This is a genomic window from Dactylosporangium sp. NPDC050588 (genome assembly GCF_040654975.1).
GTDB lineage: Bacteria > Actinomycetota > Actinomycetes > Mycobacteriales > Micromonosporaceae > Dactylosporangium > Dactylosporangium maewongense.
In genome coordinates, this window is sequence record NZ_JBFAJA010000001.1 from 209,223 (window position 1) to 264,603 (window position 55,381).

The 55,381-nt window shown below is 72.2% G+C and carries 40 protein-coding genes and 1 tRNA gene (1 of these 41 running past the window's edge); 23 read left to right on the forward strand and 18 right to left on the reverse strand.

The annotated features are described in order from the left end of the window. A protein-coding gene (greA, locus tag AB0I21_RS00985; RefSeq protein ID WP_360558052.1) for a transcription elongation factor GreA crosses the window boundary here: on the reverse strand, window positions 1-74 show its start. 427 nt of this gene lie to the left of the window's left edge; 74 of the gene's 501 nt are visible here — the first part of the coding sequence; the start codon lies at window positions 72-74; the stop codon falls past the left edge of the window. 85 nt (window positions 75-159) lie between these two features. Then, on the reverse strand, window positions 160-576 hold the full coding sequence (locus AB0I21_RS00990) for a DUF4307 domain-containing protein (protein WP_344501704.1): 417 nt from the start codon (window positions 574-576) through the stop codon (window positions 160-162). 191 nt (window positions 577-767) lie between these two features. Between AB0I21_RS00990 and mca the strand changes: the two genes are divergently transcribed. The 8 genes from mca (at window position 768) to AB0I21_RS01030 (ending at window position 8,610) form a co-directional block, all read left to right on the forward strand. Beyond that, the gene (gene mca / locus AB0I21_RS00995) at window positions 768-1,631 is read left to right on the forward strand and encodes a mycothiol conjugate amidase Mca (RefSeq protein WP_360558053.1); all 864 of its coding nucleotides are present in this window, start codon (window positions 768-770) and stop codon (window positions 1,629-1,631) included. Between the two features lie 5 nt (window positions 1,632-1,636). Further along, complete coding sequence (locus tag AB0I21_RS01000) at window positions 1,637-1,876, forward strand: hypothetical protein (protein WP_344501702.1); 240 nt, start codon at window positions 1,637-1,639, stop codon at window positions 1,874-1,876. A gap of 186 nt (window positions 1,877-2,062) precedes the next feature. Beyond that, window positions 2,063-4,477: a bifunctional diguanylate cyclase/phosphodiesterase gene (locus tag AB0I21_RS01005; RefSeq protein WP_360558055.1), complete on the forward strand. Its 2,415-nt coding sequence runs from the start codon at window positions 2,063-2,065 to the stop codon at window positions 4,475-4,477. A gap of 89 nt (window positions 4,478-4,566) precedes the next feature. Next, complete coding sequence (locus AB0I21_RS01010) at window positions 4,567-5,532, forward strand: ABC transporter ATP-binding protein (RefSeq protein ID WP_360558057.1); 966 nt, start codon at window positions 4,567-4,569, stop codon at window positions 5,530-5,532. Next, entirely contained in the window at window positions 5,529-6,302 is a 774-nt protein-coding gene (locus AB0I21_RS01015; RefSeq protein ID WP_360558058.1) for an ABC transporter permease, read from the forward strand. Before AB0I21_RS01010 ends, AB0I21_RS01015 begins: the two co-directional genes overlap by 4 nt. Before the next feature lie 90 nt (window positions 6,303-6,392). Further along, window positions 6,393-7,178 (forward strand): ABC transporter permease, encoded by a 786-nt coding sequence (locus AB0I21_RS01020; protein ID WP_360558060.1) that lies wholly within the window; start codon window positions 6,393-6,395, stop codon window positions 7,176-7,178. 100 nt (window positions 7,179-7,278) lie between these two features. Continuing rightward, entirely contained in the window at window positions 7,279-7,860 is a 582-nt protein-coding gene (locus AB0I21_RS01025; RefSeq protein WP_360558061.1) for a TIGR03086 family metal-binding protein, read from the forward strand. An 87-nt stretch (window positions 7,861-7,947) separates the two neighbouring features. Continuing rightward, window positions 7,948-8,610, forward strand: a complete 663-nt coding sequence (locus AB0I21_RS01030) for a hypothetical protein (protein ID WP_360558063.1) — start codon at window positions 7,948-7,950, stop codon at window positions 8,608-8,610. A gap of 1,014 nt (window positions 8,611-9,624) precedes the next feature. On the opposite strand, the gene AB0I21_RS01035 is transcribed toward AB0I21_RS01030, so the two are convergent. Genes AB0I21_RS01035 through trpB form a run of 3 tightly spaced genes read right to left on the reverse strand, consistent with a single transcriptional unit; the run spans window position 9,625 to window position 12,284 of the window. Then, window positions 9,625-10,383 carry a GntR family transcriptional regulator gene (locus tag AB0I21_RS01035; protein WP_360558124.1) on the reverse strand — a complete coding sequence of 253 codons (759 nt, stop codon included), beginning with the start codon at window positions 10,381-10,383 and terminating at the stop codon, window positions 9,625-9,627. A gap of 3 nt (window positions 10,384-10,386) precedes the next feature. Continuing rightward, a complete protein-coding gene (trpA, locus tag AB0I21_RS01040) occupies window positions 10,387-11,130 on the reverse strand; it encodes a tryptophan synthase subunit alpha (RefSeq protein WP_360558064.1) in 744 nt (247 codons plus the stop codon). Beyond that, on the reverse strand, window positions 11,127-12,284 hold the full coding sequence (gene trpB / locus AB0I21_RS01045) for a tryptophan synthase subunit beta (RefSeq protein WP_354890945.1): 1,158 nt from the start codon (window positions 12,282-12,284) through the stop codon (window positions 11,127-11,129). Before trpB ends, trpA begins: the two co-directional genes overlap by 4 nt. Window positions 12,285-12,476: 192 nt before the next feature. Between trpB and AB0I21_RS01050 the strand changes: the two genes are divergently transcribed. Together AB0I21_RS01050 and AB0I21_RS01055 are read left to right on the forward strand one after the other, a co-directional pair. Continuing rightward, a complete protein-coding gene (locus AB0I21_RS01050) occupies window positions 12,477-13,919 on the forward strand; it encodes a hypothetical protein (RefSeq protein WP_360558066.1) in 1,443 nt (480 codons plus the stop codon). A gap of 769 nt (window positions 13,920-14,688) precedes the next feature. Further along, a complete protein-coding gene (locus AB0I21_RS01055) occupies window positions 14,689-17,511 on the forward strand; it encodes an AbfB domain-containing protein (protein WP_360558068.1) in 2,823 nt (940 codons plus the stop codon). A 4-nt stretch (window positions 17,512-17,515) separates the two neighbouring features. Here the strand turns inward: AB0I21_RS01055 and purE are convergent, their stop codons facing one another. The 9 genes from purE to AB0I21_RS01100 form a co-directional block, all read right to left on the reverse strand. Then, window positions 17,516-18,019 carry a 5-(carboxyamino)imidazole ribonucleotide mutase gene (gene purE, locus AB0I21_RS01060; RefSeq protein ID WP_360558070.1) on the reverse strand — a complete coding sequence of 168 codons (504 nt, stop codon included), beginning with the start codon at window positions 18,017-18,019 and terminating at the stop codon, window positions 17,516-17,518. Beyond that, window positions 18,016-19,146 (reverse strand): 5-(carboxyamino)imidazole ribonucleotide synthase, encoded by a 1,131-nt coding sequence (locus AB0I21_RS01065; RefSeq protein WP_360558072.1) that lies wholly within the window; start codon window positions 19,144-19,146, stop codon window positions 18,016-18,018. Before AB0I21_RS01065 ends, purE begins: the two co-directional genes overlap by 4 nt. Window positions 19,147-19,249: 103 nt before the next feature. Further along, window positions 19,250-19,807 (reverse strand): hypothetical protein, encoded by a 558-nt coding sequence (locus AB0I21_RS01070; RefSeq protein WP_360558073.1) that lies wholly within the window; start codon window positions 19,805-19,807, stop codon window positions 19,250-19,252. Between the two features lie 106 nt (window positions 19,808-19,913). Continuing rightward, on the reverse strand, window positions 19,914-21,881 hold the full coding sequence (locus AB0I21_RS01075; RefSeq protein ID WP_360558075.1) for a thioredoxin domain-containing protein: 1,968 nt from the start codon (window positions 21,879-21,881) through the stop codon (window positions 19,914-19,916). 9 nt (window positions 21,882-21,890) lie between these two features. Next, window positions 21,891-23,813 carry a beta-galactosidase gene (locus AB0I21_RS01080; protein ID WP_360558076.1) on the reverse strand — a complete coding sequence of 641 codons (1,923 nt, stop codon included), beginning with the start codon at window positions 23,811-23,813 and terminating at the stop codon, window positions 21,891-21,893. Next, window positions 23,814-24,206, reverse strand: a complete 393-nt coding sequence (locus AB0I21_RS01085; protein WP_344501686.1) for an SRPBCC family protein — start codon at window positions 24,204-24,206, stop codon at window positions 23,814-23,816. It lies immediately after the preceding gene. 52 nt (window positions 24,207-24,258) lie between these two features. Continuing rightward, window positions 24,259-24,756, reverse strand: coding sequence for a hypothetical protein (locus AB0I21_RS01090; protein WP_360558078.1), 498 nt, complete (start codon window positions 24,754-24,756; stop codon window positions 24,259-24,261). Between the two features lie 117 nt (window positions 24,757-24,873). Continuing rightward, window positions 24,874-28,356 carry an ATP-binding protein gene (locus AB0I21_RS01095; protein ID WP_360558080.1) on the reverse strand — a complete coding sequence of 1,161 codons (3,483 nt, stop codon included), beginning with the start codon at window positions 28,354-28,356 and terminating at the stop codon, window positions 24,874-24,876. 1,089 nt (window positions 28,357-29,445) lie between these two features. Then, window positions 29,446-29,519: transfer RNA gene (locus tag AB0I21_RS01100), tRNA-Met, on the reverse strand. A 493-nt stretch (window positions 29,520-30,012) separates the two neighbouring features. Here AB0I21_RS01100 and AB0I21_RS01105 point away from each other — a divergent pair. Both AB0I21_RS01105 and AB0I21_RS01110 read left to right on the forward strand, forming a co-directional pair. Beyond that, a complete protein-coding gene (locus AB0I21_RS01105) occupies window positions 30,013-30,135 on the forward strand; it encodes a hypothetical protein (protein ID WP_360558082.1) in 123 nt (40 codons plus the stop codon). A gap of 50 nt (window positions 30,136-30,185) precedes the next feature. Beyond that, window positions 30,186-30,509, forward strand: a complete 324-nt coding sequence (locus AB0I21_RS01110; protein WP_360558126.1) for a hypothetical protein — start codon at window positions 30,186-30,188, stop codon at window positions 30,507-30,509. A gap of 29 nt (window positions 30,510-30,538) precedes the next feature. Here AB0I21_RS01110 and AB0I21_RS01115 read toward each other — a convergent pair whose 3' ends face one another. Genes AB0I21_RS01115 through AB0I21_RS01125 form a run of 3 tightly spaced genes read right to left on the reverse strand, consistent with a single transcriptional unit; the run spans window position 30,539 to window position 35,540 of the window. Continuing rightward, complete coding sequence (locus tag AB0I21_RS01115; protein ID WP_360558084.1) at window positions 30,539-30,679, reverse strand: hypothetical protein; 141 nt, start codon at window positions 30,677-30,679, stop codon at window positions 30,539-30,541. 24 nt (window positions 30,680-30,703) lie between these two features. Further along, a complete protein-coding gene (locus AB0I21_RS01120; protein ID WP_360558086.1) occupies window positions 30,704-32,053 on the reverse strand; it encodes an FAD-binding oxidoreductase in 1,350 nt (449 codons plus the stop codon). Between the two features lie 55 nt (window positions 32,054-32,108). Then, complete coding sequence (locus AB0I21_RS01125; protein WP_360558088.1) at window positions 32,109-35,540, reverse strand: BTAD domain-containing putative transcriptional regulator; 3,432 nt, start codon at window positions 35,538-35,540, stop codon at window positions 32,109-32,111. A 269-nt stretch (window positions 35,541-35,809) separates the two neighbouring features. Between AB0I21_RS01125 and AB0I21_RS01130 the strand changes: the two genes are divergently transcribed. From AB0I21_RS01130 to AB0I21_RS01170, 9 genes are all read left to right on the forward strand, one after another. Next, window positions 35,810-38,227 (forward strand): hypothetical protein, encoded by a 2,418-nt coding sequence (locus tag AB0I21_RS01130; RefSeq protein ID WP_360558090.1) that lies wholly within the window; start codon window positions 35,810-35,812, stop codon window positions 38,225-38,227. A gap of 151 nt (window positions 38,228-38,378) precedes the next feature. Continuing rightward, window positions 38,379-40,397, forward strand: a complete 2,019-nt coding sequence (locus tag AB0I21_RS01135; RefSeq protein ID WP_360558091.1) for a SpoIIE family protein phosphatase — start codon at window positions 38,379-38,381, stop codon at window positions 40,395-40,397. Between the two features lie 275 nt (window positions 40,398-40,672). After that, window positions 40,673-41,725, forward strand: a complete 1,053-nt coding sequence (locus AB0I21_RS01140) for a hypothetical protein (RefSeq protein ID WP_360558093.1) — start codon at window positions 40,673-40,675, stop codon at window positions 41,723-41,725. A 215-nt stretch (window positions 41,726-41,940) separates the two neighbouring features. Continuing rightward, window positions 41,941-43,110 carry a TIR domain-containing protein gene (locus AB0I21_RS01145; protein ID WP_360558095.1) on the forward strand — a complete coding sequence of 390 codons (1,170 nt, stop codon included), beginning with the start codon at window positions 41,941-41,943 and terminating at the stop codon, window positions 43,108-43,110. Then, window positions 43,110-45,386 (forward strand): hypothetical protein, encoded by a 2,277-nt coding sequence (locus AB0I21_RS01150; RefSeq protein WP_360558097.1) that lies wholly within the window; start codon window positions 43,110-43,112, stop codon window positions 45,384-45,386. Before AB0I21_RS01145 ends, AB0I21_RS01150 begins: the two co-directional genes overlap by 1 nt. Beyond that, complete coding sequence (locus AB0I21_RS01155; RefSeq protein ID WP_360558098.1) at window positions 45,383-47,089, forward strand: hypothetical protein; 1,707 nt, start codon at window positions 45,383-45,385, stop codon at window positions 47,087-47,089. Before AB0I21_RS01150 ends, AB0I21_RS01155 begins: the two co-directional genes overlap by 4 nt. A gap of 16 nt (window positions 47,090-47,105) precedes the next feature. Further along, window positions 47,106-47,783, forward strand: coding sequence for a VWA domain-containing protein (locus AB0I21_RS01160; RefSeq protein WP_344501674.1), 678 nt, complete (start codon window positions 47,106-47,108; stop codon window positions 47,781-47,783). Next, entirely contained in the window at window positions 47,783-48,694 is a 912-nt protein-coding gene (locus AB0I21_RS01165; RefSeq protein WP_360558100.1) for a protein phosphatase 2C domain-containing protein, read from the forward strand. The genes AB0I21_RS01160 and AB0I21_RS01165 overlap by 1 nt, the downstream gene beginning before the upstream one ends. 11 nt (window positions 48,695-48,705) lie before the next feature. Next, window positions 48,706-50,319, forward strand: a complete 1,614-nt coding sequence (locus AB0I21_RS01170; protein ID WP_360558101.1) for a hypothetical protein — start codon at window positions 48,706-48,708, stop codon at window positions 50,317-50,319. Here AB0I21_RS01170 and AB0I21_RS01175 read toward each other — a convergent pair. Continuing rightward, entirely contained in the window at window positions 50,316-51,638 is a 1,323-nt protein-coding gene (locus tag AB0I21_RS01175; RefSeq protein WP_360558102.1) for a helix-turn-helix transcriptional regulator, read from the reverse strand. The two genes, AB0I21_RS01170 and AB0I21_RS01175, sit on opposite strands and share 4 nt — an antisense overlap. 694 nt (window positions 51,639-52,332) lie before the next feature. Here AB0I21_RS01175 and AB0I21_RS01180 point away from each other — a divergent pair. Together AB0I21_RS01180 and AB0I21_RS01185 are read left to right on the forward strand one after the other, a co-directional pair. Continuing rightward, window positions 52,333-53,379, forward strand: a complete 1,047-nt coding sequence (locus tag AB0I21_RS01180) for a hypothetical protein (RefSeq protein WP_360558104.1) — start codon at window positions 52,333-52,335, stop codon at window positions 53,377-53,379. A 350-nt stretch (window positions 53,380-53,729) separates the two neighbouring features. Then, complete coding sequence (locus AB0I21_RS01185) at window positions 53,730-55,106, forward strand: hypothetical protein (RefSeq protein WP_360558106.1); 1,377 nt, start codon at window positions 53,730-53,732, stop codon at window positions 55,104-55,106. Window positions 55,107-55,381 lie beyond the last annotated feature (275 nt).

The window sequence follows — 55,381 nt, forward strand, 5'->3', positions numbered from 1 at the left end:
AGCTCGGCCTGCAGCCGGTCATATGCTTCCTGCGACAGCCAGGTTGTCCCCTGGTCGCCGTCGGTCGTCGACACTGAAGATCTCCTTACGGGCACGCTCGGTCAAACCACCAAAGTACCAGTGAGCCGCATCACCGTCGGCATGGAAAATGCTGGGTGCTCAGCGGGTGCGGCGCGGGCCGCAGGCCGGGACCTCCACGGTGACCGGCCGGGCGCTCGTCGCCAGCCGGTAGGTGACCGGTGCCTCGGCACCCTTCGGGACGTCGACCTCGGCCAGGCCGACCTCCTCGCCGCTGGCGGAGCGGGCCCGGACCCGGCAGGTCGCCTCCTTCGACGCGTCCTTGCGGACCACGAAGTCCACCGTGATGCCGTCGTCGCTGACCGCGTAGAAGCGCTGGACCTGAGGCTCGTACTCCTGCGGCCCGTACTGCTGGAAGAGCTTCACCGCGATGAGCACGCCGGCGACCCCCGCCACGGCGGCGAGGAGCACGACCAGCCAGGTGCGGCGCGGCCGGGGCTCCCGGCGGCGGCCATAGCGGCCGGGCGGGTACTTGGCTGTGGCGTGCGTCTCGGTCACGGGATGACGGTCCTCGTCGTTTCGTCGGAGGTACCGACCACAATAGGGTCGTAACCCGGGGCGCCCCCACCGCGGGGTTGACGGACACCTTGAGGAGAGCTTGTGAGCGGTCAGCGGAGCGGCTCGGACCGCTCACTGGTGTTGCAGTTTTTCGCTCAGGCCGGCGCCGGAGCGTCAGCGGAGGTGGCGGCGTGAGCGAGCAACTGCGATTGATGGCGGTGCACGCGCATCCCGACGACGAGTCGAGCAAGGGCGCGGCCGCGATGGCGCGCTACGCCGCCGAGGGCGTCGAGGTGCTGGTCGTCACGTGCACCGGCGGCGAGCGGGGCAGCGTGCTCAACCCGAAGCTCGACCGGCCCGAGGTCTGGGAGAACATCGCCACCATCCGCCGCGCGGAGATGGACCGGGCCCGGGAGATCCTCGGGGTCGACCAGGCGTGGCTGGGCTTCGTCGACTCGGGCTTCCCGGAGGGCGACCCGCTGCCGCCGCTGCCCGAGGGCTGCTTCGGCCTGATGGACCCCGAGGAGGCGGCGGCGCCGCTGGTCGAGCTGATCCGCAGGTTCCGCCCGCACGTGATCACCACGTATGACGAGGAGGGCGGCTATCCGCACCCCGACCACGTCATGACGCACAAGGTGAGCATGGTGGCGTTCGACGCCGCCGGCGACGCGGCCCGCTATCCCGGCACCGGTGAGCCGTGGCAGCCGCTGAAGCTGTACTACAACATGGGCTGGTCCCGGGTCCGCATGCTCGCGCTGCACGAGGCGATGCTGGAGACGACCGGCGAGTCGCCCTACACCGAGTGGATGAAGCAGTGGGAGGAGCGCCCCGACAAGGGCGACCGGGTCACCACCCGCGTGCCGTGCGGTGAATACTTCGAGGCCCGCGACGACGCCCTGCGCGCGCACGCCACGCAGGTCGACCCCGACGGCTTCTGGTTCGCCGTCCCGCTCGACATCCAGCAGAAGATCTGGCCCACCGAGGACTACGAGCTGGTGAAGTCGCACGTCGACACCCGCACGCCGGAAGACGATCTTTTCGCGGGCGTAAGGTAGGCAGTATGCAAGCGTGGCAGTTCCTCGCCGAGAACAACTTCGGCGACACCCGCTCGGGCGGTCTGGCCGGCCCCATGGGGCTGCTCATCATCGTCCTGCTCGCGATCGCGACGGTGTTGTTGATCCGCAACATGACCGCGCGGATTCGTCGCCTTCCCGCGGAGTTCCCGGATCCCGACAAACCCGCCACCTCGTCCGACGACGACCGCAGTGACGAGGGCTCCGACCTAGAATCGCGGCACTGACCACTGTTGTGCCTTTCTTCCGTGCTTTAGCCTTCACGGGGTGCGCGTTCCTTTCGCCGGACGCGTCTCCCTGTGGGGCAGGGAAGGGGGGCAGATGGTGGACACCCCGTTTGCCCACGGATCTGCTCACGCTGCGCATGCGGGCCGCCGCTTAGCGTCATTGTTGTCGGTCGATGCGGTGCATCGATGACACCCCTTCCGGCGCGCCTCACCGCCGCCGTGGCGTCCGTCGCCTTCGCCGGCGTGGCCGTCGCGATGGTGCTGACCGCCACGAGGCAGCCCGGCCTCTCGGGCCTGTCAGGAGCGATCGCGGCGAGCTTCGGCGTGGTGATCCTCGCCCAGCTCGCCCGTCTGAGAGTGCGCGCCGGCGCCGGCCAGGCCGCCTTCGCCTGGGGCGAGGCCGCGATCGTGATCCTGTGCGTCAACCTGCCGGCCCCGCTGATCCCGCTCGTCGTCCTGCCGGGCGCCGCCGTGTCGCACAGCATCCTGCGCACCGTCGACGCCCGCGCCGGTCGCGTCCGCACCGGGCGTGACCTGCTCTACACCGTCTCCGCGCTCACCCTGGCCGGCACGCTCGCCGCGGCCACCGCCACCCTCGTCGCGCCGGTCCACGACGCGCCCCTCACGCCGCACGGCATCCTCGCCCTGAGTGTCGGCGCGCTCGTGTACTGCGTCGTGTCGATCACCGCCACCGCCGCGCACGTCGCCACCACCCGGGGCGGGCGGACCGCCACCGTCGCCGCCGAGCTGCTGCGCGGCAAGCTGCTCATGGTCGTCGGCAACGTCGTCATCGGCCTGGTCGTCGTCTGGGCCTGCCTCACCGACGCGCTCCTGCTGCTGCTCCTGCCGCCGGTCCTGCTGCTGCTCCAGCAGCTCTACGCGAGCCGCATCGGCGACCGCGAGGAGCGCCGCACCTGGCACGAGTTCGCCGAGGCGACCCGCGACCTCAACCGGCTCGACGTGCGGGGCACCGCCGAGGCCGGGATCGAGGGCGCCCGGCGGCTCTTCGGCGCTTCGGGCGCGCAGGTCGTGCTGGCGGACGGCGCCGTCTTCGGCGCGAGCCCCGGCGAGGTCCCGGCGGCCCACCATCTGGTCGTCGGCGCGGTCGCCGTCGGCGAGCTGCGGCTGTCCGGGCTCGGCCGGCTCAGGCCCCGCAACCAGCGCATGCTCGACGCATACGGGGACGCCCTCGCCGCCGCCCTGCACGACGCGATCAGCCAGGACGAGCTGCGCTCGATGAGCGAGCGCACCACGTACGACGCCGTCCACGACCCCCTGACCGGCCTGTTCAACCGGGCGGCGCTGCTGTCGCGCGGCAACGCCCTGCTCCGCCGCCGCGGGCCGCACGACCCCGTCGCCATGCTGCTGCTGGACGTCAACGACTTCAAAGAGGTCAACAACGCCCTCGGCCACGCCGCCGGCGACGAGGTGCTGCGCGTGATCGCCGGCCGGGTCACCGAGGCCGGCGGCGCCGGCGACCTGCTCGCCCGCCTCGGCGGCGACGAGTTCGCGCTGCTCATCACCGACCTCGACACCGGCGGCGCCGACCTCGCCCTCGCCGCCGCCGTCGAGCGGGCCCGCAAGCTCGGCGCGCAGATCGCCGTGCCGATGCGGATCGACGGGGTGCTCCTGTCGAAGGAGCCGTCCATCGGCGTGGTGGTCGCCGCCGCCGGCGAGGTCGACCTCACCGAGCTGCTGCGCCGCGCCGACATCGCCATGTACCAGGCGAAGCGCGCCGTGCAGCCCGTCGCCTGGTACGACGCCGGGCGCGACGACGCCAGCACCGACCGCCTCGCCCTGCTCGCCGAGCTGCGGGAGGCGCTGCACGCCGGCGAGCAGCTCAGCGTCGAGCTGCAGCCGGCCGTCTCGCTGGCGCCCGGCGCGCAGCAGATCACCGGCGTCGAGGCGCTCGTGCGGTGGAAGCACCCGCGCCGAGGGCCGCTCGCCCCCGGCCAGTTCCTGCCGGTCGTGGAGGCCAGCGAGCTGATGGGCCCGCTCACCCGGTGGGTCCTCGACCGGGCGATCGGCCTCGCGTCCAGCTGGCGGCGCGCCGGCCTCGCCGTCCCCGTGTCGGTCAACATCTCCGCCCGCAGCCTCCTGGAGCGGCAGCTGCCCGAGGCGATCGGCGACCTGCTCGCCCGCCACCGCCTCCCGGCCGAGCTGCTCGTCCTGGAGATCACCGAGACCGTGATGCTGTCGCAGTCGCCCGTCATCGACGACGTCCTCGCCCGCATCCGGCGGCTCGGCGTCCAGCTCGCGGTCGACGACTTCGGCACCGGGTTCTCGTCGTTCACCGTGCTCACGCGGCTGCCCGTACAAGAGGTGAAGATCGACCGGGAGTTCGTCGCGCAGATGATCGACTCCCCGAAGGCCGAGGCGATCGTCCGGGCCACGGTCGAGCTCGGGCTGCGGCTCAAGCTGCGCGTCGTCGCCGAGGGCGTGGAGAACCCCGACCAGCGCGCCGCCCTGGCCGCGCTGGGCTGCACCTCCGCGCAGGGCTTCCTGTTCCACCCGCCGCTGGCCGCCGAGCGCCTGGCGGCCGTCCTGCGCGAGCGCCGCCAGGTGCAGCGCCGTCACCTGCGCGCCGAGGGCGCCGGGTAGTCCGTCCGTCACCGTGCGCATCGACGGTCCTCGGGGGTCGCGGACCGGTGCTAGGGTCTGCCACAGCGATTCTTGAGCGGGGGCCCGGGATGGCGATCATCGATGTGTCCGACCTACGGCGGACGTTCCGGTCCCGCAGCGGCCTGCGCCGCACCGAGAAGGTCGTCGAGGCCGTGCGGGGCATCTCCTTCCAGGTCGAGCGCGGCGAGCTGTTCGGCCTGCTCGGACCCAACGGCGCCGGCAAGACCACCACGATCAAGATGCTCATCACGCTGCTGCTGCCGACCGGCGGGCGGATCGAGGTGCTCGGCCACGACGTGGTCGCCAGCCCGCGCGAGGTGCGCCGCCGCGTCGGTTACGTCTTCGGCGGCGACCGCGGGCTGTATGAGCGCCTGTCCGGCCTGGACAACCTGCGGTATTTCGCCGAGTTGTACGCGGTGCCGGCCCGCGAGCAGCGCGCCCGCATCGGCGAGCTGCTCGACCTCGTCGGCCTGACCGGCCGCGAAAAGGAGCGGGTCGAGGGCTACTCCCGTGGGATGCGCCAGCGGCTGCACATCGCCCGCGGCCTGCTGCACCGCCCCGAGGTCCTCTTCCTCGACGAGCCCAGCATCGGCATCGACCCCGTCGGCGCCCGCGAGCTGCGGCAGACCGTGAAGGCCCTCATCGAGCAGGGCACCACGGTGCTGCTCACCACGCACTACATGTTCGAGGCCGACGAGCTGTGCGACCGCATCGCCGTGCTCGCCGGCGGCCGCATCGTCGCCGAGGGCACGCCCGAGCAGCTCAAGCAGAAGGTCAGTGTCGGCAACGTGGTGGAGGTCGAGGTCTTCGGCCTGCCCGACGGCGCCGGCGACCGGGTCCGCGCGTTGCCCGGCGTCCGCTCCCTGGTCATCGACGAGCGCGGCCCGGCCCAGGTCCTGCTCGTGCACGCCGAGCCCGGCTCCGAGGTGACCCAGCCGGTCCTCGGCGCGCTCGCCGGCGCCAGGGTCGGCCGGGTGGCGACCCGGCAGCCGACCCTGGAGGACGCGTATGTCGAGCTGGTCGGTGCCGCGTGACCTACGTCCGCGTCATCGGGCTCGCCTGGTGGCTGCAGCTGAAGATGCGCAGCCGCTCCGCCTTCGACGGGCTGCTCGGCGTCCTCTACCCGCTGTTCTTCTCCACCGTCGTCTTCATGATGTTCCGCCACGGCGACGCGTCGGGTGCCGCGCTGCTCAGCGCCGCCGTGGGCGCCAGCGTCATGGGCGTGTGGTCCTCGACCAGCACCACCGCCTCGGCCGCGCTGCAGCAGGAGCGCCGGCAGGGCACGCTCGAGCTGCTCGTCGCCGCGCCGACGCCCCTGCCCGTGGTGATCCTGCCGATCACGCTGTCGATGGCGACGATCGGCGCGTACAGCCTCGTCGTCACCCTCGTGTGGGGCCGCTTCGCCTTCGGCGTCGACCTCGCCATCCAGCGGCCCGTCCAGTTCGTGCTCGCCGCGACGGTCACCGTCGTGTCGATCGGCGTCCTGGGGTTCCTGCTCGCGGTCTCGTCCGTGCGGTATCGCACGGCGTGGGCCCTCGGCACCGCCCTGGAGATGCCCGTCTGGCTGATCAGCGGTTTCCTCGTGCCCCTGGACCTGCTGCCCGCGTGGATCCGCCCGATCTCGTGGCTGCTCGCGCCGACCTGGGGCATCGACGCGATCCGTGCCGCCGCCGAGGGGCGCGACGCCTTGCCCGCGCTGGCCGCCTGTCTGGGTCTTGCCGCGGTGTACGGCGTGGTCGGCTCCCTCCTGGCGGTCCGCCTCGTCGACGCCGCCCGCCGCCACGCCACCCTGGCGCTGACATGAGCGGCTGCTTCGCGGAGCGCCGCGGCGCCGCCGGGGTGCGGTCATGAGCGGCTGCTTCGCGGAGCGCCGCGGCGCCGTCGGGGTGCGGTCATGAGCGCCCTGCGGCTGTTCTTCCTGGGCGGGCTCACCAGCTACCGGGCGCTGTTCTCGTGGCTGAGCCCGTGGATCCTGATCCCGACGTTCATCGTCGGGCCGATCGCGCAGATCCTCTTCTTCGCCTATGTCGGCCGCGCTGCGGGCGTCGGCGACGACGGGTACTACGTCATCGGCAACGCCGTGCAGAATGCCGCCATCCCCTGCATCTTCGCGATGAGCATCACCGTCGGCGACGAGCGCCGCCAGGGGACCCTCGGCCTGCTGCTCGTCTCGCCGGCGCGGCGCATCCCGCTCTTCCTCGGCCGCGCACTGCCCGTCGTCGTCAACGGCCTCGCCGTCGCGCTCGTCGCGCTGCTCGCCGGGTCGCTGCTGCTGGACGTGCCGATCAGGGCGTCGTCGCTGCTGGCGCTCACCGGCGTGGTGGCGGTGTCGGCGTTCGCGTGCACCGGGCTCGGCCTCGCCAATGCGGCGCTGTCGCTGCGGGTCCGCGAGGTGGCCGTCCTGTCCAACCTGGTCGTCGGCGTCCTGCTCGTCTTCGCCGGCGTCAACGTCCCGCTGTCGGAGCTGCCGGACTGGATGGCCGTCGTCGCCGGCTGGCTGCCGCTGACCCACGGCATCGCGGCGGCCCGCGAGGTCGCGGCCGGCGCGGGGCTGGCGTCGGTGCGCGACGACGTGCTCGCCGAGGCGGGTCTCGGCGTGCTGTACGTGGTGATCGGCCTGGCCCTGCTCGTCTGGTTCGAGCGCGAGAGCCGCCGCAAGGCCACGCTCGACGTCGCCTGAAGCTTTTCGCCGGCTCCTCCACTTCGCCTCGGTCTCGTAGTGGAATGGAGCATTCCGTTCTGATAGACTGATCGCAGTCACCGAGTTGAGGGAGTGTCTGATGAGCTCGAACACCTGGACCGTCCTGGACGAGTCGCACGCGGCGCTGCGGGCGGTGCTCGCCGGGCTGCGCCCGTCGTACCTGCTGCTGCCGACGCCGTGCGAGCTGTGGAACGTCACCCAGGTCCTCCAGCACGCCGCGGGCGACCAGCTCGGCTACGCCGCCGCGATCACCGGCGAGGGCTGGCCGACGTTCGACCCGTTCGCGCCGTCGGGTGAGCTGGACGGCGACCTCGACGCGTTCAAGGCCTTCGTCGAGCGCACGATGCAGGCATCCGCCGCGGCCTGGGCGACCGTCGCCGCCGACGCGACCGACGCTCCCACGCCGCTGCCGCAGGGCAAGATGGCCGGCTGGCTCGGCGCCGGGGCGGCCGGCCTGGACGCCGCCGTCCACGCGTGGGACGTCGCGGTCGCGACCGAACAGCCGTCGCCGCTGTCCGACGGCCTCGCCGAGCGGCTGCTGCCGGTGGCGCGCGAGATCGTCGAGCCGCTGCGGGCTTACGGTGCCTATGCCGCGGCCCTGCCGGCCGACGACGCCGGCCCGGCGGTGACCCTGCTGCGCTACCTCGGCCGCGCGGCCTGACCCGCTCCGCAGTTGGGGGCCACCCAGCCGGGCGGCCCCCTGCGTGGCTCCCCGACCGTGGGTGACCGCTCCGGTACCGTCTGCGGCATGCGCGGGGAGCGGACGATCGTCGCCGGCTTCGTCATCGGTGCGGTCGCAATCGGGGCGTTCGTGGTCCTCGACCGGTATGAGAGATCCACCCAGTTCACGGACCTGCCCGGCGACGCGGACGTGCGCCTCGTCGGCAGGTTCACGCCGAAGCAGGTCGACCGCATCGCGTCCCTGCCCCAGGCCGCCGCCGTCGAGTGCGGCACCACCCTCTACGGCGTCACCGTCGTCACCTCCCGCGGCCTGCTCAACGGCGCGACGGTGCTGACCGCCGCCAGCCGGCCGGGCCTGCGCTGGTCGGCGGTGCGCTCGGGCACCTACCCGGCCTCCGACGCGCAGGTCCTCATCGACGAGCGCACCGCCGCCGCCCACGACATCCGCCTCGGCGAACGGACAACCCTGTCGCGCGGCCAGGCCGTCGTCAACGCCACCGTCGTCGGCATCGCGGGCCGCCCCGCGGACACCGCCGTCGGCCCGACCGCCCCGGTGTTCCTGCTCCCGTCAGGCGCGGTCGCCGCCCTGGACGGCGAGGCGTCCTGCGAGTCGGTGACGGTGGAGCTCCGCCGCCGCCGCGACGCGAGCACGTTCAGCAAGGCCGCCCACGACCTGCTGAACCCACCCCCCACCGTCATCTACGACGAGTCCCTCCGCGGCCACGTCTGACCTTCCCCGGCGACCTCCGGCGTCGTGCTGCTTCTCGGCGCGTGGGACCGCACGATGGGCCGCATCGTTGCCTGCCGGCCCACCACGACCCCGCCGCCTGGGCTTCCGCGACATGCCGCTGCTGCTCGGCCCCCGCGACCGGGCGCCTGCTGCTCGGCCCCCGCGACCGGGCGCCTGCTACTTGCCCTCCGCGACCGACCGCTGGTCGGCCTTCGTGGCGGGTCGCTGGTCGGCCTCCGCAATGGGCCGCTGGCCGGTCTCAGCGACCCGGCCACTGCTTGGTCTCCCCGCGACAGGCCGCTGCGTGGTCTCCGCGACCGACCGCTGCTTGGTCTCCCCGCGACAGGCCGCTGCGCGGTCTCCGCGACCGACCGCTGCCGACCGGGCTCAGGTGCGCCGCAACGCCGGCCGCTGCGGGCCGTGTACTGCCGCTCGTCCACCGGCTACGGCCCGCAACTCGCCGACATCGGCTCCGCACCACTTCGTCCGGCCCGGCGCGGGCATGCGATCACCGGCCCTGCACCAGTCCGTACCAGCCGGGACGAGCTTGCCATCACCGCTCTGCACCAGTCCGCGCCAGCCGGGACGAGTTTGCCGGCGTCGGCTCCGCACCACTCTGTGCCGGCTCGGGGCGGGTTTGCGATCGCTGGCTCTGCGCCAGTTCATGTCAGCCGGGACGAGTTTGCCGGCGTCGGCTCCGCACCACTCTGTGCCGGCTCGGGGCGGGTTTGCGATCGCCGGTTCTGCGCCAGTTCATGTCAGCCGGGACGAGTTTGCCGGCGTCGGCTCCGCACCACTCTGTGCCGGCTCGGGGCGGGTTTGCGATCGCCGGTTCTGCGCCAGTTCATGTCAGCCGGGACGAGTTTGCCGGCGTCGGCTCCGCACCACTCTGTGCTGCCTCGGGGCGGGTTTGCGATCGCTGGCTCTGCACCGGTTCACGTCAGCCGGGACGAGTTTGCCGGCGTCGGCGCTGCACCACGACGGCCTGTCGCTGCGCGTGTTCTGCTCCGGCCGCTACGGCTGCCGGCGGGGGACCACCTCGGCGGCCACGTCCGACCAGGTCAGGGATAGGCCGGACGCGGCTCGGGTGGCCCGGATCTCCATCATGTCGCCGAGGATCACGGCGCGGTCGGCGACGACGGGGGTGTCGTCCAGCGAGTACGTGATCCGCTCGCTGACGAACACCGGCGTGCCTACCTCGGCGTGCAGGTGCCCGGCCAGCTCCTCCTCCAGCACCGCGGGCCGGATCGTCTCGCTGGCCCTGGCGACGGCCACCCCGGCATCGGCCAGCGTCAGGTACAGCGACGCCGTGGCGAAGTCGGCCGCCCGGATCCGGTTGCCGAACGGCTTGCGAACCCACGACACCTGGTGCACGGCCGGCCGCCCGGCGAACGCCCTGACCCGCTCGAGCCGCAACGCCGGCGCCCCCAGTAAGACCGCGACCGGCGACGGAGGCCGGCGCAGCGCCTGGTCCAGCACCCGGGTCTGCACCTCGAGGCCCTGCTCGCGCAGGTCGTCCGCGAGGTTGCGCAGCGGGCCCAGCCGGTACGCCAGGTGCGGCGGCGCCACATACGTGCCCTTCCCCGCCCGCTGCACGATCAGCCCCTCGTCGCTGAGATGCCGCAGCGCCTGCCGGAGCGTCATCAGGGTCACGCCGTAGCTGTGGCTGAGGTCCCGCTGCCCGGGCAGCGCCGCACCAGGCGCATACTCCCCGGCGCGGATCTTCTCGGCCAGGTCGGCGGCGATGCTGCGATACCGCGGCTCGGCGTTGATGGCTCACCCTTCGTCCATGGCCTCCCGGATCGACCGGACATAGGCCCCGATCTCGGCCGGCGTGGCGCCGTCGAGCACCCGGCGCATGATCGCGGCGCCGATGACGACACCGTCGGCGAGGCGGGCTGCCTCGGCCGCCTGGGCCGGGGTGGAGATGCCGAATCCTAGCAACACAGGCAGGTCGCAGCGGCCGGCGAGCCGGCGCGCCAGGTCGGCGGCGGACGCGGCGAGGGTCTCGCGCTCGCCGGTCGTGCCCATGACCGTGACCGCATACACGAAGCCCCGGCTGCGCCGCGCGATCTCGCCGAGGCGCTCGTCCGGGGTGGCGGGGGACGCCAGCAGCACCAGATCCAGGTCCTGCTCTTCTGCCTTGGCACTTGCCTCGGCGCACTCCTCCAGCGGCAGGTCGGGGACGATCAGCCCGTCGAAACCGGCGTCGCGGAGGCTGCGGCAGAACGCGTCGTCGCGGACGAGGAGATTGGCATACGTGCTGGCGACGAGCGGCACGGCCCCGGCGACCTCCGGGATGCGGGCCAGGATGCCGCGCAGCGTCGCGCCCCGGGTGAGGGCCGCCTGGGTCGCCTCCTGGATCGTGGCGCCGTCGAGCGTCGGGTCGGAGAACGGCAGGCCGACCTCGATCGCGTCGGCACCGTTGTCGACCAGCGCCCGGAGGTGGTCGGTCCACTCGGCGACGGCGCCGCCGGTGAGATACGGCATCAGGACCTTGCGGTCGGTCGGCAGCTTCACAGCAGCTCCTTCAGTGCGGAGATGTCCTTGTCGCCGCGCCCGGACAGGGTCAGCAGGACGGTCGAGCCGGCGGGCAGCGTGCCGTCGGCGGCGGCACGGATCACCCACGCGACCGCGTGCGCGGACTCGAGCGCCGCCACGATCCCCTCGGTGCGGGCGAGCCGGACGACGGCGTCGACCACCTCGGCGTCGCTGACCGTCACATACCGGGCGCGGCCGAGGTCCCGCAGGTGCACGTGCTCGGGGCCGATGCCCGGATAGTCGAGCCCCGCGGCGATCGAGTGGGCCTCCAGGACCTGGCCGTCGTCGTCCTGCAGGAACATCGACCGCACCCCGTGCAGCACGCCGAGGCTGCCGCGGGTCGCGCCGGCGCCGCCCTCGGCCTCGACCCCGACCAGCTTCGCCGTGGTGTCGACGAACCCGGCGAAGGTCCCGGCCGCGTTGGACCCGCCGCCGACGCACGCCACGACGTGGTCGGGCACCGCCGCCGGCAGCGCCGTGGCGCACTGCTGGCGCGCCTCGTCGCCGATGACCCGCTGGAACTCGCGCACCATCCACGGATAGGGCATCGGGCCGAGCACGGATCCCATGCAGTAGTAGCTGTCGGCGGTCGAGCCGACCCAGTGCCGCATCGCCTCGCTGGTGGCGTCCTTCAACGTCCTCGCGCCGGTGCGGACGGGCACGACCTCGGCGCCGAGCATCCGCATCCGGAACACGTTGAGCGCCTGCCGCTCGATGTCGCGCTCGCCCATGAACACGGTCGCCGCCATGCCGAACATCGCCGCCGCGGTCGCCGTCGCCACCCCGTGCTGCCCGGCGCCCGTCTCGGCGATCAGCCGCTTGTGCCCCATCCTGCTCGCGAGCAGCGCCTGGCCGATCACGTTATTGATCTTGTGTGAGCCCGTGTGGGTGAGGTCCTCCCGCTTGAGCAGCAGCGTCACGCCGAGCTCGGCGGACAGCCGCACCGCGGGGGTCAGCGGCGTCGGCCGGCCGGCGTGCGTGGCGAGCAGGCCGGCCAGCTGGTGCCGGAACGCGGGGTCGGCCCACGCCTCCCGGAACGCCTCCTCGACCCGCCGGCAGGCGGGGATCAGGGACTCGGGGACGTAACGCCCGCCATAGTCCCCGAACCTGCCCAGTGGTCCCGGGTCGTCCATCAGCCGGACGCGCGACGGCGTGCGGCTCGGCCGGATCAGCAGATCGCCCATGCCCACTCCCAGAGTTCTAGAACAGTTGCGACAGTTCTAGAACAGTGACAGACTCCGTGGTGGAAGTCAACGCGGCTGGGGTCGCGGGGCGGACGCCACATGGCGTAGCGTCCTGCGTCGATCGACCAGGACGGGGGAACCATGGACGCATCGACCGTCAGCGTGCCGCCACGCGTGGCCGCGCTCGCGGAGCGGCAGCAGCTCGGCGCGCACGTCGCCATGCACAAGGGCGACCACCCGGTGGTGGAGTGCGCCACCGGCCTCGTCATCTCGGCGATCCTGTTCGGTGCCGCCGCCCTCATCAGCTGGATCGTCTCGTCCATCGAGTTCCTCCAGGTGAAGGCGCTCGCCCTGATCGTCGTGCTGCTGGCGATCGCCGGCCTGGCCGCGGCGGGCTATGCCTTCTACCGGCTCTTCGGCGCCTACGTCGTCGTCCACCACTACGAGCACGGCCTGGTGTGGAGCCGCAACCGCAGCGTCGACGCCGCCCCGTTCTCGTGGATCGACGAGATGTACGTCACCCGCAAGGACGACAAGATCACCGCAGCCGGCCTGGTCACGCTCGACGGCCGCGCGGTGGACATCACCGGCGCCGACAAGACGGACTACAAGGCATTCGTCGAGCGGCTCGAGGCGGAGCTCGTCGCCCGCCGGTGCCAGATCCGGCCGGCGCGACGGGAGGTCGGCCGCGGCCCGGCCGGCGTCGGCCTCAGCGACCGCGCCATCGCGGTCCTCGCCGTCATCGTCGGTGGTCTTCTCGTCGCCGCCATCGCCGTCCCGCTGTCCAGGGCCGGGCTGCCCGGCCCGATGGCGGCGGTCATCGGCTTCCTCGTCATCGGCGTCACCGTCGGCCTGCTCGGGACCCGCTTCGACGGCCGGATCGCCGTCGTCGGCGCGATCTTCGCCGCCATCGGCGGTCTCGTCACGATGATCGCCGTGGCCGCCCTGATCCCGCAGGTCAACAAGTACGTGACGGCGACCGTGGTCCTGGCCCTGGAGATGGGCGTCCTGTCGGTGGTGCTCAATGCGTACCGGCGCCTGCCCGCACTGCGCCCGACCCGCGCCCGGCAGCGGCTGGCCTCCCAGCGCGGCTGGGAGTTCCTGCCCTCGCTCGCCGTGCCCGTCCCCGGCCCGCAGACCGGGCGCGCCGTCATCGGCGTCCAGGAGCACGCCCAGTCCGTCGACCTGTATGACGTGCTCAGGGGCACCGTCGACGGCGTGCCGGTGCTCGTCGGAGACCGGTACCGGCGCAAACCCCGCCGCTCCGACCCGGTGCAGACCATCTGGATGGTGCCGCTGCCCACCCCGGTGCCGTATCTGTCGCACACCGCCTTCGACCAGACCGGCCAGGTCGCCCCCGGTGCGCCCGACCCCGCCCTCGCGAGCCTCTTCGCCGGCCGCGTCCCGGTCCCCGAGCTCTTCATGGCCGTCCCGCCGTGGTGGATCGAGGGGCAGTATCTGCTGTGCGAGGGCTCCGGCGACCTGGACGTCGTCGTCGCCTGGTCCACCCGCTTAACCCGCGCCGTCGCCGCCATGCCCTGGGACGCCGTCCGCGCCGCCATCCCCAACGGCCACCGCGCCTGAGCCTCGCCCGCATTGCACGGCCTGCCGTCGTCCGGACCGGGTCGACGGCCCGGCGGAGGGAGTCTGCGCGCAGCGTCTCGTCGGTGGGAGCCCGCGTCGGGTCGACGGCCCGGTGGAGGGAGTCTGCGCGCAGCGTCTCGTCGGTGAGCCCGCGTTTCGCCGGCCTCGCTGGCTGACCGTCATCCAATGGGTATGGCGCCCCGCCGCCGTTGAGACACACGGGGGTGGCGCTCGGCCGTGGCCACCCCAACGGGCATGGGCCTCGGGCGTGTAGCGCTGCGTCCGGGCGGGTGCGGCGGCCGCTCGCGTGATCTGGATCAAGTGCGGGTCGGGGCTGCCGATGGAGGCGGGCGGGGTCGGCGGTCGGATCAGGGATGGACCCGCGTCGCCGTACACGGCGAGCACTGTGTCCGCGGTCTGGTAGCCCCTGTGTGCCGACCGTCCAATGTGGCGGGTCGGCGCGTTGTCGAACTGGCGGAACGACTCCGTCGAGGCCACCGCGACAGCCGCGAAGAGCGGCCCTCCAGCGGCCTCGATGAGTGCTTGCGGCGGGTGGTGCCAAGTGTCTTTCGAAAACTATGGTGGATTCTGTTTGATTAATGGGCGCATGTGAGCTGTTCCGTTCGGGAATGTTTCATGTTACGTTCCCGGAACCTGGGCCCTACCCAAGCCCGTCGATGCCCGCCACAACGCTCGCTGCCAGCGCGCGGCCGATCGCCAACCGGCCGCGGGCCGGTTCCGCGTGCTCTTTCCCGCCAGAAGGAGTTCGATGCGCCACCTCCTCGCCCGCACACTGGCCGTCCTGACCGTCGTCGCCGGGGGGCTGGTGGCGTCGGGTGCGCCGGCCTCGGCCGTCGTGCCGAAGACGCCGCCGCTGACGACGCCGTGGACCAGCCAGGTGTCCACGACGAACCCGCTGCCCGAATACCCGCGGCCGCAGATGACCCGCAACGAGTGGCAGTCGCTCAACGGGGAGTGGGAGTTCCTGAACCCCGCCACCGACGGCGCCGGCAACGTGAACCGCTACGCGGCGCCGCCGCTGGGGCAGACGCTGCCGGAGCGGATCCTGGTGCCGTTCCCGGTCGAGTCGGCGCTGTCCGGCATCATGCGCAACGACAACCGTGACCTGATGTTCTATCGGCGGACGTTCACCGTGCCGGCCGGGTGGAACGGGCGGCGCGTCCAGCTGCACTTCGGCGCCGTGGACTACGAGGCCACCGTGTGGGTCAACGGGGTGCAGGTCACCACCCACAAGGGCGGCTACGACCGGTTCGAGGTCGACATCACGCCGCAGCTCAACGGCGGTGTCAACGAGATCGTCGTGCGCGTGTACGACCCGACCGACGGCCGCGGCGAGAAGCAGCCGATCGGCAAGCAGACCAACAGCCCGAGCGGCATCTTCTACACGCCGACGTCCGGGATCTGGCAGACGGTGTGGCTGGAGCCGACGCCGGTGTCGTCGATCTACTCCGTCGACATCTACGCCAACCTGGCCAACAACACCGCGCGGGTCAGGGTCTTCACCCGCGGCAACGTCACCGGGCACACCGTCTTCGCCGAGGCGATGAACGGCACGACCATCGTCGGCAGCGCGACCGGCGGGTTCACCGAGTTCAGCGTGCCGGTGCCGAACGCGCGCCGGTGGTCGCCGGACGACCCGTTCCTGTACAACCTGCGGGTCTCGCTGCGCAACAGCGCCGGCGCGACCGTGGACCAGGTCGTGAGCTACTTCGGGATGCGGGAGATCGGCAAGAAGCTGGTCAACGGCGTGCTCCGCCCGACCCTCAACGGGGAGTTCATCTTCCAGGCCGGCACGCTCGACCAGGGCTTCTGGCCCGACGGGCTCTACACCGCGCCGACCGACGCCGCGCTCGCCTCCGACCTGCAGAAGCACAAGGACCTCGGGTTCAACATGGTCCGCAAGCACATCAAGGTCGAGCCCGCGCGCTGGTACTACCACGCCGACCGCCTGGGCCTGCTGGTGTGGCAGGACATCCCGTCGACGCAGGCGTTCGACGCGAACCGGACGCCGGCGCAGATCGCCGAGCTGGAGACCGAGGCGCGCGAGATCATCGACGAGCACCGGTTCTCGCCGGCGGTCGTCACCTATGTACCGTTCAACGAGGGCTGGGGCGAGTGGAACCTCGCCGACACCCAGCGGATCACCACGGACCTGAAGAACTACGACCCGACCCGCCTGGTGAACCCGCACAGCGGCTACAACTGCTGCGCGTCCAAGGGCGACCCCGGCACCGGCGACATCATCGACTGGCACATCTACACCGGTCCTGACGCCCCGCTGCCGTCATCGACCCGCGTCTCGGTCCTCGGCGAGTTCGGCGGGATCGGCCTGCGCACGTCCGGGCACGAGTGGAGCCCGGACGGGCAGTTCTTCGCGTACGAGCAGGTGTTCAGCAACGCGCAGCTCAACGACCGGTTCACCGGCATGATCCGCGACACGCAGGCGCTCATGACGACGCGGGGCCTGTCGGCGTACGTGTACACCGAGATCACCGACGTCGAGGGCGAGTACAACGGGCTGCTCACCTACGACCGGCGGATCCAGAAGGTCGACACCAACCTGGTCCGCGCCGCGAACACCAACCTCATCAACGCGTCGAAGAACCTGAACGCGGCCGTGCCGATGACCCTCGGGCACGTCAGGTCGTTCCAGGTGACCACGGCCGGGCTGACGAACCGCTACCTGCGGCACTCGAACAGCTTCGCCCGCACCGACGTGCTCAGCTCGGCGAGCGCCGACGGGGCGCGGCAGGACGCGTCGTTCCGCACGGTGGCCGGCCTGGCCGACCCTCGGTGCTACTCGTTCGAGTCCGTGAACTTCCCCGGCCAGTACCTGCGGCACGCCAACTCCCGCGTCCGCATCGACCCCGACACGGGCGGCAGCTTCGCCGCGGACGCGACCTGGTGCAGCCGGCCCGGGCTGGCGGCGGGCGGCACGTCGTTCGAGTCGTACAACTTCCCCGGCTCGTACCTGCGCCACTACGCCGACAACGTCTACCTGGCGCGCAGCGGCGGCGCCAACGCGTGGGACACCGCGTCAGGCTTCGCCGCCGACGCGACCTGGAACACGGCGAACCCGGCACTGTGGCGCAGCTCGGTGCTGCTGCAGACCGACGTGCGCAAGTCGCTGCAGGTCACCACGTGGGGCTTCACCGACCGCTACCTGCGGCACTCGGACAGCCTCGCCTACACCGAGATCGTGAACGGCGGCAGCAGCGCCCTGCTGAAGGCCGACGCCACGTACACGGTGCGGCGCGGGCTGGCCGACTCGTCGTGCTACTCGTTCGAGTCGGTGAACTTCCCCGGCCAGTTCCTGCGGCACGCCGACAGCCGGGTCCGCAACTCGGTGAACGACGGCTCGGCGCTGTTCCTCGCCGACGCCACGTTCTGCGCCCGCCCGGGCATCGGCGGCACCGGCATCACGTTCGAGTCGATCAACATCCCCGGCTCGTACCTGCGGCACTTCGAGTCGCAGGTGTACATCTCCGCCGGCAACGGCACCGGGTTCCAGCGGCCGCAGGCGCTCAGCGCCGACAGCAGCTGGAACCTGGCCGCACCGTGGGCCCCGTGACGCCCTAAGCGTTGAGGCCCGCGATGGTGGCGGAGAGGGCGGCGTCCTTCTCCGCCACCATCGCGCGCAGCGACTCCTGGAAGTCACGGACCTTCGCCAGCAGCTCGGGGTCGCCGACGGCGAGGATGCGGGCGGCCATCAGCCCGGCGTTGCGGGCGCCGCCGATCGCCATGGTGGCGACGGGGATGCCGGCCGGCATCTGCACGATCGACATCAACGAGTCCATGCCGTCGAGGTATTTCAGCGGTACCGGCACCCCGATGACCGGCAGGGGAGTGGCGGAGGCGACCATGCCCGGCAGGTGCGCCGCGCCGCCGGCCCCCGCGATGATGACCTTCATCCCGCGGGCGACGGCCTCGCCGGCGTAGTCGAGCATCAGGTGCGGAGTGCGGTGGGCGGAGACGACCCGTACCTCATAGGACACGCCGAACTCGTCCAGCGCCTCGGCGGCGAGCCGCATCACGGGCCAGTCGGAGTCGCTGCCCATGATGATGCCGACGTCGGTCAATGCACATACCCTTCTTCGAGGATCCGGGCGGCCCGGGCGGCGCGCCGGCGGCAGTCTTCCATGTCGTCGCCGAGGACCGTCACGTGGCCGATCTTGCGCCCCGGCCGGACCTGCTTGCCGTACAGGTGGACCTTGGCGCCGGGCTCCTCGGCGAACAGGTGGTGCAGCCGCTCGTCGATCGGCATCCCGCCGGGCGCGCCGCCGAGCACGTTGGCCATCACGACCGCGGGGGCGGTGAGCCTGGTATCGCCCATCGGGTAGTCGAGCACGGCCCGCAGGTGCTGCTCGAACTGCGAGGTCCTGGCGCCCTCGATCGTCCAGTGCGCGGAGTTGTGCGGGCGCATCGCCAGCTCGTTGACCAGGATCTTCCCGGTCGTCGTCTCGAACAGCTCCACGGCGAGCACGCCGACCACGCCGAGCCGGGTGGCGATGTCGATGGCGAGCCGCTGCGCCTCGACGGCCACGTCCTCGTCGAGCCCGGGCGCCGGCGCGAGCACCTCGACGCAGATGCCGTCCTGCTGCACGGTCTCGACGACCGGGTAGGCGGCCACCTGGCCGAGCGGCGACCTGGCGACGACGGCGGCGAGCTCCCGCTTGAGCTGGACGCGTTCCTCGCCGATCAGCCCCGCCACGTCCGGGATGTCGGCGACCGAGTGGGCGACGAAGACGCCGCGGCCGTCGTAGCCACCCGTGGCGGTCTTGACGATGATCGGCCAGCCGACCTCGTCGCCGAACTGCTGGAGGTCGCCGTCCGTCCAGCGGGGCACGGGGAAGCCGAGCTCCGCGAGGTGGGCGCGCATGTCGCGCTTGTTCTGCGCGTACCGGAGGGCGTCGGCCCCCGGCAGCAGCGTGACACCCTCCGCGGCGAGCGTGCGGATCAGGTCGCCGGGCACGTGCTCGTGGTCGAAGGTGACCACGTCGCACCCCTTCGCGAACGCCCGCACCGCGTCGATGTCATCGTGCCGGCCGATGACGACGTCGGCGGCGACGAGCGCGGCCCCGTCGTCGGCGGAGACGGCGAGCACCCGGAGCGACTGTCCGAGGGCGATGGCGGCCTGGTGGGTCATGCGGGCCAGCTGGCCGCCGCCCACCATGCCCACGACGGGGAGTCCGGTTCGCGAGTCCATAGGCTGGTGAGCCTAGCGTTTTCCGGTCGCGGCACCCGAGTCCCGGGCGCCGCGACCGGCACGGATCACACCGGCGGGCCCTCCCGGCGGTGCCCGGCGTGGATCACACCGACGGGCCCTGCTTGCGGAGCTCGTCGACCTGGGTCATGGCCTGGCGGAGCTCGGCCAGCCACGACTCGGCGTGCTGGCCGACGAGGGCGACGCACCAGGCCAGCGCCTCCGAGCGGGACCGGGCCACGCCGGAGTCCACGAGGGTGTCCAGGACCTGCCGCTCGGCCTGCCGCAGCCGGGTCATGACCGGCGCGGAGAACGTGGTGAACAGCTCCCGGGTCTCGCCGACCCGCACGCCCCACGCGACCTTGCGCTGGTAGCGCCGCTCCAGCTGCTGGGCGATGCCGATCCGCTGGTCGCGGGTGGTCTCCCGGAACCCGGCGATGCGGCCCTGCTCGGCGGCGGACCGGTCGGCGTCGGTCGCGTCGTCGGGGAGGGGCGGGTCGCTGAGCCGGCCGACGATGGTGATCTCGTCGCGGTCGATGGTGATCTCGGCGGGCCCGGTGAACCAGCCGTCGGGCAGCGCGCCGCCGATCCAGGCGGGCGCGTCGGTGGCGGGCGGGGGCTCGCTGCGCGGACCGCCGCCGCGGCCCCATTCTCCTCGTCGCATCTGCTTACTCCCTTACTCGCTTGCTCCAGCAACTCTGATTACATGATTACACCGTTACAAGAGCATGCCAAAGAAGGGCGTGTTCGCCCTGAGGGGAACGGCGCTCCTAGCCGAGGCCTGAGACCAGGTCCTCCAGCTCGGTGACCGGCGCGTCGCAGACGAAGCCGCGGCAGATGTACGCCGTGGGCCGGCCGTCCCGCAGGATCCGGCTCTCCAGCAGCGGCACCCCCGGCGTGTCCGGCGGGCCGGCGACGACCACCGCGCCGGGCGGGGCGTGCCACCAGGCGGCGGTGACGAGCGGGTCGTGGCGGTCCTGGGTGGCGATCGCGATCTCGTACGGGCCGGACAGCAGCGCCTCGCCGACCGCGCACGCGTAACCGGTGAACCGGCCGTGGGTGGCCGCCACCATGGCGACCGTGGCCAGGGCGCGCTCCGCCGCCTCCCGCTTCGCGGTGTCCGCCGTCAGCGCCGAGTAGGCGACGAGCGCCGCCGCGATCGCCGACAGGCCGGACGGGGTCGCGTTGTCGGTCACGTCGGCGGGGCGGCTGACCAGCTGCTCCGCGTCGTCGGCCGTGTCGAAGAAGCCGCCGGCCGGGTCGGCGAACCGCTCGAGGGCCACGTCGAGGAGCCGGCCCGCGAGGGTCAGCCACTCGCCGTCTCCGGTCGCCTGGTGCACCGCGCAGAACGCCTCCGCGACGGCGCCGTAGTCCTCCAGGACGCCGGCCGGAGCGCCGGCGACGCCGTCGCGCGACACCCGCCGCAGGCGGCCGTCGACGAGGTGGGTCTCCGCCAGATACCGCGCGGTGTCCACGGCGAGCTGGACGGCCTGCTGGTCGCCATACACCTGGCCGAACTCGATCAGCGCGGTGATGGCCAGCCCGTTCCACGCCGCGACGATCTTGCCGTCGCGGCTGGGCTGCGGCCGGGCGTCCCTGGCCTCCAGCAGGCGCCGCTTGATGTCGAGCCAGCGCTCCAGGTTGAGCGGGTCCTCCGGCAGCTGCAGCACCGACGCGCCGTGCTCGAACGTGCCGTCGGCGGTCACCTCCAGCAGGTAGCGCGCCCACGCGCCGTCGATCTCGCCGAGCACCTCGTCGATCTGCTTCGGTGTCCACACGTACGTGAGGCCCTCGACGCCGTCGGTGTCGGCGTCCAGCGCCGAGATGAACCCGTGGCCGTCGTGCAGGTCGCGGCGCAGGAAGTCGGCGACCTCGCCGGCCACCCGCCGCGCGGTGCCGCCGCCGGCGATGCGGTCGAGCTGCACATACATCCGCAGCAGCAGCGCGTTGTCGTAGAGCATCTTCTCGAAGTGCGGCACCGTCCACGTCTCGTCCACCGAGTAGCGCGCGAAGCCGCCGGCGAGCTGGTCATACATCCCGCCCCGGGCCATCCGCTCGGCCGTGTACCGCACGATGCCCAGCACCTCGTCGTCGTGGGTGCGCTGGTAGTGCCGCAGCAGGAACAGCAGGTTCATGTGCGGGGGGAACTTGGGCGCCCCGCCGAACCCGCCGTGCTCCTTGTCGTAGGCCTTCACGAGGCTCTGCGCGGCCGCGTTGAGGACGCCCTCGTGCATCGGGCCGGCGGGTGGCTTCGCGGCGACCTGCCTGATCGCGTCGACCACCGCCGCGCTCTGCTGGAGCACCGCGTCGCGCTGGGTCCGCCAGGCGTCCGACACGGCGTGGACGAGCCGCTGGAACGCGTCCCGCGGGAAGTAGGTGCCGCAGTAGAACGGCTCCCCGTCGGGCGTGGCGAACACCGTCATCGGCCAGCCGCCCTGCCCGGTCATCGCCTGCGTCGCCGTCATGTACACCGCGTCGACGTCCGGCCGCTCCTCCCGGTCCACCTTCACCGGCACCGTCAGCTCGTTGACCAGCGCCGCGACGCCCTCGTGCTCGAACGACTCGTGCGCCATCACATGACACCAGTGACATGCGGCGTAGCCGACGGAGATGAGCACGGGAACGTCCCGGCGTCGTGCCTCCTCGAACGCCTCAGGCGACCACTGCCACCAGTCGACCGGGTTGTCCTTGTGCTGCTGCAGATACGGCGAGGTCGCGTCGGCGAGACGGTTGGCCATGCCCCAACCCTATGCCGGACCGTCGCGGACGACCGCCACTGCGCCGGGCTCGACCGTGACGCCCCGCACGTCGGCCGGGGTCCCGCCGTGGTTGATCGCGAACAGGAACGGCGGCCGGCGCACCACCTCCACGGTGTCCGGAAGGTCCGGCAGCCGCGCCAGCAGGGGGCTCAGCCCCGCTCCGTCGTACACCTGCCGCAGCAGCGGGCCGAGATCCGCCGGGCGGGTGGAGACATACCAGGCGACGCCCCGCCCGTGCCGGTGGCGGGTGACGGCCGGGCCGCCCGGCGCCGGCCCGTCCACATAGGACAGCACGGCCTCCGCGCCCGCGAGGACCACGTGCTCGGCCCAGACGTCGGCGGTGGAGCCGTCGCTGAGGGTGACCCGCTCGCCCGCGCGCAGGGGCAGGAACTCCTCGACGGTGAGGCCGAGCAGGTCGCGCAGCGCGCCCGGGTAGGGGCCGTCGGGCACGGTGTCGTCGGTGTCGACGATGCCGGAGAAGTACGACACGACGAGCGTCCCGCCGCCGGACACATACCGGTCGAGGTTCGCCGCGGCGGCCGGCGTCGTCAGGTACAGCGACGGCACCACGACCAGCGGATACCGCTCCAGGTCGGCCGACGGGTGCACGAAGTCGACGGTCAGGTGGTCGCGCCACAGCCGCCCGTAGTAGGCCTCGACCCGCTCACGGAACGCGAGGTCCACCGACGGCCGCCACTCCAGCTCGAGCGCCCACCACGACTCCCAGTCCCAGACGACGGCGACGTCCGCAGCGACCCGGGTGCCGCGCACCGCGCCCAGGCCGGCGAGCCGCTCGCCGAGCTCGGTGACCTCGCGCCAGATCCTGGTGCCGGTGCCGCCCTGCGGCAGCATCGCGGAGTGGAACTTCTCGGCACCCGACCGCGACGCCCGCCACTGGAAGAACAGCACCCCGTCGGCGCCGCGGGCGACGTGCGCCAGGCTGTTGCGGGCCAGCTCGCCGGGGCGCTTCGCGATGTTGCGCGGCTGCCAGTTGACGGCGCCGGTCGAGTGCTCCATGAGCAGCCACGGCGCGCCCCCGGCGAGGCCGCGGGTGAGGTCCGCGCACATGGCCAGCTCGACGTGCCGGTCGTCCCGCTCGGCGGTCAGGTAGTGATCGTTGGCGACGACGTCGACCTCACGCGCCCACTTCCAGTAGTCCAGCCACTTGCAGTTGGCGATCATGAAGTTGGTGGTGACCGGGACGCCGGGGGAGTGCTGCTTCAGCGCGTCGCGCTCCCGCCGGTAGTTGGCGAGGTGCGTGTCGGAGCAGAACCGCAGGAAGTCCAGCTGCTGGGCAGGGTTGACGGCGGTCGGCGCGAGCCGCGGCAGGTCGATCTCCTCCCAGTCGCCATACCGCTGACCCCAGAAGGCCGTGCCCCACGCGGCGTTCAGCGCGGGCAGGTCGCCGTGCCGGTCGCGCAGCCACCCGCGGAACGCCGCCGCGCACGTGTCGCAGTAGCAGTGGGCGTTGACCCCGGCATACTCGTTGTGGACGTGCCACAGCGCCAGCGCCGGATGCCCGCCATAGCGCCGGGCGAGCTGCTCGGCGATCGCTCGCGACGCCCGCGCGTAGTCGGGGGAGCTGGGGCAGAAGCTCTGCCGGCCGCCCTGCCCCAGCACGTGCCCGGCCCGGTCGACGAGCCGGGCGCCCGGGTGCTGCCGGATGAACCACGGCGGCGGCACGGCGGTCGGCGTCCCCAGGTCGACCCGGATCCCGGCGCCGTGCAGCAGGTCCAGCACCCGGTCGAGCCACTCGAACGTGTGCCGCCCCTCGGCCGGCTCGACCAGCGCCCAGCTGAACATGCCGACGCTGACGAGGTTGACCCCGGCGGCCCGCATCAGCTCGACGTCCTGCGCCCAGACCTCCTCGGGCCACTGCTCAGGCGTGTAGTCGCCCCCGTACGCGAGCATCTAACTTTCCAGGATCCTCGCCAGGGCGTCGAGGTCGGCCTGGACCGCCGCGCAGTCCCGGTCGAACTCCTCGTCCGTCATGCCCGGCTGCCGGCGCACGCTGAACACGACCTCGCTGCCCGCCCCGTTGGCGGTGACCCGCATCGGGTTGTAGAACGTCTCGCCGGACGGCACCGTCACGTGGTGGTCCATGACGCCGAACGGGTTGTCCGGCGCCCAGTCCAGCAGGATCCGCCCCATGTCCGAGTCGGCGACCCATTGCCCGTCGACCCACTCGACGGACTTCAGCAGACCCGGCGCCCAGGCGGGCAGGTTCGCCGGGTTCGACGCGTATGCGTAGACGTCCCCTGCCGATCGGTTGATGCTGCGGCTGACGTGTCGGGACTCCATCATGGGTCTGATTCTGCCCGGCGGGTACGACAATTTCGGCCCCGCCAGGCAGATGTCAGCGGCGGTTGCGCTGCCCCGGGGTGATGTAGCCGACCCAGACGACGTCGCCGCTGTCCAGCCGCAGGGTCACCGCCGCGTCGTCGGGCACCGGCACCGGGATCGTGACCGTCGCCCACGCGGTGGCGCTGCCCTGGTTCGGCAGCGGCGTCTGCGACGGGTCCGACAGGAACAACCCGACCGCGATCCCGCCGCCGTACGTGTTGAGCGTGGCCGGGAAGTCGTTGTCGCCGGCGCCGTAGTTGGTCGGCTGGAACATCCCGCTCATCGGCGCCCCGACGAGGTTCGTGTACAGCGTGACGCCCGCGGGCACCGGGAATCCGCGGTCGGTGTCCAGCACCGCCGTGTCGAAGTCCGCCAGGGTGCTGCTGTCCTGCCCGAGGTAGAACAGCACCCTGTCGCCGGACGGCAGGTTCACCGCCGACAGCGGCCGGCGCCGGTCCCCGCCGCCGTCGGTCGCCTGCGCGGTCCCGGCGGAGCTGAGCACGACAGCCACCGCCGCCAGCGTCGCGGCCAACGGCCCAGTTTTCTGTGCAAGGGAGTCCTCCCAGGGTGGGGTGTGGCCGCGACCGTAGGTCGCACCCCCGGGGAAACCCCAGGCCTTTCGAAAGGTTTACGGCAGGTCGGCGGAGAGCGTCTTGAAGTACCGCTGCGCCGACCACGCCTCGCGGTCACCGATGACGTACAGGCGGCGCTTGGCCCTGCTGACGGCGACATTGAGCAGGTTGGGGCGGCTCGCGGCCCACCGGCGGGCGCCGGGGCGGGCCGGGTTGCCGCCGAGCACGAGGATCACCACGTCGGCCTGCTTGCCCTGGGCGGTGTGCACGGTGCCCGCGGTGAGCCCCGGGAACCGCCGGGCCCGGGCGGCGACCTGCCGGGCGATGTCCCGGAACGGGGCGATGACCATCACCTCGGACATGTCGACACCGACCTCGTCGAGCACGCCGAGGACTCGGTCCAGCCGGCGGCCCTCGTCCGGGATCCAGTGCCCCTGCGCGTCGGCGCCGGCGACGTCGATCCACTTGGATTCGGGCAGGGTCGGGAACTCGGCGGCGAACCGGTCGCGGGCCGTGGTCCCGGTACCGTCGATCATCAGCCCGTCGTACGCGATGGCGTTGACGATGTCGAACATCGGCCGGTCGCAGCGGCGGTGCACGGTGAGCGGGACGCCGACCCAGATCTCGTCGTCGCCGTCGGCGGGCAGGCTGGTGCCCAACGGTGTGAGACGGTCGGCCAGCCGCTGCACGGACGTGCGGCTGGTCAGCCACTCCTCGTCGACGCCGAGCTCCGCCCGGATGGCCTGCTCGGCGCGGAACGGCAGCATGGTGACGGGCTCCAGCTGCAGCGGGTCGCCGACCACCACGCAGCGGCGGGACCGCCACAGCGCCCCGGCGGCGTTCTGCGGGGTCGCCTGGCCGGCCTCGTCGATGAGCAGCCAGCCCAGCGCCTCCCTGCCCAGGTGGCCGAAGAGCCGGGCGAACGAGGCGAACGTCGTGGACACCACGGGCACGACGAAGAACAGGCTCTGCCACGCGGCGAGCGCGGCGTCCCGGGCGAGGTCGCGCGGCGCCTCACCGCTGACGACGTCCATGGCCGCCTGCAGGTTCCGGCGTACGTCGGTGGCCGCGTGCCGCAGAAACGCCCGGTGCAGCGCGAGCGCGGCCAGGAACAGCTCGCTGCGCGCCGTGTTCCACTCCGGATCCGTCCACAGCGCGGCCGGCTCGCGACGCTCGCGGTCGGTCCACCAGGCGTCGTCCGGGAAGTGCCGGCCGAGCGCGGCCGCGAAGCCGGCGAGCCGGTCGACGACGGCGGCGCGCCGGCCCCGGGCGGCGTGCCAGGCGGTCTCCGTCGCTGCCAGGGCCCGGGTGGCCGCGGTGACCTCCTCGTCGGCCCGGGCGAGCTCCCGGCGCGCGACCACCAGCGGCTCGTGGGTGACGTCCGGGGCGGGCACCGCCGTCGCCGTGGCCGCCTCGCGGCTCGCGACCTCGTGGGCCCGCCACGCCGCGTCCGCGTCCCGCTGCGCCGCGGCCAGCGCGGCCTGCCGCACCTCCAGCTCGCGCCGGGCGGCCCCCATCTCGGCGTCGAGCCACCGGTCGTGCGCCGCCCAGCGCCCGTTCGCCGCGCCGAGCGTCCGCAGCCACTCCCACCAGCCCGGCCGGGCCTGCTGGTGCGCGGCCCGGACCTGCCACTGCCGGCCCACCTCGGCCTCCCACGCGCGCAGCGAACGCTCGGCGTCGGCCACCCGACCGGCGACGATCCGCTCGGCCTCGGCCCGGCGCTCGCCGGCGACCCGCGCCGCCTCGTCCCGGCGCCGCAGGGCGGCCCGCTCGGCCTCCAGCCGGCGCTCCCGCGCGATCCGCTCCGCCTCCGCGGCCCGCTCGCGCTCCACCCGCACCGCGGTCTCGCGCCGCTGCCTGGCAGCCTCGACCCTGGCGGCCGCGACCGCCGTCGCCGCGGCCAGCCGGGCGATCTCGCGGTCGAGCTCGATCCGCTCGACGACGGCGCCGTACGCCTCGGACCGCTCGGCGCGGATCGCCTCCACCCGCGTCTCAGCGGCCCGGAAGCCGGCCACGGCCTCCTTCCACGACTGCTCCGGCGCGTCCTGCTCGTAGCCCTTGAGCACGGCCAGCAGCCCGGACCACGCCTCGCCGGGCGGATCGTCGTCCGGCGTGTGGTACCAGAACGCGTTGACGAACCGCCCGCGGTTGCTCTTGTTCCCGAGCCGGGCCGCCACCAGCGCCCACGCCGCGCCCGGCGCCGGCGCCTCACCCTCCGCCGCCAGCAGCGCCCCGGCGACCTGCGGGAAGTAGTCCACCGCGGCCGCCCGCTCCCGCCAGCACCCGGCGATCGCGCCGGCGGCCGGGATCTCGTCCGTGACGTTCTGCACCGCGCCGTTGTTGGCCGAGGCCACCACCATCTCGAAGCCGACCAGGTCCGCCCGCCAGGCGCTCACGACGCGGTGGTAGTTGCCCGTCTTCCACCGCAGCTGCCGCCCGCTGAACGCCTGCCGCGGGTCGGGCAGGGCGGCCAGCCGCCGGGCCCGCTCGACCACGAGCGCCGCGATCAGATCCCGCAGCATCGTCGTCTTGCCCGTCCCCGGAGGCCCGTTGACCCCCACGATTCCGGCGGCTGCGTCGGTACCGCCCAGCGCCAGCGCACTGTTGACCGCCAGCTGCTGGCTCAACGCCAACGAGTGCCCCGGATCGCTCGGCCACCGCCCGGCCGGCACCGTCTCCGGCGCGGTCGCCGCGAACACGTGCTCGATCCGCTCCCGTACGTCCACCCGCCCGGCGACGGCGATCTCGCTCCCCGGCCGCAGGTACTCCCGCAGCGCGACCCCGGCGTCGCCCTTCGCCACCTGCCCGGCGACCAGCGCCAGGTCACTCATGATGAAGCTGTTGAGGAACTCGTGCCCGCTCACGTTGTCAGCGCTCCGCCGGGCCACGACCTGGCTGCTGACGCGGATCTCCACCCCCGACAGCGCGTCACCGGTGCCCGCCACCGCGACCGCCAGCTCCAGGCAGGCGCCGAGCTCCTCGACCCCGAGCACCCGCGCCGGCCTTTCCTCCCCCGCGTTTTCATTGTTCTCAGCGTTCTCCGGCCCGGCGGACTCGTGGGTTACCACCTCCCGCCACAGCTCGCCGAACGCCCTCGACGCCTGCTCGAACCGCGCCACCCAGTCCGCCGCCGGCCCCTCGCCCAGCACCCGCCCGGTCGCCCAGGCACAGCTGGACAACACCTCCGATCCGAGCACCGCCCGCCCGTCCTCACCCACCACGAACGCGGCGAACGCACTCTCCCCACCCGGCCGCTCGTCGTAACTGTCAGGGTCCGGCTCCAACACCCGCGCCAGCACCTCGAACACCTCGTCGAGCCGGTAGACCCCCAGGTACACCACGTGCCGCCAGGCCTGGTTCGCCCGCAACCTCCGCCGCGCCAGCTCATGCCCCGGCTCCCACGGCAACGCCTGCCCCGCCCGCACCCCGAACACAAGCTGCTCGCGGTCGACCTTCTCCACCCTCTGCGGGCTGAACATCTCAACCGTCTGCCAGAACTCCACCACCCGCGCCCGCCGCGCCTCCACCCCAACCCCCATCCAAACCCATCGCTCCCTCAACGCCCCCAGATCCTAGCCACCCCCACCAATCCACCCGCCCCGACAGGCCCCTCCGCCGGCCCACAGAAACTGTCGTACCCCCGGTGGATACTGCGCATGAGACCAGCCAGCAACGGGGGTGGACTGGATGCAAACGGTGCTGAACCAGCGGCCAACAGAGCGCTCCTACGGCGCGCCAAAGGAGCCACTGACCCAGCTGCGACCTATCCATCGCCGGCGTCGCGGCGGACATGGAGCGCAACGAAGGCCGCGGTTCCGCCGCAGTGCCACGAGACGTCGAAGGAGCCGTCCACCACCGGCCTGGACGCCGTTGCCGGCGGCAGGACTGGAAGCCAACCGTCAGCCCACCCCGATGTACAGAAGGCGCAGACGGAGCGGAGCCCCCACTGTGAGGAGCGTCTTCCGTTCGACCGTGCTGCCCACAAGCGGCGCCGGTCGGAGTTGCGGGGTCTGCAGGGGTCGAAGCTCCCCGGCAGACCGCAAGCGAAGCGACGCGGCAAGTCCGTCGACGTGCCCGACGTGTCCGCGAGCGGCGCAACCACCGACGGTGTTGAAGGGGCGAGGGTGGGGCGAAGCTCCATTGTGGCAGCGAGTTCCGTCCGGCCGTGCTGTCCACAGCCGGTGCACATTGGCGCCGGTCGGGGGTGCAGGGGATGCACGGGTTGCAGGTAGCGGGGGCGAAGCTCCCTCGCAGTCCGCAAGCGAAGCGATGCGGCAAGCCGTCGACGTGCCCGACGTGTCCGCGAGCGGACCGGCCACCGACGGCTTTGCGGGTGAGATTGGGGCGAAGCTCCACTGCGGGGAGCGATTTCCGTTCGGCGGTGCTGTCCATGGCCAGCGCAAGCGGCGCCGATCGTGGGGTTGCAGGGGGCGAAGCTCCCCTGCAGTCCGCAAGCGAAGCGACGCGGACAAACCGACGACCAGCCCGACGTGTCCGCAAGTAGTGCAACCACCGACGGTCTTGAGGGGGCGAGCTCCCCCTGTGGGGAGCGAGCTCCGCTCGCGCGGGGGATGCGAAAACCTGAACGGCAAGCGGCCCCCGCCGCGAAGCAGGGGCCGCCAAGGTTGTAGCGGGGACAGGATTTGAACCTGCGACCTCTGGGTTATGAGCCCAGCGAGCTACCGAGCTGCTCCACCCCGCGTCGGTTTCTCAACCTTACCTGAGGGGTGCGACGGGATTTTCAGCGGGGCGACTCAACCTTCCGGGTGGCGGGGTCGTCATGACCGCGACGAAAGGAGAGCCTGTGTTCTGGAGACGCGGCTTCGACGGGCTGGACGCCCTCGTCGCGGAGCGTGGCGGTGCCTTGCTCGCCACGGCGGTGCTGCTCACGGGCAGCAGGGTGGCGGGCGAGGACCTGCTGCAGGGGGCGCTGGAGCGGTTGATGCGCTCGTGGGGACGGGTGCGTGAGGACCCCGAACGATATCTGCGCCGCCTAGCCGTCGACCAAGGGCGGGTGCGGCGGCGGCGGTCGGAGGTGGCGCTGCTGGCGGAGCCGCCGGAGGAACCGGACGGCGCGGACGCCGTGGCGCTGCGGCAGGTGTTGATGCAGGCGCTCGCCCAGTTGCCGCCGCGGCAGCGGGCCGTGCTGGTGCTGCGGGTACTGGGAACAGCTCAGCGAGGCCGAGGCCGCCGATGTGCTCGGCTGTTCGGTCGGCACGGTCAAGTCCACCGCCTCGCGGGGTCTGTCCCGCCTTCGCGAGCTGACCGCCACCTGGGACCTTCAGCCGTTTCCCGTCCCGAATGGAGCACGACGATGAGCATCGACATCGAGAAGCCTGAGGACCTCGCGGCGCAGCTCGCGGCCGGTATGCGGGCGCAGGTCGCCGGGATCACCGGCGGCGGCGACGTCCTGGCGCGGGCGACGAGAAGGCACCGGCGGCGCGCCGCGGTGATCCGCACGGGGTCATTGCTGGCGACCTGCAGCTACGACCGGTCGGTCCGATTGTGGCTCGTCGGTGACGAGCGGCCGTATGCGGCGCCGCTCATCGGTCACACCGATGCGGTCCTAGCCGTCGCATTCGACCCCGTCGGCCAATTGTGTGCCTCTGCTGGGGCCGATCGGACGGTCAGGACCTGGCGGGTGGAATACCGCGACGCCAGCACGCTCGGCGGCATCGGGGCCGCGGTCTGAAGCGACACTTCTCTACACATCAGGCACCGTCACGGCGCGGACGTGCCGCAGTCCGCCGATCGACCCACGGCCTGCCGCGCCCGCACCTGCTCGACCACCCGGAGGGCGAGCAGGTGCGGGCGCGGTTGCAGGACGCCGGCGTGGACGTGTGCGGCCGCTAGGGCGGGCATCGCCCACAATGGGTCGCGCGGGGCTTATCCGACCAGGGCCTGGCCGCTGGAGAAGACGTTCGTCGGGTCGTAGGAGCGCTTGATGCGCAGCAGCCGGTCCCGGTCGGCGGTCGCCCAGTTGGCCAGGAGCGTCTCCGGGGCGGCGTGGCCGGAGAAGTTCATGAGGCCGCCCGGCATCGTCTCCACGGCGAGCAGCCGGTCGGTGACCTCGTCGACGACCGGCGCCAGCTCGGGCAGCCCGGGCCCGATGGCGAACAGCGAGTACTGCGCGCCGCGCCCGCTCACGGCGTTGGGGGTGGCGGGCGTCCGCGCGAACGCGCCGCCGAGGTGCCGGATCTCCACCATCATCAGCGGTACCTCCACCTGGGGCCCGGCGACCTCCAGCACATGGTCGACGGTCTGCGCGGTCAGCTCACCCAGCAGCACGCCGCGCTCGCGGGACGGGAGCGGGTCGACCGGGTCCTGGTGCACGGAGTCGACGGCCGAGTATGGCCGCCATAACACGTCGTCGACGAGCGCGGGCGCCGCGGCGCGCATCGGGGCGAGGAGCGCCTCGCCGTCCTCGGCCGTGCCGAGGTACGCCACCCGCAGGTGCGCCACGTACGCGCCGCGCAGCGGCTCGGGCAGCAGCGGCAGCGGCGGCAGCCGCAGCAGGGCCACCGACGTGCTCATCTCCTCCGGCAGCCCGGCCACCCACGCCCGGTAGGCGTGCAGGACCTCGGCGGCGTGACTGCCCGGGAAGTGGATGCCGCCGCCGAAGAACCCGGCGACCTCGAACAGCCCGAACTCGATCTCGGTCACGATGCCGAAGTTGCCCTTGCCGCCGCGGACCGCCCAGAACAGGTCGGCCTCGTGGTCGGCGTCGACGGTACGCAGCGCGCCGTCGGCGGTGACGATCTCGATGGAGCGGACGTGGTCGGCGGCGAAGCCGTACCGGCGGCCGAGGGGGCCGGCGCCGCCGCCGAGGGTGTAGCCGACGACACCGACGTGCGTCGACGAGCCGTTCAGCGGCGCGAGGCCGTGTGCCGCGGCCGCCTCGACGACCTGCGTCCAGCGCGCGCCGGCGGCCGCGCGGGCGGTGCGCGTCACCGGGTCGACGGAGACGGCGGTCATCCGGCCGGTGGTGACGAGCAGGCCGCCGGTCACCGGGCGGACCGCGCCGTGCCCGGTCGCCTGGACCGCGACCGGCATGCCGTGGGTGCCGGCCCAGCGCACCGCCGCCGCGACGTCCTGCGCGTCGGTGGCGCCGACGACGACGTGCGGCTCGTGCTGGGTGGCGACGTTCCAGGACGCGACCTCGGCCGCGTAGCCCTCGTCGCCGGGAACAAAGACGGGCCCGGCCGTGACCGGGAGATCAGTCAGTGCGATGGTCATGCCGGTACGGTGCCGGAGGCCGCTTGGCGCGTGTTTGTATCGCGCTTGGGTGCCGCTAGGGCTTCGCCAGGGTCACCAGCTGCGCGTCGCTGGCCGCGACCAGGTGCGCCGCGCCGAGCCGGGCGTGCGCGGCGCGGGCCGATCGGGCGTGGTCCAGCGCCGCGTCGCGGTCGCCGAGCCGGGCCGCCAGCTCGGCGAGGACGAAGTGCATCGAGCCCCAGGTGGCGCATCCGCTGCCGACGGTGCAGAACCGGTCGGCGAAGGGGGCGATCTCGTCGTACAGCTCGCGCGGGTCGGGCGTGCCCAAGCGGGCCGCGATCAGGCCCCACTGAAACGCCACGAACTCCCAGCCCCACAGCTGCTCGCGCGCCGTGCCCCAGCGCTCGACCAGCGCCCGGGCCAGCCCTTCGTCGCCGGATTCCCAGGCGGCCAGCACGGCGGTCGGGCGCAGCAGCGAGTACGGCGGCTCGTCGGCGTAGCGCACCAGCTCGTCGCGCAGCTCGCCCTGGCGGCCCTGGAAGCGGCGGATGGTGTACAGCAACGCCAGCCGGATCCACTGCGCGCCCCACAGGCTGGTGTGTTCCTGCAGCGCGAACGCCTCACCCACCAGGCGCTCGCCCTCCGCCCAGCGGCCGGCCAGCATCGCGCGCCCGGACTGCGCATACCGCACCTGCGCCGGCAGCACCGGCGTGCGGATCCCCTCGACCAGCCGCACGCAGCGGGCCAGATCGGCGTCGAACCCCGCGACGTCGCCCGCGATCACCTCGGTCATCATCCGGTGCAGCCGCGCGGTCGCCTCGACGGTCGGTGGCAGCGGCGCGATCGTCAGCAGCTCGTCGACCGCGGCGCGGCGCTCCGCCTCGCGGTGCGGCACCCACGCGGCGTTCCAGTAGTTGTTCAGCGTGCGCGCCAGCAGCTCGGGGTCGCCGAGCTCGCGCGCCAGCCGCACCGCCTCCGCGGCGTGCGCCTCGCCGACCTCACGGTCGGGGCTGTGGTACAGCTCGACGGCGAGCGTGCCGAGCAGCACCGCGCGCCGGTAGCGGTCGTCCGGGTCCAGCCGGTCCAGCTGTTCGCGCAGGATGCCGGTCATGCGTTCGTCGACCGTCAGGTACGGCCGCCACAACCACAGGGTCACCCCGCCGAACAGCGTCGCGGCGTCCATCGCCAGCTCGTCGTCGCCGAGCTGCCGGGCCAGGGTCAGCGCCTCGTCGAGCACGGTGCGGGTGCCTGCCACGTCGCCCGCGGCCCGCCGCGCGACGCCCAGGTCCACCAGCAGGCGGCACCGGGAAGCGGCGGCGCCCGGGCGGGTCGGGTCCAGCGCGCCGAGGGCGGACTCCAGGTACCGGGCGGCCTGGTCGTAGGCCAGCTGCGCCATCGCCACCTCGGCGGCCCGGGTCGCGTACCGCACCGCGCGCTCCGCGACGCCCAGCCGCGCGGCCATCGTGAAGTGGTGCACCAGCCGCCCGAGCAGGTCCGGGTCGTCCGGGCGGTCGAATGCCTCCAGCGCCTCGCCGACCTGCCGGTGCAGCCGCGCCCGCCGCAGGCGGCTCAGCCCGCCGTAGACCGTGTCGCGCACGAGGGCGTGGGAGAACCGGTAGTCCCAGCCGTCCGGCACCTCCAGGAGCACGCTGGCTTCGACCGCCGGCTCGAGGTCCGCCATGACGTCCTCGCCCCGGTCCTCGGTGGCCGCCTCCAGCAGGAGCGGGTCCACGTCCCGCCCGATGACCGCGGCGGTCTCCAGCAGCGCGCGGGTGCGCTCGGGCAGCCGGGACAGGCGCCGGGTGATGACGTCGCGCACCTTCTCCGGCACCCCGGTCCCGGCCACCGCCTGCGCGCTGCCCCACCCGCCGGGGTGCTCGCTGTCCAGCAGCCGCAGCAGCTCCTTGAGGTAGAACGGGTTGCCGCCGGTGCGCTCCAGCAGCGCGGCGGCGACCGCGCCGCCGGGCCGGTCCCGGTGCCCGGGCGCGAAGCCGGCCGTGTACTCGGCGATGTCGTCAGCGGTCAGCGCGCCCAGCCGCAGTCGCTCGGCGCCGCGCTCGTTGGCCAGCAGCGCCAGCGTCTCGCGCAGCGCCGGGCCGGCGTCGGCCGACTCCGGGCGCAGCGTGGCGAGCACCAGGATCGGCAGCCGGTGCAGCGCCGGCGCGAGGTGCGCCAGCAGCTGCAGCGACGAGGCGTCGGCGACGTGCAGGTCGTCGACGACGACGAGCAGCGCTCGCGCGGCGGCGTGCGCGCGCAGGATGTCGCCCACCGCCTCGTGCAGGTGAAACAGGGCCGTGTCCGGGTCCTCGGCGCGCCAGCGGTTCTCGCCCCGCCCGGTGAGCACGTCGAGCAGGTCCCGCACCGCGTCGGTCTCCGGCAGGGCGCGCAGCACCTGCGTCCACGGCCAGAAGGCCGGCGTGGCGCTCGTTTCGACGCACCGGCTCCACGCCACGTCGAGCCCGGACTGGCCGGCGAGCTCGGCCGCGCGCTCGGCCAGGCGGGTCTTGCCCAGGCCTGCCTCGCCCGCGACGAGCAGCACGCCGCCGGCCCCGCCGCGGGCCAGCTCGATGCGCTCGGCGACGCGGCGGACCTCGCCGCTGCGCCCCACGAGCGGCTCGGCGGCCTGCTGCCCTGCTGCGGCCGCCTGGTGCCCGGCCGGTGCCGCGGCCTGCTGTTCCGCCGCCGGTGCGGCGGCGGTCCCGGCGGCGGTCAGGGCCTCCCGCGCGGGCGGCGGTGTCAAGGACGGGTCGTGGCGCAGGATCGTCGCCTCCAGCGCGCGCAGCTCGGGCCCGGGCGGCAGCCCCAGCTCCTCGTCGAGCAGCGCGCGGGCGCGGCGGAACGCGGCCAGCGCGTCCGCCTGCCGCCCCTCGCGGTACAGCGCGAGCATGAGCTGACCCCACGACCGCTCGCGGAACGGGCGGCGGTCCAGCAGCGCCTGCGCCTCCGCGATCGCCGCCCCGTTGCGGCCGGTGCCGAGCCGGACGTCGACCAGGTCCTCGTGCGCGGCGTCGCGCAGCTCGTGCAGGTGCGCCACGGCCGCGGCGGCGAACGCCTCGTCGGCGAGGTCGGCCAGCACGTCGCCGCGCCACTCGCCCAGCGCCTCGCCCAGCAGCCGCTCGGCCGCGGACAGGTCGCCGCGGCCGAGGGCCTGGCGGGCGGCCTCGGCGCGGGCGGCGAAGCGCACCGCGTCGATCTGCTCGCCGTCGACCGCCAGCAGGTATCCCGGATCCCGGGTGAGCAGCACCGCCGGCGGCGTGCGCGGCGGCCGGTCCGGCTCCAGGACGCGGCGCAGCTGCGAGACGTACGCCTGCATCGTGCCGGTCGCGCTCGCCGGTGCCGCGCCGGCCCACAGCCCCTCGACGATCCGGTCGACCGAGACCACCCGGCGGGGCTCGAGCAGGAGCATCGCCAGCACCGCGCGCTGCTTGCGGGCGCCGAGGTCGATCGGCTCGTCGCCCGGCGTCCGCGCCTCGAGCGGGCCCAGGATCCGGAAGTCGAGCCGCGCCACCGGGCCACGATAAGCCGTCCCGCCGAGCCGGCAGATCGGCCGAGCGATCCCCGATCCGGCTCCGGACGGACGACGCGGCGCCCCCGATGCATGACGGCCACTCAGCGTTTCGAGAGATGGCTTATTGCCTGATATCAGTTGTGACCGTCGAAACAATGCTGTGCGGCGCGGTAACCCGGGCGTTTCTTTATCGGCGATCTCCTGGAACGGGTCATTCGTATTTTCCATTTCGCGCTGAAGCTTTCAGTGCGAAATAGGGAGAGTCGCATATGGTCCGTTTCGCACCCCTTCGGGGTCGAGTCCGGCTTCCGTCCGCAATACTCGCCGGCTGCATCGCCGCAGCAGGCCTTTTCGTATCTTCCGCCGCCGCGGACCCCGGCGACGAGCCGATCGGCTCCAATGGCTTCACCGTCGACGCCTTACCCGACGGCGGCGCGCGGGTGACGCTGCGGCTCGACGAGCCGCTGCCGGTCCGCGACGCCGTGCCGGAGCTCGCCGTCGACGGGCGCGTCATCGGGGCGGCGAAGGAATCGGCCGACGGGCTGAGTCTCATCGTGGAGACCACCGACGCCGCCGTCGCCACCGCACAGCGCGTCGACGTCGCCTGGAACGGGGTGGTGCCAGGATCCAAGGCGGCGCCGCCGCGGTCCGCCGCCGCCCCCACCACGCCCAAGGGCCTGCTCAAGAAGCAGCTGTACACGGACCCGGCGCAGCCCGGTCCGTTCCAGGTGGAGCGGATCGACTACGACCTCGGCGACACGGCGACGACGCTGCCCGGTCTGAGCGACCTGCCGGCCGAGATCCGGGCCGCGGTCTACGCACCGGCCGGCGCGAAAGGCGCCCGCCCGGTCGTGATTTTCCTGCACGGCCGCCATTCGGCCTGTTACAACCCGGTCAGCCGGGCGACGAACAACACCAATTGGCCGTGCGCGGCCGGGTTCATTCCGATCGACAGCTATCTCGGGTACACCGAAACCGCGCAGGCCCTGGCCACCCACGGGTACGTGGTCGTGTCGATCAGCGCCAACGGCATCAACGCCAAGGACGCCAGTTTCACCGACGACAACGGGGCCGTGGCCCGCGGGCAGCTGGTCATGGACCACCTGGACCTGCTGGCGAAGTGGGCCACGACCGCGGGGCACCCCCTCGCCGGCCGGCTGGATCTGTCCAACGTCGGGCTGATGGGGCACTCGCGCGGCGGCGAGGGCGTGGTCGAGGCCGCGCTGCTCAACGCCGAACGGCAGCACCCGTACGGCATCAGGGCGGTCCTGCCGCTCGCCCCGGTCGACTTCGGCCGGCCGACGCTGCCGGACGTACCGATGGCGGTCCTGCTGCCGTACTGCGACGGCGACGTCTCCAACCAGCAGGGCCAGCACTTCTACGACGACACCCGGTACTCGGTGCGGGACAACGTGCTGCGGTCGTCGCTCATGATCATGGGAGCCGACCACAACTTCTTCAACACCGAGTGGACGCCCGGCGTCTCCGTCGCGCCGTCCAGCGACGACTGGTCGCCGGCCAACGACGAGGTGTGCGGCAGCGCCGGCCCGGCCCGGCTGACCGCCGCCGAGCAGCGGGCCGTCGGCACCGCGTACATGGCCGGCTTCTTCCGGCTCGTGCAGGGCGGCGAGACGGTGTTCCTCCCGCTGTTCGACGGCACGAACGGCACGGTGCCGTCGGCGGGCCGGGCCGTGGTCCACGCCCAGGCCCAGCAGCCCGGCTCGCGCCGGCTGGACCTCGCGCCGCTGGAGCGCCCGGCCGGCAACGTCTCGGTCTCCGGCTTCGACCTCGGCGCGTACTGCTACAGCGTGGCCGCGCGGGTGCTCCCCGGGGACACCCCGTGCTCGGCGACCACCGCGACCTCGAAGATCCCGCACTGGACGCCGGCGACGTTCGCCCCGTCGGTGCCGGTCAGCCCGGTCCTGCGGCTGCAGTGGAGCGCGGCGTCGGTGTCGCCGGAGGTACGGGTCGCGCTGGGCCCGGGCGAGTGGAACGTCACGAAGTACGACGCGCTCACCTTCCGGGTGGCGCGGGACGAGACGGCCGCCGGCGACGTCGACCTCGCGGTCACGCTCGTCGACAAGGCGGGCGGCACCGCGACCGTGCGGGTCGGCGACGTCAGCCCGGCGCTCACCCCGTTCCCGGCGTCGACGAACACGGCCAACGGGATCAGCCGGCTGGGCAAGACGTGGCTGCGCACGGTCCGGCTGCCGATCGCCACGCTGTCCGGGGTCGACCTGACCAGCGTCCGTTCCGTGATCGTCCGGCCGGCCACCCCGTCCGGCGGCGCCTACCTGTCCGACGTCGCGTTCGACACCCCGGGTGTCGGCGGTGGCGTCGCCACCTCGGCGGTGCTGGTCAGCATCGCCGACACGACGGTGTCCGAAGGCAACGGCCCCGGCACCGCGACGATGCGGCTGTCACTGAGCGGCAAGCTCAAGGAGGCGGCGACCGTGCAGGTGCAGACGGCTGCGAGCGGGTCCTCCTCCGCCGGCCAGGTGCCACTGCTGTCGTTCCCGGTCACCATCCCCAAGGGCGCGACCGAGGCGACGATCCAGGTGCCGCTCAACGGCAACACGGCCGTCAACACGGCCACGCTGCGCTACAAGATCACGATCTCGGCCCCCACCGGCGCCGCGATCGGCGACGGCTTCGCCTGGCTGACGGTCCTCGACGACGACGCCTGAGGCGAACCCACGCGGTGGGGCCGGCGCGACCCGCCGACCCCACCGCACCGCCCGGCCGGATCCGCGCGACCGCATGACCATGGCGGCCGTGTACATGGTGCCCCGGGGTGGTATCCCAGAGAGGTAGGTGTCGCATTCGGAAGGATGAATCATGGTGGCCGCGCCGGACGGGGACGACCGGAATCACCAGCCGCGGCCTGCGGGCGAACTGGAGTTCGTCTACCGGTTGTTCGACGAGATGCCGTTGATGGTGATCGCCATGGAGGGGGCGGAGCATCGGATCGCGGCGCTGACCGGCGTGTACCGGCAGTTCATCGGCCGCGACGACGTGATCGGCACGCCGCTGCTGGCCACCTTTCCGGAGCCGCTCGGGCAACGGGTCAGCGCCATCTTCGACCGCGTCTTCGCCACCGGGCAGCCGGAGTCGGTCCGCGACTTCCGCATCCACTACGACCGCCCAGACGCCGGGGAGCCGGTGGAGATCTTCCTGGACTTCGACGCGACCCCGCGGCGCGGGTCCGGCGATGCCGTGACCGGCGTGGTGGTGCACGTCCAGGACGTGACCGCGCGGGTGCGTGAGCGGCAGGCGGCCGTCGCGCAGGCGGCCGAGGCGCAGCGCCGCCACGAACGTGCCCGCGACGTCGTCGACGCGCTGCAGCGGGAGCTGCTGCCGTCCGGGCTGCCGATCCTGCCGCAGGCCGACATCGCCGCCGCCTACCTGCTCGCCGCCGAGGACACCGCCGCGGGCGGCGACTGGTTCGACGCCGTGCCGGTGCCCGGCGTGCGGGTCGCCCTCGTCGTCGGCGACGTCGTCGGGCACGGCGTGCAGGCGTCGGCCACGATGGGGCAGCTGCGCGCGGTGCTGCAGGACCCGCTCGACGAGACCGGTGACATCCTCGCCGCCCTCGCCGCCGCCGACCGGCTGGCCCGCCGCGTCCCGGCTGCCCGTGCCGCGACCGTGTGCGTGGTCCTCCTCGACCCGGCCGACGGCACGCTGACCTGGTGTTCGGCCGGTCACCCGCCGCCGCTGATCGCGGGGCCGGACGGTGCCCGGTTCCTCCCCACGTCCGGGGAAGGTCCGCTGGGCACCGCGGCGAAGTACACGCTGTCGCAGGACCGGCTCGCACCGGACGAGGTCGTGCTGCTGTACAGCGACGGCCTCGTCGAACGACCGGGCCGCCAACCCGCCGCCGCGACCGCCGAACTTGCCCAGGTCCTCAGCGACGTCGTGGCCGGGCGGGGATTCCACGGCGACACCGACTCGTCCCTCGCCGACAGAGCGTGCACGCAGACCCTGGAGCTGTTGGTCCGGCAGACCGGGCACGCCGACGACATCACCCTGCTGGCCGCCGCGCGCCGCCGGCCGGTGCCGCCGGTGCGCCTCGGCGGACCCGGCACGCCGCCCCCGCTGGCGGTGATCCGCGACGCCGTCAACGAGTGGGCCGCCGGCCTCGGCGCCGGCGAGGAAGACCGGGTGGCGTTCCTGCACGCCGTCGTGGAAGTGTTCACCAACGCGCTGGAACACGCCCGGCCCGACACCGCCGACGTCACCGTCACCGTCACCGCGGACATCGACGACCACGGCGAGGCCCGGCTCGCCGTCGCCGACAACGGCCGCTGGCAGGAACGGGCCAAACCCGGCGACGACAGGTTCCGCGAAGACCACGGGCTCGGCCTCGCCATGGCCGCCGGCCTCACCGATCACCTCGACGTCGACCGCCGCGACGACGGCACCACCGTCACCGTCCGCCGCCGGCTGTCCCGGCCGGCCCGGCTGCTCACCGCCGACCGGATCAACACCGGCATCCTCCCCACGCCGCGGAAGCAGGCGGACCTGCTGCTGATCCTCGACCAGCCGAACGCGCCGAGCAGCCGCATCGCCGTCCACGGCCCCCTCGACGCCGAAACGGTGCGGGAGTTCAGCGCCGAGTTGGACCGGCACACCCTCGGCGGCACGCACGACCTCATCGTCGACCTGACCGCCGTCACCCACCTGGCCAGCGCCGCGGTCGCCGAGCTCTACCGCACCCGCCCCGGCACGCAGCAGCGGCAGCAGCCCCTGCAGGTGTACGCCCCCGCCGGCTCCACCGCCCACCACGTCCTGAGCCTGGTCGGACTCCCGCACACCACCGCAGACCCCCACCACGGACAGGACACCCCACAGCCGTAGCGCGTCGTCCCGCCACCCACAGGTCCTACTCGCCCTACAGCTCGGACTTGCGTCATTCCCGCCGCGGCCCTGGCTGACCCTGCCCGGCGTCCGGCTCTCAAATACCAGGGTCGAAGACCGACATGCCGGCCGTGACATCGGCGCGCTGTCCGGCGCGGGCATGTATCGGATCAACACGCACATCACGGAAGGCGCCGAACCGGACTGATCCGTCGGCTGAGCGTCTGAACGATTCGACCGCTCCGCCATCGGCTCGATGCCCGTATATTTGTCGAATGCAGCCGGTGGTGGCAATCGTGGGAAGTGCCGATGCGAGCCGCTCGTACGAGCCGGAGGTGCGCAATCGTGAAGCCGTGTCGCAGGCGGCCCGGGCCATAGGGCGGGAACTGGCGGCCGCAGGATGCCGAATCGCCGTGTTCTCCAGTGATCCGGGCTATATCGAAGGTGCCGTCGTCGCCGGTTATGTCGAATCCGGAAGTGCCGGGAAACACTCGATTCTGGTTCGTGGGCGCTTCGGCTCGGATGGCGCGTTTCCAGAGCGGAACGCTCATCCGCAGGTGTTCCTGGCGGCACCCGATCCGACCGGAGATTGGGAGGTCGCCTTCTGCCGGACCCTGCTGGAGGTCGATGCCGTCCTGCTCGTCGGGGGCGGCCGTTCCACCTTCACCGCCGGGCTGATCGCGCTGTCGCGCGGCATCGCCGTCGCGCCTGTGGCGACGTTCGGTGGGGCCGCCGAACGCGTCTGGCGGCGTCTCGCGGCAACCGGCGTCGCGGCCGAGGAGGACATCGCGGTCCTGGCCGCCGGCCCGGCCGAGCACCGGGCAGCCGAGGTCGTCGCGGTTCTCCTCGGGCAGCACCGGCAGAACCGGGGGCGGGCGGCCGCGCTCGAGCACGATCGCCGGGCCGCGAGCCGCCGCACCGCCGTGGGCCTCACCGCTGCCATGGCGCTGCTGGTGCTCACGCTGCTGACGATCCCGGTCGCCTACGCCGTTCCGGCCGGCACCTGGCAGAACGTCGCCGTGCTGGTCGCCGCGCCGCTGCTGGCCTCGACGTGGGGCGCCGTCGTGCGCAACGTCTACGACGGGGCGATGCAGTGGCTGCGCGCCGCCGCCCTGGGCTCGGCGGCCGGGACCGTGGCGTTCCTGCTGTTCATCGCGGCCCAGCTGGCCACGAACCCAAGCCTGTTCACCGCGCCCGGCACCCGCAGCCTGACCTTCTTCGTCCTGGCGGTCGGCTTCATCGGCGGATTCACCTCCGAGTCGGTGTACCGCAAGCTGCGCGATCGCGACGTCGTCAATACCTCAGCCCTGCCGCCGGCCGGACCGTAGCATCCGGCTTCACTCGATCGAGTGAAGCCGATCAGTTGGCGGGTGCCGCCGATCGGTCGGCCGGCTCGGGCAAAACCCGGCCAGGTGTTTCCTGTTGTCTATTGATGTTCGGCACGCATATCCACTTGTTCCCGGATCTGAGTTGCTGGCAGGCTGGCCTCACTCATCGCAGGTCACCGCTTCTCCCACGCCTGGCTCGGATGTGACGAATCATCATGCGCGTTTTCGTGAATTACCAGACCAGGGACGAGCCGTTCGTCGCTCAACTGATCGATCGGCTCCTGTGTGAACAACTCGGCGAATCGGCGGTGTTTCGCGACACCCGGTCGATCGAAATCGGCCGCGAGTGGCAAGCCGAATTGTGGGGCAGCCTGTCCCGGTGTGAGGTATTGCTCGCCATCATCGGACCGAAATGGGATGCGCCGGGACCGGACGGGCAGCGACCCTACGACAACCCCGACGATTTCGTGCGCCAGGAGATCGCGTTCTGCCTCGGCCGGAACATCACCGTCGTGCCCGTGCTCGTCGGCGACAAAACGGAGCGGCCGCTCCTGCGGGCCGACCATCTGCCGCCGGACATCGCGGGGCTGGCCGATCGTCAGTACGACCGGATCTCCAGCCGCCGCGGCGAGTACGACGTCCAGCGCGTGGTCGACAAGGTGCTCACCCTGCTCGGGGTGGAGGCCCGGACGGAGCCGGTGGGGCGCGACGGCACGGTGGCGCTGGTCGGCATCGACCGTTTCGACCGGACCACCACGGACGACCAGCGCGCCGCGGCGGTCGCCGAGGTGCGGACGGCCGTGGAGCGCGCGGCGCTGGACGCCCGGCTCGACGGCTGCGTCATCGAGGACCAGCTGGGCGGCGCACGGGTGTTCGTCCCCGCCGCGACGCCTCCGGTGCGCGTGATCACCCGCTTCGCCGACAACCTACGGGCGATGCTCGACCACGGCGGCGTCCACCGGGTCAGGCTGGCCGTGGAGTGCGGGCGGCTCGGTGGCCCCGGCCCGGACGCTGCCGACGCCGCCGTCCGGTTGCTGTCCCAGCCCGTGCTGGACTCGATCCTCGACCAGGCGACCAAGGCCCGCGTCGCCGTCGTGCTGTCGCCGGCCGGTTATGCCGCCATGGTCCTGGACAACCCGAAGTGGATCGACTCGTCGACGTATCTGCCCGCCGACGACGGCCGGTGCTGGGTTCACCTTCCTGGTTACCCGGCGCCGCCCGGACTCCGGAAATCGCCGGCCCCGGCCGAAGACGCGCGACCAGTGGCATCCGCAGCGGCCACGTCACGCTCAGTGGTGTTCAACCTTCACGACAGCACGGTCGGCGACCAGTACGGGGGCGACCGGATCGAGGGCGGCGTCCACCATCACTACGGGAGTCCCTGATGGATGCCCCGGCCCCGGCCGCGGCCACTCCGGCGGCCGACGCCGCGCCGGCTTCGGCGGCCGATGCCGCCGCACCTTCGGCGCCGCCCGACAACGCCGGCGCGGCGCCGGCGAACAAGGGCGGCGACGCGGCCAAACAGTCCGGCGACTCCGATGCCAAACCAGGGGGCGAGTCCGGCGCCGACGGGGAGGCGGCGCCGGACCCGGCGGCGGAGTCGGGCGCCACCGCCCAGCCCGGCCTGGCCACCAAACGTAATGGCTATGTCCGGCGGGCCCGCGAGATCTACGGCGGGGACCGGGTCGCGGGTGACAAGATCATCATCAATCTCACCGGCAGCGAGACGACTGTGACCCTGCAGCCGATGTCGCCGACGGAGGTGGATTTCGCGCAGTACGCGTTCGTTCCGCCCGCCGAGTGGGAGACCCTCCGCCTCGAGTTCCGTGACACGCGTACGGCCCTGCTGCGGGGCTCCCGCGGGCACGGTCGCACCACCATGGCGATCCGGCTGCTGCAGACCGTCCGGGCCACCGGCATCTACCTGCTGCGGCCACAGGTCGACCTGACCCGGCTCGCCGACCGGATCACCGGCCAGCGGATCCCGCCGGGCTCGGCGTTCCTGCTCACCGACCCCGACGACCTGGCCAGCCTGCACGAACACGCCTTTCTGAGCCTTGAGGCAGCCCTCCAGGAGGCCGATGCGCGTCTGGTCGTGACCGTGGAGACCGATGCCGCCCTGCCGAAGGGCGACCTGCTGCGGTACCAGGTGACGCTGCCCGCCGCCCCCGAACGCCACCACGTGCTGCTCAGGCACCTGGAGTACCGGCTCGACGAAACCCGGGCCGCGGAGATTCTCGGGTCCGCCGACATCCGGGCCCTCGTGGCGGAGCAGCTCACCGAGACCGCCACCTGCGAGACGGCCGCCACCCTGGCCCTGCACCTCAGCCGCTGCCAGGACGAGGACGGCCGGATCGACGTGGACCGCGTCCGGGCCCGGGTGCTGCAGAGCCGGGTCGACGAGTTCGACGGCTGGTTCGAGAACCTGCGCGACGTCGAGCTGCGCTCGTTCGCCATCGCGCTCGCCGTGCTGCACGGACTGTCGTACGACGAGATGTCCGCCGCCGCCCACGAACTCCGCGACCTGCTGGTCAAGGGCGACACGGTCATCCACTCCGGAAACGCTGACATCCAGCAGGTGCACCGTCGCGACGTGTTCCGCTTCGGCCGCGCGCAGCTGCTGAAGCGGCTGCAGGCCCGGATCGTTGAGGAGGTGCCGGGGAGCGTGCCGACGATGGCGGTCGAGTTCATCGACCGCACCTACGCGCAGCGGGTACTGGAGCGGGCTTGGCACGGGTACCAGATCCAGGACGATCTGATCAGCTGGCTCGACGGCCTCGTGGCCACGGGAAGCGACATGGTCCGGGTCTTCGCCAGCCAGGCGCTCGGGCACCTGGCGGTGCTCTCGTTCGATTACCTGTGCCGGCACGTGTTCAACACCTGGGCCGGCCACGACAACTTCCGCTACCGGGAGGCCGCGGCGGCCGCGCTGGGCGTCGCCGCGCGCCAGGAGACGCTGCGGCCGCACGTCACCGCCCTCGTGGCCGGCTGGTACGGCAACCGCGAGAAGCCGCTCCTGCAGTCGACCGCGGCGCTGGCCCACGGCACCGGCCTCGGCGCCGCCGACCCCACGGTGGCGTTCGACATGCTGTATCGCCTCGCGATGGTCGACGACCTCTGGGTCCGGCTCATGATCGCGCGCGGCGTGACCTGGCTGCTGGCTGAGGAGGACGACTACCAGGAGCAGCTGATGCCCCGGTTGTACGCCATGATCGAACGCTGCGCCAACGACGAGCGGCGCGCGGAGGCCGGCCAGTGGATGTTCGTCTTCGTGGCCAGCGATCTGCAGAACGACGTCCCCGACGGCGAGAGTGTCTCGGCGTGGCCCACGCTGCTGCGGCTGGCCGGCTCGTCCGGGGAGCTGCGCCGGCGCCTGGTGCAGATGCTGGTCTGGGTCCTGACCGCCGGTGGTCCCCGGTCCGAGTTCGCACACCGCGTGCTGCGCAGCTGGGCCGCGATGGCCGAGAGCAACCCGTCGCTCCGCGACGCGCTCACCAAGCTGGCGCGTTCGGTGCTCAAGCACGACGCCCGGGCCGGCGCGATCATCCAGCGTCTCGCGTGGCAGTGGAACAGCGAGGACGAACTTCTGCCGCTACCGCAGATCGCGAGCGCGATCGGGGCACTCACCGCACCCGTCTATCCCGGAAGGGCCGTCGCATGACCAACCAAGTTCCGCTGCTGCTCAGCGCCGAGCCGGTCGGACGGCTGCAGAGCCTGCAGCGCGCCGTCACGCCGAACGTCGCCGTCGTGTACGGCCTGGCTGACGGCAACCTCTATGTGCCCCAAGCCGCCGGCCCCGGGCGCCGCCCGAACAACCTCAACGGGCGTGTCCGGACCCGCTACGAGGTCGACCTGAGCAGCCACACCCACAACATCGAGCTGCGCACCATGCCGCCACCGGCCCAGGGCGGCGTCTACTACTTCCAGGCGGCGCTCACGATCGGGTTCCGGGTCGACCCCAGCCGCGTCAAGGAGGTGGTCCTGAACGACATCCGCGACGGGCTCGGGGTGGTGTCGACCTTCCTCATCCACGCGGTAGCGGATATCACCGAGCGATTCCCGATCGAGAAGGCGCAGGCGGCCCAGGAGGCCGTCAACAAGCAGTTCCGCGGGGTCACCAAGATCGGCGGCTGCATCGACCTGTTCCTGTGCCGGGCCAGGCTCGCGCCCGATCAGGCCGCGCAGGAGCACCTGCGGGCGATCGAGACGGCCCGGCGGGAGAACACCCTCGGCGCGGCCCGCCACGACACCGACCGGGACACGACCAACCGCACCAACGAGCTGGACGTCGTGCGGCAGATGCATGAGCTCGACCGGAACGAGCGCGAGCGGATCGCCCTGCAGGGACGGCCGATGAACATCCAGGACATGGTCATGTTGCATCTCGAGCGCAACCCGGGCGACACGCTCGAGACCCTCAAAATGCTGGCCGAGCTGCAGGCCGCGCAGATCGAGCGGGACGACGCCGAGCGGGCCCGCGCCGAGGACCGCCTCCGGTTCATGGTCGAGCAGAAGCTCCTGCAGGCCGTGGACGTCGAGAAGATGCGCCGCGAGGCCCTTACGCCGGTCATGCAGCCGGTCGCGTCGCTCGCGCCGGCACCGGCCGACGACGATTGGGACGAGCCGCTTCCGCCGTCGGTCGCGGTGTCAGGCGTCCCGTCGCCGCGTCCGCCGGACGAGCCTCCGCTGCCCGGCGTCATTCCGGTGTACGTCCTCGTCGACGTCCCGTTCGGCGCCAACGGCTCGCTGTCGCTGATCAGGGACGGGCTCGCGGACCTCAGCGAGGCCGTCGCCGCGGACCCGCGGATCGCCGCGGTGGTCCGGCTCGGGCTGCTCGGGTGCAGCGACGGCCTCGCCCTGGTGTCGCCCCTCAGCCGCCGGCGGCCGGGCGCGATGCTGCCGAGTATCGCCGCGGCGGCCGGCCGGTCCCGCCTGGCCCCGGCCTTCACCTGGCTGACCGAACATCTCGACGCTGACATGCTCGCGCTGAAGCAGGAGACCCCGAGCACGCGGCGGCCGCAGGTGCTGCTGCTGAGCCTGAGCGAGCCCGCCGATCCGACGTTCTGGCCGGACGCGCACCGAGCGCTGGTCGACCGCGCCGTGCAGCGGTTCGCGCCCGACGTCGTCGCCTGCGGTCTGGGTGCCGCCGCCGCCCCGACGATGCGCCGGCTGGCGACCCGCCCGGAGCTGGCGTTCGTGGCGCCGGCGGGCAGCGCGACGGCCGCGGTCAACTACTTCTTCGCCTTCGCCCGCGACCACATCCTCCGGTACGGGCAGGCCGTGCTCGACGGCGACCAGGCCGCGAACTTCCGCGGTCCTGCGGGCTTCGTGCCCGCCACCGAACCCGATCTCGATCCGAGGTAGAGAGGCTTATCACTCCATGCCGGACATCCGGGGCCAACTGCTGCCCATCTACCTGCTCGTCGACGAGTCCATGTCGATGGGCTCCAACATCGCAGAGCTGGAGGCCGGCCTCAACGCACTGCACGCGGCGCTGCTGGCGGAACCGATGGCGGCGGCGAAGGTACGGCTGTCGGTCATCGGCTTCTCCGACGACGCGGTGCTGCGGCTGGACCTCGCCGACATCCGTACGCTGACGGACCTGCCGCGGCTGGCCAAGCGCGGCCGGACCAGCTATGCCGCCGCGTTCGCGGAGCTGGAGCGGCGGATCCCGGACGACGTCAGCAAGCTCAAGCGAGGCGGCTACCAGGTGCACCGGCCGGCCGTCTACTTCCTCAGCGACGGCGAACCCACTGACGGCCGGGCCTGGGAGCCGATCCATGCCCGGCTCGTCGACCGCGCCCGCACCCCCGCCGCGCCGAACATCATCGCCTGCGGCATCGGCGACGCCGACGCGGAGATCATCCTGTCCGTCGCGACCGAGCCGCGGTATGCCTTCATCGCCGCCTCCAGCACCGACGTCGGGGCATCGGTCGCGAAGTTCTGCGTGGAGCTCACCAAGAGCGTGGTGAAGTCCGGCCGGACGCTGGCCACGGGCTCGCCCGAGCTGGTCATGAACCCGCCGGAGGGCTTCCGTCTCGTGATCGACGTGGTGTGATGACGACCCCGCAGGAGATCGACGAGCCGCGGGTGCACAACCCCCCGCGGCGCGGGCAGTGGGACCCGATCGTGGTCGATCGCGGCTCGATGGTGTTCGAACCCCGGCCCAGTGTGGGGCGCGTCCCCCCGGACACCATCTGCGACGGCTGGTCGACCCCGGACTTCACGGTGCGCCTGGCCAGCATCAGAGGCGACGCCCACCGCCACGCCGGCCGGCCGCGGCAGGACCACGCCGAGATCACGCTGCACCCACCGACCGGCACGGTGTTGTTCGCGGTGGCGGACGGCGTCTCGTCGGCGCCGCTCGCGGACATCGGGGCGAGAATCGCCGCGTCATGCGCGCTGTCCGCGGCGTGGCGGATGCTCGATGAGTCCGGGACCGTCGACTGGGCCGGGGTGGTCGCGGCCGCCGCCCGCGCGATGCTGCGCGACCGCGATCACGGGCTGCGTGCCGGCGAGACGCCGGCCGATGTGGAGCGGCGGCTCGCGACCACCCTGGTCGCCGGCGGCGTTCGGCCAGGCCCCGCCGGCCCGCTGGTCAGCGTGGTGCAGGTCGGCGATTCGGGGGCCTGGTTGCTGCAGGACGGCGCCTTCCGGCCGATCCTGCGGGTCAAGCACGGCGGCGGCGGGCCGCTGAGCTCCGCGGTCGAGCCGCTGCCGAGGGTGCCCGTTACGCTGCGCGCCGAGGAGGTGCCGCTGCCGCCGTCGGGTGTGCTGCTGGTCGGCACCGACGGCATCGGCGACCCGCTCGGTGACGGCACCGGGCTGGTCGGCTCGCTGCTGGCGCACACCCTGGCCGAGCCGCCGCCGATGCTCGGCTTCGCGCACGTCGCCGGCTTCTCGCGGGAGACCTTCGACGACGACCGGACGCTGGTCGCAGTCTGGTCGCGGCCCGGGCGGCCGCGATGAGCAGCCCGGCCGTGACGTCCGTGCGGCTGGCCGACCTGGAGCCGGTCGGCCTCCTCGGCGACGGCGGCCAGGGCGTGGTCACGCAGGTCCGGGTGCCGGGCGCGTTTCCCGGACCGATGGCGTTCAAGCGGTATGAGCCCGGCGTGCTGCGCGAGCTCGAGCAGGACGTGCTGGCAGACATGATCGCGCATCCGGGTCACGCCGGACCCGGCTTCCGGGCGTTGCTGGAGACGCAGCTGGCGTGGCCCGTCGCACTCGTGCGCGACGAGCACGACACCGTGTGCGGCTTCCTGATGCCGCAGGCGCCCGAGGTGTTCTGGGGCAACCTCCACCTGCCCAACAGCGCCGGCACGCTGACGCCGGTCAGGCTGGACTACCTGCTCAACCCGCCCGAGTACACCAACCGGATCAACCTGCTGACATCGCCCAGCCTGCGGCTGAACCTGCTGCTGGACGCGGCCCGGATGCTGCTCGCGCTGCACGCCGACGACGTCGTCGTGGGGGACCTCTCGCCGCGGAACTTCCTGTTCACCGCGTTCCACTGGCGCTGCTTCCTGCTCGACTGCGATGCGATGACCGTGCGTGGCCGCTCGCCCCTGCCGCCGGTGGAGACCCCGGACTGGCAGTTGCCGTCCGGCGAGCCGGTGGGGACGAAGGCCGGCGACCGGTTCAAGTTCGGGCTCATGGTGATCCGGGTGCTGTGTTCGGACCAGTCGCTGTGCGATCCCGAGGAGCTGCGTCCCGGGTTCCCGGCCCTGGCCGACCTGGCCCGGCAGGCTCAGCTGGCCCCGGACGAACGCCCTGGCTGGGACGAGTGGATCGACGCCATCGAGGCGGCGAAGCCGGGCGCCTCGACAGCGGTGGTGATGCCCGCGCCGCCGGCCCCGGTCACCGTGCCCGCCCCGCCGGTCACCGTGCCCGCGCCGCCGCCGGCCGTCCCTCTCGCACCGGCCCCGCCGGTCCGGCCGGGCGGCGCTTCACGACCGCTGACGATGCGGCAGTGGGCCGTCTTGGCCCTGGCGCTGGTCGTCGTGATCTGCATCATCGGGTTCGTCGCCAACAAGGATCACGAGCGGCCCGCGGACCGCAGCGGCACCTCGTCCGGCTCCGCGCCGTTCGACAGCGGCGTGGGCGAGGACGAGCCGACGACCTATCCGACGCGGACGCAGACGACCACCGCGCCGGCGGTGCCCGTCGCGCCCTCCGCCGCCGGCATCGTCACGCTGCCCCCCGGGGCCGACCGGACCGCCGTCGCCGTGGGGCGCATGTTCGACCAGTACTTCACCGGCATCAACAACCGCGACTGGGACGCCGCGCTCGCGGTCTACGACCCGGCCGGCGGCATCGTGCACGCAGACAACCTCAAGGAGCGATCGTCGTTCATCGACAGCATGACGACGACGACCGACGATGATGTCGTCCTGTGGAGCGTCCAGCCCGGCGGGGCGGGCGTGCTGGCGCGTATCACCTTCCGGAGCCGGCAGAACGCCGGCTTCGGTCCGAAAGGCAGCGAGAACGAGACGTGCCTGCGCTGGGACAACACCTACTCGCTGAGCGGCGATGCGACGGGCTACCGCATTTACAAGAAGACGAAAGGCACCCATGCCCCCTGCCCGTCGGCCTAGGCCGCGCCCGGCGCCGATCCGTCCGGAGACCACAGTGCCGTGGTGAGCCGACGGCTCACCACGCGGGCGTCCCGATGGCCGGGCCAGCGGCGCAGCGTCCGGGCCAGCTCGCGCAGGTCGGCGCGGATCGTCGCCGAGCCGAGCCGGTCGTAGTCGTCGAGGGCCTGGCCGGCCACGACGCAGGCCTCGTCGAGCTGGCCCGACACGGCCAGGGCCCGGGCCAGCCGGGTGCCGTACCGGGCGCGCGTCCGCCGCGCACCCGGCGGGACGAGGGCCAACTGGCCGCGGATGGTCTCCGCCGCGGGCCCCGGGCGGCCGAGGTCCAGCAGTGCCCAGCCGGTCGACATGGCCACGACATCGGGCACATTGCTGCTGCCGAGCACCGGCCCGTCACCGCCGGGGTCGGACGCGAGCAGTTCGCGCGCCGCGTCCAGGGCGTGCAGGCAGGCCCGGTGGTCCCCGGCGAGCGCGTGGCCCTGGGCCTCCCGCTGGGCCGCCAGCCCTCGAATCCTCGGCCGGCACGGCGTCTCGCGCGCCTGCCGGGCCAGCGCGATCGTCGCGGCTGCGTCTCCCTGGTACATCGTGATCAGGGCTCGGCGCACCTGGGCGTACGCGGCCATCTCGCGATCGTTGCCGTTGCGGGCGAATTCGACCGCCTGGCCGGTCCACCATGCCGCCTCCTGGTCGCGCCCGCTCTCCTGCGCCATCCAGCCGAGGTACTCCGCGTAGCGGGACCCGAGGAGCCAGGCATCGCCGCGCTCCCGTCCGGACAAACGAACGCCGAGCACCCGCAGCGCGTTGGTCTGTGCCACGAGGATCGGCAGCAGGATCTCGGAGTCGGCGTGCTGCCCCAGCGCGCGCACCTGCTCGAACATCGCCCGGAAGCCTTCCAGCGCCGACCTGTCCGCGCCGTGCGCCGGCCCGGGCTCCGGGGCGACGATGCGCCGGAGCCCCGACGGCAACATCGCGGACGCCACCCAGCGCAGCAGCCCACGACGGCTCGCCACCGCGAACCCGCCGGCGCCGAGCGCGTCCATGGTCAGGACCCACACGCCGTCACCCTCGGCCGCCGGCGGCGCGGGCGCACCGGCGACCACCGGCTCGACCAGCGCGGCGAGCGCACCCTCACACCCGAGCGCCGCGTCGCAGCGCCGGGCGAACTCGACGTTGACGGGCCGCTGCCCGGTCTCGACCTTGCTGAGATACCCCTTGGTGTAGTGCACTTCCGCCGCGAACCGGCTGAGTGACCAGCCGGCATCCTCGCGCCGCCGGCGCAGCTCGGCGCCGAATCGGGGGTTCAGCGAGCCCATCGCCTCCATCCGAAGAATCCATCACGCCGAATGCGCGTCCCGAACCGAACTGTCGGACAAACGGCACGACAACACCGTCAACAGCCGGGCCTAGCCGTTGAGCAGCTGGCGGGCCATGACGATGCGCTGGACCTGGTTGGTGCCCTCGTAGATCTGGGTGATCTTATGTAAAGTGATCTCTGAGCTGCAAAAACGCGTCCCAAGATGGGCCTGGGCCGGGATTTCCCCAGGATGCCGGAATCGGACTACCCGGGGCTCGCTAGGCCGTTGATCGACATGCTTGTATGGCCGCCTTGGCGCAGTCTCGATCCCCAGAGGATGATCGACCGTCACCAGGCCGCGCAACGATGCGTACCGGTGATAGGCATTTTTTGCGCCGCACCGGCGCGAGGTTGCGCGCAAGCCGTCACCCGCTCATGTTCCGTAGCTGTGCCGAGTGCGTCGAAGGCTTGGAACGCAGAGGGCGGATGAGTTCCGGGCATCAAACCGATGGTCCGGTGGTGATCGGTCAATCGCCATGCCTCGCGTCTCGCATTCGGTGAGCGTGCGCTCCCGCGCCCACGCGGATTGTCTCGCGCAAGCGGCAGTGCTACGGTCTATGGACCGCGAAACGGAGTCTTCGGTAGCACCGGGACAACCAGCGCGCACCCACGTCGTTTCACGAGCCGGCACGCGCGCCTGTCTGCGCACCGGAGGAGTCCCCATGTCCAAGAAAGTGCTTGCATTCGTCCCTCAGCACACCACAACCAAGTCGCGCGTTATGGCGATCGTCGACAAGGGCAACGGCCAGGAAATCGACGCGGTCGCCACCGTCGACTGGCCACACGATGCCGTCGCCATCTGCAACATTCTCAACGCGTCCAGCCGAGGACTGGAGCAGTTTTCCGGCCTGTGGGCCAGCCTGCCCGCCAGCGTCCGAGCCAGCCTGGACCAGGCCAATGAACAGCGCGTCGGTCCCGATGACGAGCGAGACTTCCTCGCTTCGTGGTTCATCACCGAACTCGACCCGCCGAAGCTGCCCGATCCCAGAGCACCTATCGACTGGGCGGCACTGTTCCCGACCGCCGGCTGTCCGGCCGACGGTTGCGATCTGTGCGATGGCTGCGCCGGTCATGCCGAAAGACCGGGCGAGCGCCCACCGGTCAATCAGTGCGCTCCGGGTGGTTCGTGCGCCTGCCAGACCGACGTTCTGGCGGACGACGAAGAACCCTGTGCCTGCATGTTCACGGTAGTGGGTCCGCGCTGGGCTGCCGCGCTGTACCAGTCGTTGGCGGAGGCAGCCGACGCGCTGGTGGAACACGCCGAGGAGCTGATGTGGGGTGTTCAAGGGCCGGCTTCCTCGTTTCCGCAGTCACTGATCGCGCAGCCGCCGCAATTCTTCCTACGGCTGGCGCAAGCTTGTGCCGATCTGTGCGACGAACTCGCACACGGGCGTCCACCGGTTCCGCACACCATCGCCGAATTGCTGATGCTCGACGAGGCCGCACGGTCTTATCTCGATGGTTGGGTCGGTGGAGACGGCCTCGACCTCGACGGCATGAAAACCGAGATGAGCTACCTGCCCGAGGCGCCCGGTGACTTCGAGATGGACGCCTTGTGGATGTTCCAGATCACCGACGCGGATTGGATCGAGATCGCCGAGTCGGAAACGGTGTATGCGCCGTACTCGATGAACCGTGTCTTCGACCTACTGCCGGAGGCTAAGGACTGGCCGCGCACCTCGACCGAACGAGTGGACAGAGCGGGATGACGTGCGGGGGAGCAGGCCTGTACGCGCACCTCATCCGTTGGTCAGAGTTGTGCGCGTGCGTCTGGAGCCGTCTCGGCTACAAACATGGACGGAGTCGCGGTCGACACGATGCGGCAAGCCGTTGCGTTGATCACCGTAGCGCACTTGGATTTCCGCACGGCTCCTGTAGCGCTGGTCTCTCCTGTCGAGGACTCGGTGTACCTCCACGAAGCGGCGACGAACCGACAGGGCCGGCCGGCGGTTTAAGCGCGTTGCGTTCCGCGTGGGTGCCCGGCATCATCAATCTATGCGGATAGCCGAGATCGAGGTCGGAGCGGAATACGCATATCGCGAGAACGGCTGGGATCAAGATGTCTCAGGCGTTGTCGTTCGCGCCCAAGCTCGGCGGGCAGCGGCTGCAAGTAAAGATCTTGGAGCCGGCGAAAGGTGGCGGTGTCTCCGTGCGGCGCGGAGCCGTCGTGGAGGTGACAAGTCGGCGTCTAGTAATCGCCTGGGCCGGCTGGCCCGCGTTGTCGGCGACGGAGCAGGCGGAGCGGGACAAGCAGACAGTCGAGCGACGTGAATATCAGGCTAAGTACGAGCGGGAGTTCGTCGCCGATCCTTCGCGGATGATGCCGGACGCGTATGACCGCATGTATGCGAGGACCGTACGCTCCATCGAAGATCTACACGACTGGCCGATACCTTCGCCGCACTTCTTATGGCGAGCCGACCGGCGAGCCCTGGTCGACGCGGCGCTTCCTGTGCTCAAAGGCCTGCCCGTCGATCTGGTCAGAGATCTGCTTGCTGCGGCGAGCCTCGACACCGAAACGTCGCCCCCTTCCGACCGTGCGGAGGGGACGGTGGGTGCGGTTCTCGAGCCGATGGTTGAACTGCTCTCCGATACAATGAACTGGTCGCGCCACGGATCCCTGGCGAATCGGGTGCCGGATGATGTCTGGGCAACGTCGAGCCAGTTCGTTGATGCCTGTGTTGCCGCGGTGGACGGGCAAGGTGGTCACGTTCAGCTGCCTGCGTCGCCGCAGTTCGAGGACTCAACCTTTCCGGGACCAGGCTGGCTGCGTGTCAGCTACGGTCGGACGTCCGGACGGCGGATCCACGCTCCAGACTGCCATGTGCTGAAAAGTCAACAGTCGCACCCAGTCGACGCCCCGACTTGGCCTGCGTGGCGACTCAACCTTCCGGGTAGTGACCCTTGTGGCAACTGCGGCGGTCCAACTCCTGCCGCGACCCCTGCTTTGCTCGGCTTCCTGACGGCGGCGGTTGTCTGGCAGCATCGATCAGGCAAGGCAGTCGAACAATGGCAGTTGCGTTCGTGTTTGACTATGCTTGCCGACGCCGCGCGTTCACGCGCCATCGAAGTCGAACCTGACCGCGACTGGGTGAACCACGTGGTGACAGCGTTGCTCTCGGATCGACCCGGCGACAGCTGGGACGCGTACAAAGCGATGAGCCCGTTCAGTCATGAGTATGAGCAGTTGAATGACACCCAACAGATGGATGCGCTTCGCCTGACGTGCAGCAGGCTGATCCTTCTTGACAAGGCACTACCGGCGAGCCGTCGTCCCAACGATCACCTACAACCGGTAGAAGACATTGCCGGTGATTCGAGAATGCGCCGCGAGACCGTCCGGTCCTGGTACTCCGCCCGGCGTTCGGCCTGTATCGAGGCGCTCCCGGATTTCGATTTATTGCTTTTCACGCTACCGGACGCGGTGAAATGGTAGGCGACCTGTGCGCTGGGGCGCTTACCAGTCGGCTCGCATGTTCTGTCCTACACGACCCAGGTGGCCCGCGCCGGATCCCACCGCCCGGCCGCCACCCCGGCCAACACCGGGTCGAGCATGGCCTTCACCAAAGCCAATGCCGCGGGGAACCGTCCCAACTCCATCAACTGGGGTAGTTCGTGTCGCGGCTTCCTGAAGACTGACCCCCAGCGGGTTTTTGAATCTTGACCCCTCCTCTTTGATGATCTTGGAGGGTGTTGAGCGTGGAGGACTGG

Excerpts from the sequence above, each read along its gene's own strand:
- AB0I21_RS01000 (WP_344501702.1), top strand. The coding sequence starts at position 1,637 with ATGCAAGCGTGGCAGTTCCTCGCCGAGAACAACTTCGGCGACACCCGC.
- AB0I21_RS01005 (WP_360558055.1), top strand. The coding sequence starts at position 2,063 with ATGACACCCCTTCCGGCGCGCCTCACCGCCGCCGTGGCGTCCGTCGCC.
- AB0I21_RS01010 (WP_360558057.1), top strand. The coding sequence starts at position 4,567 with ATGGCGATCATCGATGTGTCCGACCTACGGCGGACGTTCCGGTCCCGC.
- AB0I21_RS01020 (WP_360558060.1), top strand. The coding sequence starts at position 6,393 with ATGAGCGCCCTGCGGCTGTTCTTCCTGGGCGGGCTCACCAGCTACCGG.
- AB0I21_RS01025 (WP_360558061.1), top strand. The coding sequence starts at position 7,279 with ATGAGCTCGAACACCTGGACCGTCCTGGACGAGTCGCACGCGGCGCTG.
- AB0I21_RS01030 (WP_360558063.1), top strand. The coding sequence starts at position 7,948 with ATGCGCGGGGAGCGGACGATCGTCGCCGGCTTCGTCATCGGTGCGGTC.
- trpB (WP_354890945.1), bottom strand. The coding sequence starts at position 12,284 with ATGGACGACCCGGGACCACTGGGCAGGTTCGGGGACTATGGCGGGCGT.
- AB0I21_RS01050 (WP_360558066.1), top strand. The coding sequence starts at position 12,477 with ATGGACGCATCGACCGTCAGCGTGCCGCCACGCGTGGCCGCGCTCGCG.
- AB0I21_RS01055 (WP_360558068.1), top strand. The coding sequence starts at position 14,689 with ATGCGCCACCTCCTCGCCCGCACACTGGCCGTCCTGACCGTCGTCGCC.
- AB0I21_RS01065 (WP_360558072.1), bottom strand. The coding sequence starts at position 19,146 with ATGGACTCGCGAACCGGACTCCCCGTCGTGGGCATGGTGGGCGGCGGC.
- AB0I21_RS01070 (WP_360558073.1), bottom strand. The coding sequence starts at position 19,807 with ATGCGACGAGGAGAATGGGGCCGCGGCGGCGGTCCGCGCAGCGAGCCC.
- AB0I21_RS01075 (WP_360558075.1), bottom strand. The coding sequence starts at position 21,881 with ATGGCCAACCGTCTCGCCGACGCGACCTCGCCGTATCTGCAGCAGCAC.
- AB0I21_RS01080 (WP_360558076.1), bottom strand. The coding sequence starts at position 23,813 with ATGCTCGCGTACGGGGGCGACTACACGCCTGAGCAGTGGCCCGAGGAG.
- AB0I21_RS01085 (WP_344501686.1), bottom strand. The coding sequence starts at position 24,206 with ATGATGGAGTCCCGACACGTCAGCCGCAGCATCAACCGATCGGCAGGG.
- AB0I21_RS01095 (WP_360558080.1), bottom strand. The coding sequence starts at position 28,356 with ATGGGGGTTGGGGTGGAGGCGCGGCGGGCGCGGGTGGTGGAGTTCTGG.
- AB0I21_RS01110 (WP_360558126.1), top strand. The coding sequence starts at position 30,186 with ATGCGGGCGCAGGTCGCCGGGATCACCGGCGGCGGCGACGTCCTGGCG.
- AB0I21_RS01115 (WP_360558084.1), bottom strand. The coding sequence starts at position 30,679 with ATGCCCGCCCTAGCGGCCGCACACGTCCACGCCGGCGTCCTGCAACCG.
- AB0I21_RS01120 (WP_360558086.1), bottom strand. The coding sequence starts at position 32,053 with ATGACCATCGCACTGACTGATCTCCCGGTCACGGCCGGGCCCGTCTTT.
- AB0I21_RS01130 (WP_360558090.1), top strand. The coding sequence starts at position 35,810 with ATGGTCCGTTTCGCACCCCTTCGGGGTCGAGTCCGGCTTCCGTCCGCA.
- AB0I21_RS01135 (WP_360558091.1), top strand. The coding sequence starts at position 38,379 with ATGGTGGCCGCGCCGGACGGGGACGACCGGAATCACCAGCCGCGGCCT.
- AB0I21_RS01140 (WP_360558093.1), top strand. The coding sequence starts at position 40,673 with ATGCAGCCGGTGGTGGCAATCGTGGGAAGTGCCGATGCGAGCCGCTCG.
- AB0I21_RS01145 (WP_360558095.1), top strand. The coding sequence starts at position 41,941 with ATGCGCGTTTTCGTGAATTACCAGACCAGGGACGAGCCGTTCGTCGCT.
- AB0I21_RS01150 (WP_360558097.1), top strand. The coding sequence starts at position 43,110 with ATGGATGCCCCGGCCCCGGCCGCGGCCACTCCGGCGGCCGACGCCGCG.
- AB0I21_RS01155 (WP_360558098.1), top strand. The coding sequence starts at position 45,383 with ATGACCAACCAAGTTCCGCTGCTGCTCAGCGCCGAGCCGGTCGGACGG.
- AB0I21_RS01160 (WP_344501674.1), top strand. The coding sequence starts at position 47,106 with ATGCCGGACATCCGGGGCCAACTGCTGCCCATCTACCTGCTCGTCGAC.
- AB0I21_RS01165 (WP_360558100.1), top strand. The coding sequence starts at position 47,783 with ATGACGACCCCGCAGGAGATCGACGAGCCGCGGGTGCACAACCCCCCG.
- AB0I21_RS01175 (WP_360558102.1), bottom strand. The coding sequence starts at position 51,638 with ATGGAGGCGATGGGCTCGCTGAACCCCCGATTCGGCGCCGAGCTGCGC.
- AB0I21_RS01180 (WP_360558104.1), top strand. The coding sequence starts at position 52,333 with ATGTCCAAGAAAGTGCTTGCATTCGTCCCTCAGCACACCACAACCAAG.
- AB0I21_RS01185 (WP_360558106.1), top strand. The coding sequence starts at position 53,730 with ATGTCTCAGGCGTTGTCGTTCGCGCCCAAGCTCGGCGGGCAGCGGCTG.